Raw genomic sequence first — 57,671 nt, 5'->3', positions numbered from 1 at the left:
TGTCCGAGAAGTACGTCTCCATCCCCGAGCTGGACCACGACAACATCGTCTTCGCCAAGCCCGGCTTCTCGATCATCGCCACCGCCAACAGCCGCGACCGGGGCGTCAACGACCTCTCCTCCGCCCTCAAGCGCCGGTTCAACTTCGTCCGCATCCCGGTCGTCACCAACAAGCGCAGCGAGGCCGAGATCGTCCGCTTCCGCACCGAGGAACTGCTGCGCCGGCACCGCATCGAGCTGGACGTACCGCCCACGCTGCTCGACATCCTGCTGCAGAGCTTCGCCGACCTGCGCGCCGCCGCGACCGCCGCGAGCAGCGAGGACGAGAAGCTGGAGTCGGCGCTGTCCACCGCCGAGCAGATCGGCGTGCTCGAGGACGCCATCCTGCACAGCCAGTTCTTCGGCGACCGCACCCTGCGCGCCCAGACCCTCGCCGGGTCGCTGATGGGCTCGCTGGCCCGCCGCAGCCCGGAGGACCTGGCCATCCTCAACAAATACCTGCACGGCGTGGTCGAACCCCGGGCCAAGGCCGACGACGGCGGCGACTGGGCCGGTTTCCTCGACGGCGGCCGCCAGGCCATCGCCTCGCTGTCGTGACCGCGCCCGCCCCGACCGGCCTGTTCGGCGCGCTGCGCGAGCAGCTCACCGACGCGGCCGCCGCCTTCGCCGACTCCCCCGACGCGCTCGCCGGCATCCTCGCCGGCATGGTCGACGACGTCGACCGGGCGCTGCGCGAGCGGCTGGAGATCTTCCCGGTCTGCCACCACTCCCCCGCCTCCGCCCTCGCCATGGCCCGCCGCCTGCGCGCCCGCCCGCCGAAGGTGATCTACCTGGAGCTCTGCGAGGACCTGCGCCCTCTCCTCGACGAGCTGCGCAACTGCCGCCTGCCGGTGGCGGTGCAGGCGTTCGCCACCGAACTCGACGCCTTCCCCGCCGAGTGGAGCCCGCTGAGCGTCATCGCCCCGATCACCGAGGCCTCCGCGGAATACCAGGCCATCGCGTACGCGCTGGACACCCCCGGCGTGGAACTGGTGCTGGTCGACCGCTCCACCGACCACGTCTTCCAGTGGACCCCGCGCCCCGACGGCCCCGACGCGGCGGCGACGCCCGACGAGGACGCCGCGCTGCACGGCGACGCGGTCGGGGTGGAGGTCGGCGACCTGCGCCCCCGGTTCGCCGAACTGGAGGCCCACCTGCTGCACCACGGCAAGGTGCGGCACTGGTCGGAGTGGTGGGACCAGTACGTCGAACGACCGCTCGCCGACGCCGACCACGACACCTACCGGCAGGTGATGGTGCTCATCGGCAGCCTGTTCCGGCGGCTGCGCCCCACCGCGTCCGCCCGCGACGACCGCGACGAGGACCGCGAGCGGCACATGTGGACGCGGATGCGCCAGCACCTCGCCGCCACCGGCGCCGACCCGGCCGACTGTCTCTACGTCTGCGGCGCGTTCCACGCCGCGAGCCGCGTCGAACAGTTCGGGCTCGACTCCACCGCGCCCGACTTCGCGATCAGCCCCCGCACCGGCACCCGCTGGCGCTACGGGCTCATCCCGTCCAGCCACTCGGCGATCGAGGCGCAGTTCGGCCTCGCCCCGGGCACCGTTTCCATCGCCGCCGCGAACTGGACCACCGCGGTGGCCCGGACCCGGCTCACGCCGTACCGACTGGCCGGGCAGCAGACCGGGAAGAAGGGCCGGCGCGCCCGCACCGCCCCCGCCACCGCCGCGCCGGAGACGAGCACCGACCGGCTCACCGGCTTCCTCGCCGCCCCGCCCACCCTCGACGGGCTGGACGAGGCGGAGCTGCGCGGTTGGTGCGTCGACATCGTCCGGCTCGCCCGCCGCAACGGCTACCTCGCCAGCACCGCCGACGCGATCGCCGTGTTCGAGACGTCGATCCTGCTGGCCAACCTGCGCAACCGCGCCCGACCGACGCCCTACGACTTCGCCGACGCCGCGGTCACCTGCATCGAGAAGGACGTGGTGCCCGGCCGGCGCGACGTCCGCCGGCTCTGCGAGATCCTGCTCGGCGGCGACCGGATCGGCCAGGTCGGATACGACTCCCTCCCGCCCCTGGCCCGCGACGTCCTGGACCGGCTCCGCCCACTCGGCCTCGACCTGGAACGGCGCACCGTGCAGCGGGCCCTGCTCGACCTGCGCGCCGACCCGGCCCTGGAACCCTGCTCCGACCTGCTGTGGATGCTGCGACACCTGCTGCCCGCCGACGCCGTCCGCCCGATCATGGGCGAGCGCCGCCTCGGCCACCGCTCCACCCAGGAGAGCTGGGACCTCGCCCTCGGCCGCAACCAACGCGCCCTCATCGAGCTGGGCTACGAGGGCGTCACCGTCGAGCAGGTGCTGGAGCAACGGCTGCGGCGCGCGGTCCGTGGACCGGACGCCACCGCGGCCGGCGCGCTCGCCGCCGTCGAGGACGCGATCCGCCTGCTCGACAGCCCCCGCCTGGTCGACGAACTCGGCACCCGGGCGGTCGAACTGCTCGCCGCCGAACGCACCGTGGACGACGCGCCCGAGGTGCTGCGCCGCATCCGACGGTTGCTCGCCCACCACCGCACCACCGCGCCCGCGCTGCCGGCGTGGTGCCAGGCGTTCGTCACCACCGGATACGCCCACTACTGCACGCTGCTGCCCACCGCGTTCGTCGACGAGGCGACCGGCGTCCGGCAGGTCGGCGCGATGCTCGGCTTCCTGTTCGGCATGGAGAGCCTCGCCCTGTCGCTCGGGTGCGACCGGTCCCAGCTCGAACTGGCCGTCGCCCAGGCCCATCCGGAGACGCCGGCCAAGGTGGCGCTGCTCTGGGCCGCCCACCATCAGCTCGGCCTGCTGCCGCTGGCCCAGCTGCGTGAAGGCTGCGCCGAACTGCTGGCCAACCCGCTGGTCGTGCCGGCGTTCCCGCAGTACCTGTCGGGCTTCGTGCACGCGCTCGAACCGGTGCCCGGGCTGGCGCCGTTCGTCGTGGAGACCATGTCGGCCGCGTTCGCCGGCCTGCCCGACCCGGTGCTGCTGCCCTGGCTGCCCACCCTGATCACCACGCTGCGCGAGCACGGCGCCGAACTGGTGCCGCTGCTGGTCCGCGAGGCGGAACACACCTTCCCCGCCACGCTGCCCGCGTTGGACGCCTGGACACCGCCGTGGTCCGCCGGGCCCACGCCGACGGAGGCGCCGACGGAGGCGCCGACGGAGGCGCCGACGACAGTGGTCGGGGCCGGCGCGGTGCACGGCCTGCTGGGCGCCCATCCGGAGGTCGTGGACGCGGTGGCCGCGCTGCTCGGCTGCGACGCCCCCTGGCGCTCTCCCACCGGCGAGGCCTCGCCGGCCGACGCCGCGTCGGCGCTGGTCGCCGCGCATCCGGCCACCACGCACGCGGTGGCGGCGCTGGTGACGTCGGGCTGACCGCTGCGGCGCCGGTCCTCGCCCGTCGATCCGCCGGGTGCGGACCGGCGCCGCGCGGCCCGGTGCGGTCCGACCCGGAGCGGCTTGCGGGCCGCGGGCACCATGGGGTCGTGATCCGCTTCCTGCTGAACCTGCTGTGGCTCGTCTTCGGCGGCGGCCTCGTCCTGGCCCTGGGCTACGGCGTCGCCGCCCTGATCTGCTTCGCGCTCGTCGTCACCATCCCGTTCGGCGTCGCCTCGCTGCGGCTCGCCTCGTACTCGCTGTGGCCGTTCGGCCGCACCCTCGTGTCCAAGCCGGGCGCCGGTCTCCCCTCCGGCCTGGCCAACGTGCTCTGGGTGGTGCTGGCCGGCTGGTGGCTCGCCCTGTCGCACATCCTCGCCGGCGTCGCGCTCTGCGTGACCGTCATCGGCATCCCGTTCGGGGTGGCCAACTTCAAGCTGGTCCCGGCGGCGCTGTGGCCGCTCGGCCAGGAGGTCGTCGAGACGCCCTGACCCAGACCGCAGGCCGATCCCCTTCCCGCCGCCTGTCGAGCTGATATCGCGAACGACTCAGCCGACGGGCGGCGGCCGGTCCGCCCCTCGACACCTCCCGCGCCGGTCGCAGCCACGTCGGGGCGGCACAGGCGGGTACGCCCAGCAGTCGCCGCACGGTCCGGCGCCTGGCCCGCGTCCGGTCGCCCGCCCGGCCGGTCCGCGCGCAGGGGCGGGGCGAAGGGGCGTCAGGGCGAGCCCAGGAGCGCGGCAATGGGAGTGGTCCGACCCGCCGGGGCCGGGTCAGTGAGTCGTTCGCGATATCAGCTCGACAGGCGGTGTCCGGCGTACCGTCCCGCTCCCCCTCCCGTGGTCACCCACCGGGAGTCGGCACCGTGGTCGGCCGCAACATCGTCCGCGCACAAGAGGCTCCGGGGCGGAGACGGACGTGGTGAGGAGACGAGCCGGCCGGGCGAGGGGCGTCCAGGCCCGCAGGAGCTGCCGTTCGGGCCGACGTCACGGCCGACGCCGACACACCTCGTAGAGCGTCCTAGGAGGCTGGGGTGAGTCCGAAACGGGCTCGCGAGCCCGGCGAGGTGGTTACGGTCGGTGATGTGGGGGGTCGGGACGGGGTGGTCGAGGCGCTCAAGGCGGATCCGACGATGTCGGGCCTGCGCCAGTCGCTGGAGTTCTACCACGGCGACCCGGCCCGCGACGCGGCGCTGGACGCGTTCTACGCGCCCCTGGTCCGCGCCGGTGACCTGGTCTTCGACGTCGGCGCGCACGTCGGCGACCGGCTGGGCAGCTTCCGCCGGCTCGGCGCGCGGGTGGTGGCGGTGGAGCCGCAGCCGCTGTGCGCCCGTGCCCTGCGCGCCCTCCACGCCGACGATCCGGCGGTGACCGTGGTGCAGGCCGCGTGCGGCGCCGCCACCGGGCCGGTACGGCTGCACGTCAACTCCGCGAACCCGACGGTCTCCACCGCCTCCCCCGGCTTCGTCCGGGCCGCCGCCCAGGCCGCCGGGTGGCGGGACGAGACCTGGGACGACGAGATCGAGGTGGCCGGCACCACGCTGGACGCGCTGGTCGAGGCGTACGGGGTGCCGGCGTTCGTGAAGATCGACGTGGAGGGGTTCGAGGACGCGGTGCTGGCCGGCCTGAGCCGTCCGGTGCCGGCGCTGTCGTTCGAGTTCACGACCATCGCGCGGGACCTGGCCGCCGACTGCCTGGACCGGCTGACCGCGCTCGGTTTCACCCGGTTCACCGTGGCGCTCGGTGACGAGATGGCCTTCGACCTGCCCGGCTGGCGCCCGGCGGCCGAGGTGGCGGCACACCTGCGCGCGTTGCCGCACGACGCCAACTCCGGCGACGTGTACGCGCGAACCTGACGTCCATCCACAGAGGACGGATGGATCGAGCCCGAAGGCGCATCGACGCTGCTCATCGCCGTGATCGACACATCCGCTGCCCGGCGACTTTTTTCAGGTGTCGAACTTAGCCATGGTTTGTTACCTGGCTGTTATTGACGTGACCGGCGCCACTTCGGTTGACTGCCACGGAACCGCTTCCGCAACCGGTTCCGAAACACCCCGCTCATCCCTGCGACCCGGGAGCGTCACGTGCCGATCACCATCGCCGACGTCGCCACCCGCGCCGGGGTGAGCAAGACGACGGTCTCCCGGGTGCTCAACGGCAAGGGCGAGGTGCACATCCGCACCGCCGACCGGGTCCGGGCCGTGATCAGCGACCTCGGGTACGTGCCGAGCGCCCGGGCGGTCGGCCTGGCCCGCGGGCGTACCCGGGTGGTCGGCATGCTGGTGCCCGCGCTGACCTGGCCCTGGATGGGCGAGGTGCTCCAGGGCGCGGCCGAGGCGGTCGAGGCCGAGGGCTACGGGATGCTGCTGTTCACCTGCACCCGCGGTGACGAGTCGATGCGGCGCTTCGCCTCGCAGGTCTCCGCGAAGTCCTTCGACGGGCTGCTCGTGGTCGAGCCCGAGGGCACCCTGGACTACATCACCGAGCTGCACCGGCGCGGCCTGCCGGTCATCCTCATCGACGACCGCGGGCACCAGCCCGGCTTCCCGTCGGTGCGGACCACCAACGAGGACGGCGCGCGGGCCGCCGCCGCGCACCTGCTGTCGCTCGGACGCCGACGACCGCTGGTCATCACCGGCCTGCGCCGCTTCGGCTGCACCCGGGAACGGCTCGCCGGGTTCGCCGACGGCTACGCCGCCGCCGGCGTACCGATCGGGCCGGAACGGGTGGTGGAGGGCGACTTCACCTTCGAGTGCGGACGCGAGGCGGTGCGGCGGCTGCTCGCCCGGGGGGTGGCGTTCGACGCGGTCTTCGCCCACAACGACCTCTCCGCCGCCGGCGCGCTGCAGGCGCTGCGCGACGCCGGCCGGCGCGTCCCGCAGGACGTCGCGGTGGTCGGCTTCGACGACCTGCCGCTGGCCGGGCACACCCATCCCCCGCTCAGCTCGGTGCACCAGCCGCTGCGGGAGATGGGCGCCGCCGCCGCCCGGCTCCTCATCGCCCACCTCACCGGCACGCCGCTGCCGGACACCCCGACCGTCATCCCGACCGGCTTCGCCGCCCGCGCCTCCACCCGCGTCACCTGACCCCACCCCGCCGGACCCCGGCGACCACGCCGGCGGGCGCACGCCCGCCGGTGGCACCACCGCACACCCTCCATCCACCACATCCCGCCCGAGGAATGCGGGACCACCGAGGGAGACCTCCATGAGAAGACGGCAACTCCTCGCCGTCGCGCTGGCCGGCGCGATGGTCACCACCACGGTCGCCGCGTGCGGCGACAGCCCGAACGCGAACAAGAAGAGCGGCCAGGCCGCGACCGTGCTCAACGTCGGCATGCCCAACGGTCCGCAGGCCGAGAACAACAACCCGTTCCTCACCACCTCGGCCGCCGCGTCGCTGGGCTACCGCTGGCAGATCTACGAGCCGCTGATGATGTGGAACCCGGTCAAGCCGGCCGAGCCGTTCAAGCCCTGGCTGGCCACCAAGGCCGAGTGGTCGGCGGACTACAAGTCGGTCAAGGTGACCGTCCGCGACAACGCCACCTGGTCCGACGGGCAGAAGGTCACGGCCGAGGACGTCGCCTTCACCTACAACCTGGTCAAGAAGTTCCCGGCGCTCAACGACCAGGGCGTGCCGTACACGGACGCGACCGCGAGCGGCAACGAGGTCACCATCTCCATGTCCAGCCCGCAGTTCGTCAACCAACAGAAGGTGCTGTGGCGGGTGCCGATCGTGCCCAAGCACCTCTGGGAGAAGATCAGCGACCCGACCACCGACCCGGTGAAGCAGCCGGTCGGCAGCGGGCCGTACACGTTGAAGTCGTTCACCCCGGCGACGACGACGCTCACGGTGCGCGACAGCGGCTACTGGCAGGACGCGCCGAAGGTGAAGGAGCTGCGCTTCACCTCGTACACCGACAACAGCGCGCAGACCACGGCGCTGGCCAACGGCGAGTCGGAGTGGAGCTTCGTCTTCATCCCCAACTACCAGGCCGTGTTCGTGGCCAAGGACCAGAAGAACCACAAGGTGTGGGCGCCGCCGGTGCTCGGCATCCACGGCCTCTACCTGAACACCACGAAGAAGCCGTTCGACGACCCGACGCTGCGCAAGGCGATGAACATGGTCGTCGACCGCGCGGACATCTTCACCACCGCCGAGGCCGCGTACTTCCACCCCGAGGTGAAGAGCGTGACCGGCCTGCCCAGCCCGGCCGGCGACTCCTTCATCGCGGCGGAGTACAAGGGCCAGGAGCACAAGGTCGACGTCGAGGGCGCCAAGGCGCTGCTCACCGGCGCCGGCTACAAGCTCGACGGCACCACGCTGAAGGACAAGAGCGGCAAGCCGGTCACGATCAAGCTGACCGACCCGGCCGGTTGGTCCGACTACCAGACCAGCCTGGAGATCGTGAAGGACAACCTGTCCAAGATCGGCATCGCGGCGACCATCGACAAGGCCAACCAGGACGCCTGGTTCCGCAACGTCGAGCAGGGCAACTTCGAGGCCACGTTCCGGTGGACCGAGAGCGGCGCGACGCCGTACGACATCTACCGGACGATCATGGACGGCCGGGTGCTCAAGCCGATCGGCACCGCCTCGCCGGCCGGCAACTTCGGCCGGTTCCAGAGCAAGGAGGCCACCGACGCGCTGGTCTCGTACGCCAACGCGACCGACGACGCCACCCGCACCGCCGCCCTGGCCACGCTCCAGAAGATCTTCGTGGAGCAGGTGCCGATGATCCCGGTCGGCGCGGACAACATCGGCGGCGCGTACAGCACGAAGAACTGGACCGGCTGGCCGGACGACGCGAACCCGTACGGCGCGCTCCAGCCCACCCAGCCCAACGCGCTGGACGTGGTGCTGCACCTCAAGCCGGCCGCCGGCTGACCCGGCGCCGCCTCCCCGGCCGGGACGACCGGCCGGGGAGGCGGGCCCGCCCCCGACCCGGCAACCCCAGACAGGAATGCGGCATGACGACGACCGAGAGCGCCCAGGCGCCGGTCGACGAGGTGGTGCTGGAGGCCGTCGGCCTGACCAAGCACTTCCCCGTCCGCCGGCGGTTGCGCAGTCTCCTCTCCCGGACCCCGACGGTGGTGCACGCCGTCGACGACGTGTCCATCGCGCTGCGCCGTGGGCGGGTGACCGCGCTGGTCGGCGAGTCCGGCTCCGGCAAGTCCACGGTGGCCCGGCTGCTGGCCCAGCTCTACCCGCGCACCGCCGGCGACATCCGGCTGCACGGCGCGTCGACCCGGGTCCGCGGCGGCCGCCCGTTCCGCGCCTACGTGCGCCGGGTGCAGCTGATCCTGCAGGACCCGTTCGCCTCGCTGAACCCGGTGCACACGGTCCGTTACCACCTCACCCGCTCGCTGCGCATCCACGGTAACGCGGGCACCGGCCCCGACGGGCTGGAGCGGGCGCTGGCCGACCTGCTCACCCGGGTCAGCCTCACCCCGCCGGAGCGCTACCTCGACGCGTTTCCGCACGAGCTGTCCGGCGGCCAACGCCAACGCGTCGCCATCGCCCGGGCGCTCGGCGCGAACCCCGAGGTGCTGCTCGCCGACGAGCCGGTGTCGATGCTGGACGTGTCGATCCGCCTGGGCGTGCTCAACCTGTTGCAGGACCTCAAGGACCGGCTCAACCTGGCCATCCTCTACATCACCCACGACATCGCCTCGGCCCGCTACTTCGCCGACGAGACGATCGTCATGTACGCGGGACGGATGGTCGAGGGCGGTGACAGCGAGACGGTCACCCAGCGGCCGGCCCACCCGTACACCCGGTTGTTGACCGACTCCGCGCCGGACCCGGAACGGATCACCGGCGCGGGCGCCGACGCCACCGGGGCCGGCGAGCGCGGGCACGGTGAGCCGCCCAGCCTGATCCACCCGCCCGCCGGCTGCCGGTTCCACCCGCGCTGCCCGCACGCCATGGCGCGGTGCACCAGCGAGCTGCCGCCCGCGATCCCAGTCGACGACCGCCCCGGGCACTGGGCGGCGTGCTGGCTGTTCGACCCGGCCACCGTCGCGGCGGAGAACGGCGTGGCCGAGGAGGCGACCCGATGAGGTTCCTGCTGCAACGGGTGGCCTTCTACCTGTTCACGGCGTGGGCGGCGATCACCCTCAACTTCTTCATCCCCCGGATGGTGCCGGGCGATCCGGTGCAGTCGCTGATCTCCCGCAACCAGGGCCGGATCAGCGCCGACGCGATCGCGTCGCTGCGGGTGCTGTTCGGGCTGGACTCCGACCGCAACCTGTGGGAGCAGTACGTCGCCTACTGGGGCCAACTCCTGCACGGCGATCTGGGGCTGTCGTTCACCTTCTTCCCGGCGCCGGTGTCCGAGGTGATCGGGAACAGCCTGCCGTGGACCGTCGGCCTGGTCGGTGTCACCACCATCGTCAGCTTCCTGCTCGGCACCGCGCTCGGCGTGGGCGCCGGCTGGCGGCGCGGCTCGTGGATCGACGGGCTGCTGCCGGCCACCACGTTCCTGTCCTCGATCCCCTACTTCTGGCTGGGCCTGGTGGCGATCGCGCTGTTCGCCGGCCCGGGCAGCTTCTTCCCCTCCTCCGGCGGCTACGAGCCGGGCCTGGTGCCGGCGTTCGACGCGTACTTCATCCCCAGCGCGCTGCAGCACAGCATCCTGCCCGCGGCGACCATCCTGGTCTCCTCGATGAGCGGCTGGATCCTCAGCATGCGCAACATGATGGTCACCGTCTCCAGCGAGGACTACATCACCGTCGCGCACGCCAAGGGCCTCTCCGAGCGCCGGGTGGCGCTCAGCTACGCCGCCCGCAACGCGCTGCTGCCCAACGTCTCCGGCTTCGCGCTGTCGCTCGGCTTCATCGTCGGCGGCACGCTGCTCGTGGAGATCGTCTTCTCCTACCCGGGCCTGGGGTTCCAGCTCTTCCAGGCCGTCGGCAGCAAGGACTACCCGCTCATGCAGGGCATCTTCCTCATCATCACCATCTCGGTGCTGGTGGCGAACCTGCTCGCCGACGTCGCGTACCTGCTCCTCGACCCGCGGACCCGAAAGAGCTGAGCGATGACACTATCCCCGTCGAGCATCGAGCAGGTCATCCCCAGCCAGGGGGCGATGGCGCAGCCGTCGGCCCGGGCCCGGCGCCGCCGGTTCCGCTTCGTCGCCAACGCCAAGGCCGCCACCGGCCTGGCCATCCTGGCCGGGTACGCGCTGCTGGCGGTCATCGGGCCGTGGATCGCGCCGTACGACCCGGACGCGCGCAGCGTCGACGTGCTCCAGGCGCCGTCGGCCCGGCACTGGTTCGGCACCACCCACCTCGGGCAGGACATCTTCAGCCAGATCCTGGTCGGCGCGCGCAGCGTGGTCGTGGTGGGCCTGATCGCCGGCGTGCTGGCCACGATCCTGTCCGTCCTCATCGGCGTGACCGCCGGCTACCTGGGCGGCGCGGCCGACGAGAGCCTGTCCGCCCTGTCCAACGTGTTCCTGGTGATCCCCGCGCTGCCGCTGATCATCATCGTGGCGTCGCTGGTCGACCAGGCCGGTGAGCTGCTGGTCGCGTTGATCATCGGGCTCACCTCGTGGGCGTGGGGCGCCCGGGTGCTGCGCGCCCAGACACTGTCGTTGCGCCGCCGCGACTACGTCGAGGCGGCCCGGGCCACCGGCGAGCGGACCTGGCGGATCATCGGGTTCGAGATCCTGCCCAACCTGACCGCGATCATCGCCTCCGGCTTCGTCGGCACCGTGATCTTCGCGGTGATGTCGGAGATCACCCTGGCGTTCATCGGCATCTCGTCGGTCAGCTCCTGGAACTGGGGCACCATCCTGTTCTGGGCGCAGGGCCAGCAGGCGCTCGCCCAGGGCGCGTGGTGGTGGTTCGTGCCGGCCGGGCTGGCCATCGCGCTGCTCGGCACCGCGCTCGCGCTGATCAACTTCGGCATCGACGAGTTCGTCAGCCCCCGCCTGCGCACCGGCGGCCGGACCCGGATCCGCACCGCCGACGGCCGCACGGTCCGGATGCGCGTCGGGTTCACCCCGGTGCTGGCCCCGAAGCCGGCCCCCGTTCCGATGCAGGACACCCGGAAGGACGTCGCCCCATGAACGACAAGGTGCTGGAGGTCCGCGGGTTGTGCGTCGACTACGGCGTCGGCGCGGAGGCGGTGCGGGCGGTCCGCGACGTCGACCTGACGCTGCACCGGGGTGAGGTGCTCGGCCTGGCCGGGGAGAGCGGCAGCGGCAAGTCCACCCTGGCGTACGGGCTGACCCGGCTGCTGCCCCCGCCGGGCGTGGTCAGCGGCGGCCAGGTCGTCTACCACCCGGCCGACGGGCCGCCGGTGGACGTGCTGACGCTCAGCCCGGCCCGGCTGCGCGAGTTCCGGTGGGCGGAGACGTCGATCGTGTTCCAGGGCGCGATGAACTCGCTGAACCCGGTGCACAAGGTCTCCACCCAACTGTTCGACGTGATCCGGGCGCACGAGCCGAAGAGCACCGCGGCGAGCCGGCTGGCCCGCGCGAAGGAGCTGCTGCGGCTGGTCGGCATCGCCGCCGACCGGCTGGACAGCTACCCGCACCAGCTCTCCGGCGGCATGCGGCAGCGCGTCATGATCGCGATGGCGCTGGCGCTGGAGCCGCAGGTGGTCATCATGGACGAGCCGACCACCGCGCTGGACGTGGTGATGCAGCGGCAGATCCTCGGCCAGCTCGCCGAGCTGCGCGACCGGCTCGGCTTCGCGGTGCTGTTCATCACCCACGACCTGTCGCTGCTGGTGGAGTTCTCCGACCGGATCGCCATCATGTACGGCGGCCGGATCGTCGAGGAGGCGCCCGCCGCCCGGCTGTACGCCGAGCCGCTGCACCCGTACACCGAGGGGTTGCTGCACTCGTTCCCGGCGTTGCGCGGGCCGCGCCGGGAGCTGACCGGCATCCCCGGCTCCCCGCCGGACCTGCGCGCCATGCCGTCGGGGTGCGCGTTCCACCCCCGCTGCCCGAGAGCCTTCGACCCGTGCGACGAACGCCTGCCGGTGCTGGGCCCGCCCGGCGTCGACGACCCGACCCGGGCTGTCGCGTGCTGGCTGCACCCGGCCGTCGCGCCCCTGTCCCGCTGACCCGCCCGAGCCCACCCGCTACCCGCGAGGAGAACCATGGACACCGACCTCACCCGTCCCCGCGTCGAACAGGTCGACCCGATCGACACGCTGCCGCCGACCTTCCGGTGGGGGGTGGCGACGTCGTCGTACCAGATCGAGGGCGCGGTGGCCGAGGACGGCCGCACTCCGTCGATCTGGGACACCTTCTGCCGGGTCCCCGGGGCGGTGGCCAACGGCGACCACGGCGACGTGGCCTGCGACCACTACCACCGGATGCCCGAGGACGTCGCGCTCATCGCCGACCTGGGGCTGGACACCTACCGGTTCTCGGTGGCCTGGCCGCGGGTGCAACCGGGCGGGCGCGGCCCGGCCAACCCGGCCGGGCTGGCCTTCTACGACCGGCTGGTGGACGAGCTGCTCGGCCGCGGCGTCGACCCGTGGGTGACGCTCTACCACTGGGACCTGCCGCAGGAGCTGGAGGACGCCGGCGGCTGGCCGAACCGGGACACCGCCTACCGGTTCGCCGACTACGCGGAGCTGGTCTTCGCCGCGCTCGGCGACCGGGTCCGCACCTGGACCACGCTGAACGAGCCGTGGTGCTCGGCCATGCTCGGCTACGCCTACGGCGACCACGCCCCCGGCCGGCGGAACCTGGGCGACGGCATCGCCGCCGCGCACCACCTGCTGCTCGGGCACGGGCTGGCGACGCGGCGGCTGCGGGCGGCGGCGCAGTCGCCGATCGAGCTGGGCCTGACCGTGAACCTGTCGACGGCCGACCCGGCGACCGACAGCGCGGCCGACCGGGACGCCGCGCGGGCGGCGGACGGGCTGGGCAACCGGCTCTACCTGGACCCGGTGCTGCGCGGTGAGTACCCGCAGGACGTGGTGGCCGACCTGGCCGCCGAGGGGGTGCGGATCCCGGTGCAGGACGGCGACCTGGAGGTCATCGCCACCCCGATCGACGTGCTCGGGGTGAACTACTACTTCGGGCAGCTGCACTCCGGGGTGGACGAGCAGGGCCGGGAGCGCGACGACGACGGCCGGCCGGTGCGCCGGGTGGTCCGCCGGGACCTGCCGCGCACGGCGATGGACTGGGAGATCGTGCCGGAGTCGTTCACCGACCTGCTGGTGCGACTGCACCGCGACTACCCGGGCGTGCCCATGGTGATCACCGAGAACGGGGCGGCGTTCGACGACAAGCCGGACGCCGAGGGATTCGTGGCCGACGACGACCGGGTCGACTACCTGACCGAGCACCTGCGGGCGGTGGCCCGGGCCCGGCAGGCGGGCGCGGACCTGCGCGGCTACTTCGCCTGGTCGCTGCTGGACAACTTCGAGTGGGCGTACGGATACGACAAGCGGTTCGGCATCGTCCGGGTGGACTACGAGACGCAGCGCCGCACCCCGAAGCGCAGCGCGCTGTGGTATCGCGACACGGTCCGGCGGGTGCGCGGGCAGCGCTGAGCCGACGACCGCGGGCGGTCGCGCGGGAGATGTCCCGGGCGGCCGCCCCGACGCGTCCGGAGGCAGGTCTGGCCGCTTTTTTCATGCCTTGACATAAGCCGGGTGCGAGCGGTTTTCTCATTCGCGGATGTCGATTGATCCGGAAGGAGCATCCGTGTCCCCCACCACCGTCGCACGTCTCGCCGGCCGCGCCGCCCTGACGCTCTGCCTCACCGCCGGCCTCGCCACCGCCGTCCCCGCCGCCCCCGCGCACGCCGCCGGCGAACGGGTCGACGTCTGGCTCACCACCACCTCCGACTCCGGCGGCCGGACGGTCACCCGGGGTCTGCAACAGCAGAGCCCGCTGGCCTTCGCCGCCACCAGCCCCGGCGCCACGCACACCGTCACCGTCGACGAGAACACCAGGTACCAGCCGTTCGAGGGCGCCGGGGCGTCCATCACCGACACCACCGCGTACCTGCTGCGCGGCGGGCCGGTCAGCGCCGCCACCCGGGACGCGGTGATGCGCAAGCTGTTCAGCCCCACCGACGGCATCGGGCTGTCCTTCGTGCGCAACCCGATCGGCGCGTCCGACCTGTCCCGCCCCGGCCACGTCTCGCTCGACGACACCTGCTGCGACCTCGGCGACTTCGGCGCCAACGGCTACGACACGAACGTCGAGCTGCTGACCGCGCAGGCCCGGCAGCTCAACCCGGCGCTGCGGGTGATGGTGGTGCCGTGGAGCGCGCCCGGCTGGATGAAGGACAACGGCCGGATGGACCAGATGGGCTGGCTGAAGTGGGAGCACTACGCCACCTACGCGCAGTACCTGGTCCGCACGATCCAGGCGTACGCGGCGCGCGGCGTCACTGTCGACTACCTGTCGGTGCAGAACGAGCCGAACTGCTGCCAGGCCGGCAACCCCACCGCGATGGACTACCCGGGCATGAGCTGGAACGCCTCCGGCCTGGCCGAGCTGACCAAGAACTTCGTCTACCCGGCGTTCCGGGCCGCCGGGATCACCACCAAGGTGCTGGTGCACGACTGGAACTACGGCGACTACAACACCATCGGCTCCGGCCTGCTGGCCGACAGCGCGGTACGGACCGACCCGCTCTTCGGCGGCATCGCCTGGCACGGCTACTTCGGTGACCCGGCCGTCGGCAGCCAGGTACGCGGCCAGTATCCGGCGGTGCCGCAGTTCAGCACCGAGCACTCCGGCGGCACCTGGATCACCAACCAGCACAACGAGGACATGGCCGACATCGTCACCTACGCGCGGAACTGGAGCCGCAGCGTGGTGAAGTGGAGCCTGGCGGTCAACCAGAACATGGGCCCGCACAACGGCGGCTGCGGCACCTGCACCGGGCTGATCACCGTGCAGGAGGGCGGCGCCCGGGCCGGCCAGGTCGACTACACCATCGAGTACTACACCACCGGGCACCTGACCAAGTTCGTCCGGCCCGGCGCGACCCGGATCGACTCCACCGCCAACGGCACCGTGCCGAACGTCGCCTACCGCAACCCGGACGGCTCCAAGGCGCTGCTCGCGCACAACGGCGGCACGTCGGCCCAGTCGGTGCGCGTGGTGTGGGGCGGGCAGTCGTTCACCTACACGCTGCCGGCCCGCACCACCGCCACCTTCACCTGGTCCGGCCCGCAGTCCGGCGGCGGCGGATCGGCGACCGGCCTGGTCACCGGCATCGGCGGCAAGTGCCTGGACGTGACCGACAACGCCAGCGCCGACGGCACCCCGGTGCAGATCTGGGGCTGCTTCGGCGGCGCCAACCAGCAGTGGACCCGCGCCGCCGACGGCACGCTGCGCGCGCTCGGCAAGTGCCTGGACGTGGCCGGCGGGGGCACCGCCGACGGCACCCGGGTGCAGCTGTGGACCTGCAACGGCAGCGCCGCGCAGCAGTGGACCTGGACCGCCGGCCGGGACCTGGTCAACCCGCAGGCGAACAAGTGCCTCGACGTCACCGGCAACACCTCCGCCGACGGGGCGAAGACGCAGATCTGGAGCTGCACCGGCGGGGCCAACCAGAAGTGGACGCTGCCCTCCTGACCCGAGCGGCCGGGCCGGCGGCAGCGCCGGGCCGGCCGCTCGGCGGCGATGCCGGCCCGGCCGCTCAGCGGCCCCGCGTGACCCGGGCCGGGCGGACCGCCGGCTCGCGGGGCACACCGCCCTCGCGCAGCAGCCGGGCCATCGGCAGGGTGGCCGCGCCCATCGCGACCGCGTCCGGTCCGAGCCGGCACAGCTCGATCGAGGTCTGGGCGTACGGCTGGCGCAGCGCGTGCCGCGCGGTGGCCTCGCGGATCGCCGGCAGGTGCCGCTCGCCCAGCGCGAGCCCGGCCCAGCCGCCGAGCACCACCCGCTCCGGGTTGAACAGGTTCACCAGGTTCGCCACCCCGGCGCCGAGGTAGCCGACCGTCTCGTCGATCACCGTCGCGGCGGTGCGGCCGGTGGCGCGCAGCAGCTCGCCGAAGGCGGTCTCCTCGTCACCGCCGGCCGCCGGTCGACCCCGGTTGGCCTGCCGGAACCGGTCGAGCACCCCCTCCGCCCCGACGTACGCCTCGAGGCAGCCGAGGTTGCCGCACCGGCAGCGGCGCCCCCCGTACACGATGGTGGTGTGGCCCCACTCGCCGGCGCTGCTGTGCGCGCCGCGGTAGCCGACGCCGTCGGCGACCACGCACGCGCCCACGCCGGAGCCGACCAGGGCGACCACGGCGTGCCGGACGCCCCGGCCCGCGCCGAACCACATCTCGGCCTGCCCGAGCGTCTTCGCGCCGTTGTCGACGTGCACCGGGACGTCGGTGCCGGCGCGCAGCATCGCGCCGAGCGGGACGCCGTCCCAGCCGAGGGTCTGCGCGTGCACCACGGCGTCGGCGGTGCGCTCGACCGTGCCGGCCACGGCGACCCCGAAGCCGAGCACGGCGGTCGGGTCGACACCGGCCTGTTCGGTCACCGCGGCGAGGCCGTGCAGCAGGTGCGTGGCGACCTGGCGCGGGTCGGGCTCGGCGGCGGCGATCGGGTACTCGGCCTTGGCCAACGCGGTCATGGCCAGGTCGAACAGCTCGACCTGCACCCGGGTCTCGCCCACGTCGGCGCCGACCAGGTAGCCGTAGCCGGGGGCCACGCGCAGCAGCACCCGGGGCCGGCCGCCGTCGGACTCGACCGAGCCGGCCTCCTCGACCAGTCCCTCGCCGATCATCTCGCCGACCAGGTTGCTCACACTGGCCAGGCTCAGCGCGGTCGACTGGCCCAGCTCGTGCCGGCTGAGCGGGCCGTCCAGCCAGATCCGGGTGAGCAGGACCGACCGGTTGGCCCGGCGCATGTCGCGCACCGTGGTGCGTCTGGCGTCCACGTCCGCCGCCGTCCTTCCCCCGGCCGCCCGCTGGCGACCTGCATTCACGCCGTGAACCAAGTGGTGACAGACTACTGCGCATTTACACTTAACAAAGTTAACTGATAGCCTCCGGCGCATCGATGAGGAGGTATGTCATGCGACTCGGACGCGGGATGACCGCGCTACTCGGTGGCGTCGCGCTGCTCGCCGCCACCGCCGCCCTGCCGGCCACCGCCGGCGCCACGCCCACCGGCACCACGCTCGCCGGCGCCGGGAGCGCGCTGGTGGCGTGCGACGCGCCGGCCTGGGCCGAGGGTGTCACCTGGACCGCCGGCGGCCGGGCCGGCTACGGCGGGCGGCTCTACCAGGCGCTGGTGACGCACACCCCGCCGGTCGGCGCCGGCTGGACCCCGGCCGCGGTGCCGGCGCTCTGGACCGATCTCGGCGCCTGCACCGGCGGCACCCCGTCGCCCACCCCCACGGCCTCCCCCTCCCCCACCCGGACGCCGACCCCCACGCCCACGCCGACCGCCACGCCCAGCCCGACCTCGCCGGGTGGTGACACCTGCGCGCTGAAGTCCCGGCCGACCGGCAAGGTGCTGCAGGGCTACTGGGAGAACTGGGACGGCGCGGCCAACGGCGTGCACCCCGGGCTCGGCTGGATCCCGATCACCGACTCCCGGATCCCCGGGCACGGCTACAACGTGGTGACCACGGCGTTCCCGGTGATCCGCGCCGACGGCACCGTGCTCTGGGAGGACGGCATGGACGCCGGGGTGAAGGTGCCCACCCCGGCGCAGGTGTGCCAGGCCAAGGCCGCCGGGCTGACCGTGCTGCTGTCCATCGGCGGGGCCGCCGCCGGCATCGACCTCAGCTCCGCCGCGGTCGCCGACCGGTTCGTCGCCACCGTGGTGCCGATCCTCAAGCGCCACAACTTCGACGGCATCGACATCGACATCGAGACCGGGCTGACCGGCAGCGGGAGCATCACCCAGCTCTCGCCCTCGCAGGCCAACCTGATCCGGATCATCGACGGGGTGCTGGCCCAGATGCCGGCCGGCTTCGGGCTCACCATGGCTCCGGAGACCGCGTACGTCACCGGCGGCAGCGTCACCTACGGCTCGATCTGGGGCGCGTACCTGCCGATCGTGAAGAAGTACGCGGACAACGGCCGGCTCTGGTGGCTGAACATGCAGTACTACAACGGCTCGATGTACGGCTGCGCCGGCGACTCGTACCCGGCCGGCACCGTGGCCGGTTTCGTGGCCCAGACCAACTGCCTCGACGCCGGCCTCGTCGTGCAGGGCACCACCATCCGGGTGCCGCTGGACCGGCAGGTTCCCGGGCTGCCCGCGCAGACCGGCGCCGGCGGCGGCTATATGGGCCCGGCCCTGGTCGGCCAGGCGTGGAACACCTACCAGGGCCGACTCAAGGGGCTGATGACCTGGTCGATCAACTGGGACGGCTCGAAGGGCTGGACGTTCGGCGACAACGTCCGCGCGCTCCAGGGCCGCTGAAAGAAGCGACGCGGGGCCCCGTCGACCCGACGGGGCCCCGCGCGGAGGTCAGCCGACGGCGATCTTCTTCGGCGTGGTCTTCGAGTCCAGCCAGGCGTTGATCAGCGCGGTGAAGTCGCGGCCGGTCTGCTTGTTGACGAAGGCGATGAACGACGCGCGGTCCTGCTGGGTGTTGCGCTGGTCCTGCACCCAGGCGCGGGCCAGCGCGAAGAACGCCTTGTCGCCCACCTCGCGGTGGATCTCGCGGAGCATCGCCGCCGGGCAGAGGTAGACGTTGCCCTCGGCGAACCGCTTCGGGTCGGGCCGGCCGGGCGGACCGAGCTTCTTGCGCAGGACGGCGTCGCCCTCGCGCAGGTACCGGTCCAGGCTGGCCTCGCTGAGCTTCAGCGTCTCCTGGGTGTAGAGGTCCTGGGCGTACTTCGCCCAGCCCTCGTTCAACCACAGGTCGGTCCAGGTGGTCGGCGTGACGGAGTTGCCGAACCACTGGTGGGTGTACTCGTGCAGCAGGTCGCTGCCCCAGCGGTCGCGGCGGGCCCTGGTGTTCTCGATCTTGCGGCCCATCGTGATCATCTGCTGGGTCTCCATGCCCGACGCCGAGTCCACCACCACCACGCCGCCGGAGGGGAACGGGTAGGGGCCGAACTTCTTCTCCAGCCACGCCAGGTACTGCGGGGACTTCTTCAGGTACGGCAGCAGCTTGTCGTCGGCGCCCTTGCGGTACCAGAAGGTCAGCGGCACGCCGCGCGGGCCCGTGGCGGTCAGCTTCTGGTATTTCCCGACCGCGAGCGTGGTCAGGTAGGTCGCCACCGGGTCGGTGCTGCGGTAGGTGAACGTGGTGCCGGACTGCCCGGCGGGGGTGCCGCTGGCGATCGCGGACCAGCCCGCGGGCACGGTCACCCGGATGTCGTAGAGCGCCTCGTCGGAGGGCTGGTCGTTGGCCGGGTACCAGGTGAACGCCCCGAACGGCTCCTGCATGGTCCAGAGGCCGCCCTCCTTGGTGAGGGTGAGACCCAGGGCCTCGGTGTCCTTGCGGTGCGACGGCATCGGCGTCGTCCGCGGCCTGCCGCGGTAGGTCACCACCAGCGTCACCGGCTGGTCCGCGACGACCGGGGCGGACACGGTCAGCTTCTCCTTCGCCACCGCCCCGGGGACCGTCGCGCCGTCCAGCGTCACGCCGTCGAGCTGGTAGGGCATGAAGTCGAGGACGAGGTTCGACGCGTCCTTCACCGGCCGGATCCGCAGGGTGGCGGTGCCGGTGAGGGTGGTGGTCGACGGGGCCCATTCCAGGGCCAGGTCGTAGTGCAGGACGTCCACCGCGTCGGTGCCCCGGGCGGGATAGACCGGGTCGGCCACCGGGGTGGACCGCCCGGCCTGCCAGGCGGTGTAGTCGACGGCGGCGACGGTCGGGCTCGGCGTGGCGGCGGGGGCGGACGGGGTCGCGGCCGGGGCGGCGGGATCGGTGGTGCAGCCGGCGACGAGCAGCGGTCCGAGGAGCAGGATCAGGGGTACGGGGCGGCGCATCAGCGCACCATACGGCAGTGATCCACTTCCGTGGGGGCCGTCGTCGGCTGGCGCCCGGCCGGACATCCTGCGACGCTGACTGTCGTGTACGACTACGACCTGTTGGTGCTGGGCTCAGGACCGAGTGGACAGAAGGCGGCGATCGCCGCGGCCAAGCTGGGCCGGCGGGTCGCCATCGTCGACCGCCGCGACATGCTCGGCGGCGTCTGCATCAACACCGGCACCGTGCCGTCCAAGACGCTGCGCGAGGCCGTCCTCTACCTGACCGGGCTCAGCCAGCGTGACCTCTACGGCAGCAGTTACCGGGTCAAGGAGGACATCACCGTCGCCGACCTGGCCGCCCGCACCCAGCACGTGATCACCCGGCAGACCGACGTGATCCGCAACCAACTGGCCCGCAACCGGGTCGCGATGATCACCGGTACGGGCCGGTTCGCCGACCCGCACGCGGTCTGGGTCGACGCCGGCTCCGGTCGGGAGACCCGGGTCAGCTTCGACAAGGCGGTCATCGCCGCCGGCACCCGGCCGGCCCGCCCGGACAGCGTCGACTTCGACGACCGGACGATCGTCGACTCCGACGGCGTCATCAACCTCCAGGCCGTGCCCCGCAGCATGGTCGTGGTCGGCGCCGGCGTGATCGGGATGGAGTACGCCTCGCTGTTCGCCGCGCTGGGCACCAAGGTGACGGTGGTGGAACGCCGCGACCGGATGCTCGACTTCTGCGACGAGGAGATCGTCGAGTCGCTCAAGTACCACCTGCGCGACCTGTCGGTGACCTTCCGCTTCGGCGAGGAGGTGGCGGCCGTGGAGAAGCACCGCACCGCCGCGCTCTGCGTCCTGCGCAGCGGCAAGAAGATCGTGGCCGACACGGTGATGTACTCCGCCGGACGCCAGGGGCAGACCGACGACCTGGCGCTGGAGGCGGCCGGTCTCACCGCCGACCACCGGGGCCGGATCCCGGTCGACCCCAGCTACCGCACCGCGGTCGACACCATCTACGCCGTCGGCGACGTGATCGGCTTCCCGGCGCTGGCGTCGACCTCGATGGAGCAGGGCCGGCTGGCCGCGCAGCACGCGTGCGGCGAACCGGCGCGCACCATGTCGGAGCTGCAACCGATCGGCATCTACACCATCCCGGAGATCAGCTTCGTCGGGAAGACCGAGGAGGAGCTGACCGAGGCGTCCACCCCGTTCGAGGTGGGCATCGCCCGCTACCGGGAACTGGCCCGCGGACAGATCGTCGGCGACTCGTACGGCATGCTGAAGCTGCTCGTCTCGCCGGAGGACGGGCGGTTGCTCGGGGTGCACGTGTTCGGCACCGGCGCCACCGAGATCGTCCACATCGGGCAGGCCGTGATGGGTTGCGGCGGCACCGTCGACTACCTGCTCGACGCGGTGTTCAACTACCCGACGCTGGCCGAGGCGTACAAGGTGGCGGCGCTGGACGCGGCCAACAAGATCCGCAACATCACCCGGATCGACGGCTGACCCGTGGCGCAGGTGACGGCCACGGTCGCGGCGGTCGGCACCGGCCCCCCTGCGTGCGCGGATAATCATCGACATGAACGTCCGATATGACGAGGTTCTCGACCCGCTGCGCCAGGCGTACGACGCCCGCGCGGCATGGCGCGACGGGTTGACCAAGGAACCGTGGAAGGTGGCGGAGCGTCAGGCGTTCCGGGACCGTCTGGCATCAGGTGCGCGGCTGCTGGAGGTCGGCGCGGGCACCGGGCAGGACAGCGTCTTCTTCCGCCAGGAGGGCCTTCCCGTAGTCGCGGCCGACCTGTCGCCGGTGATGGTCGAGCACTGCCGAGCCAAGGGCATCGAGGCCCACGTGATGGACTTTCTGCACCTGGACTTCCCGCCCGACTCCTTCGACGCGGTGTTCGCGATGAACTGCCTGCTGCACGTACCCAACCACGATCTACCTGCGGTCCTGGCCGCCATCCGGGCCGTCCTGCGCCCTGGTGGACTTCTCTTTGTCGGGGTGTACGGCGGCGGCGAGAGCACCGAGGGCCCTATCGACGATGACCAGCACGTGCCGCCGCGCTTCTTCTCGTGGCGAACTGACGACCAGTTGCTCGGCTTTGCCGCCGCCGCGCGGTTCGACGTCGTGGACTTCCATCCGGTCGACACCGGTCGCGGCTACCGGTTCCAGTCGATGACCCTGCGACGGCCCAGCGGCGCCTGAGAACCAGCAGGGATCCACCGCCCCGACACCCCGCCCCCGCCCCGCGATCACGGCCTCGCCGATCGTGGACTTGTGGCGCCTCGGATGTCCGTCACGTGGCTTTGTTCAGGTGCCACAACTCCACGATCGAGGGAGCACGTGCACGTGCGGCCGGGCCCGGATCAGCGGCCGGTGGCGTAGCCCTGGGCGCCTCGCGGGTTGGCGGCGGCCGAGAGGACGCCGTTCCGGGGGTCACGGGCGACGGCGCAGAGGCGACCCAGGCTCCACGGATCCGACCGGCGCACGGTGTGCCCCTTCGCGCCCAGCGCCGCGAGCACGTCCGGGTCGAGACGGTCCTCGACCACCAGCACGCCCGGCTCCACCTCACGCGGGTAGAACGACGCGGGCAGGCTGGTGGTGTGCCACGCCGGCGCGTCGATCGCCTCCTGCAGTTCCTGCCCGCCGACCAGGTGGCGCAGCAGGAACAGCAGCTGCCACTGGTCCTGCTGGTCGCCGCCGGGCGTGCCGCAGGCCAGGACCGGCTCGCCGTCGCGCAGCACCAGGGTCGGGCTCAACGTGGTGCGCGGGCGCCGGCCCGGCGTCAGCGTCGAGGCGAGCCCCTCCTCCAGCCAGCACATCTGCAACCGGCTGCCCAGCGGGAAGCCCAGCTCGGGGATGGCGGGCGAACTCTGCAGCCAGCCACCGCTCGGGGTGGCCGAGATGATGTTGCCCCACCGGTCGACCACATCGACGTGGCAGGTGTCGCCCCGGGTCACGCCGTCGGCGCGGACGGTGGGTTCGCCGGTGCTCGGATCCTGCGGGCCGGCCCGCCGCGCGGCGTGCGCGCGCAGGTGCGCCGGCAGTCGCGGCGACACGCCGGCCGGGCTGCCGGGACGCAGCGCGGTCGAGGCCCGCGCACCGATCAGCGCGGCCCGCTCACGGGCGTACGCCGGGGACAGCAGCGTCGCCGCCGGCGCCTCGCCGGTGTCGCCGTACCAGGCCTCGCGGTCGGCGAAGGCGAGCTTCAGCGCCTCGGCCTGCGCGTGGATGCCGTCCACGGTGGACGGGTCGAGCGCCCGGGGATCGTCGAGCGCGTCCAGCACCGACAGCGTCTGCAGCAGCACCGGGCCCTGGCCCCAGAACCCGGACTTGGCCACCGTGTGACCGCGCCAGTCGAGCGTGACCGGCTCCTCCCACGTCGCCGACCAGCCGGCCAGGTCGGCGCCGGTGACCAGGCCGGCGTGCGACCGGCCGCTGGAGTCGCGGAACGGCAGCCGGCTGAACCGGTCGATCGCGTCGGCGACGAACCCCTCGCGCCAGGCCCGCCGGGCCGCCTCGATCTGCGCCTCCCGGTCCGCGCCGGCCGCGCCGGCGGCATCGACGAGGCGGCGCAGCGTCCGCGCGTACGCCGGATTGGTGACCATCTCCCCCGCCGCCGGCGCCCGGCCGTACCGCAGCCACAGCTCGGCGGAGGTCGGCCAGTGTTCGGTGAACAGCGCCCGGACCCGCTCGACGGTCTGCCCGGCCGCGCCCACGAGCGGATGGCCCGCGGTGGCGTAGCCGATCGCCGGTTCCAGCACCTCGGCCAGGGACCGGGTGCCGTGGTCGCGCAGCAACAGCAGCCACGCGTCCACCGCGCCGGGCACCACGGCGGCGAGCGGGCCGGAACCGGGCACGAGGTCCAGACCGAGCGAGCGGAAGTGCGCCACCGTCGCGCCGGCCGGGGCCGGGCCCTGACCGCAGAGCACCCGCGGGGTCGGATCGTCAGCGGTCGCCAGGATCGCCGGCACCTCGCCGGCCGGGCCGTTGAGGTGCGGCTCGACCACGTGCAGCACGAAGCCGGCGGCGACCGCCGCGTCGAAGGCGTTCCCGCCCCGCTCCAGCACGCCCATCGCGGACTGGCTGGCGAGCCAGTGCGTCGAGGAGACCATGCCGAAGGTGCCGCGCAGCGTCGGCCGGGTGGTGAAGGTCATCGCCGCCGAGCCTACGCCGCCGGCACGTCTTCGCGCGCCGGGCCGCCGTCGCGGTCCGGCTCGCCGTCGAGCGGGAACAGGCAGGCGGCCCGGTGGTCGGGTCCGACCTCGGCCAGCGCCGGGTCGGTGCGGGCGCACTCGTCGCGGGCCCGGGGACAGCGGGTACGGAAGCGGCACCCGGTCGGCGGGTCCACCGGGCTGGGGATGTCGCCGGTGAGCACGATGCGCCGGCGCTCCCGCTCCACCCGGGGATCGGCCACCGGCACCGCCGACAGCAACGCCGCCGTGTAGGGGTGCGCCGGCTGCCGGTAGATCCGCTCCGGCGGGCCGGTCTCGACGATGCGACCCAGGTACATCACGGCGATCCGGTCGCTCATGTGCTCGACGGCGGCCAGGTCGTGGGCGATGAACAGGTAGGTCAGCCCGAGGTCGCGTTGCAGGTGCCGCAGCAGGTTCATGATCTGCGCCTGCACGCTCAGGTCCAGCGAGGCGATCGGCTCGTCCAGGACGATCAGGTCCGGTTCGCCGGCCAGCGCCCGGGCCACCCCGACCCGCTGCCGCTGGCCGCCGGACAGCTCGTGCGGATGCCGGTCGGCCGTGTCGGCGCGCAGGCCGACCAGGTCCAGCAGCTCGGCCACCCGGGCCCGGCGGGCGGCGGCGGACGCGGCCAGCCGGTGCACGGTCAACGGCTCGGCGATGCTGTCGCCGACGGTCCGGCGCGGGTCGAGGGACGCCTGCGGGTCCTGGAACACCATGGCCACGCGGCGACGCATGCCGCGCAGGCGGCGCCGGGACCAGCGGGTCACGTCCGCGCCGGCCACCCGGACCCGGCCGGAGGTCGGCTCGACCAGGCGCAGCAGCGCCAGGCCGGCGGTGGACTTGCCGCTCCCCGACTCGCCGACCAGGCCGAGCGTCTCCCCCCGGCGGACGGCCAGGGTGACGCCGTCCACCGCCCGGACCACACCGGCCCGGGTCGGGAAGTGCACCGCCAGGTCGTCCAGCTCGGCCACCACGTCCGCGGCTGTCATGGGGTCTCTCCCGGATAGAAGGTGCGGACGGTGTGCCCGTCGCCGACCGGCGTCAACGGGGGCAGCTCGTGCTCGCACCGGGGGTCGGCGCGCACCGGGCAGCGCGGCCAGAACGCGCAGCCCGGCGACAGGTCGAGCGGGCTCGGCGGCGCGCCGGGGATGGCCACCAGGTCCTCGCCCCGCCGCGACGGGTCCGGCCGGGCAGCGAGCAGCGCCCGGGTGTACGGGTGGGTGGGCGTGTCGAAGACCGCGTCGACCGGGCCCTGCTCGACGATCCGTCCGCCGTACATGACCGCGACGGTGTCGGCGATGCCGGCGACCACACCCAGGTCGTGGGTGACCCAGACGACCGCCGTGCCCAGCCGCCGTTGCAGGTCGGCGACCAGCTCGACGATCTGCGCCTGGGTGGTCACGTCGAGCGCGGTGGTCGGCTCGTCGGCGATGAGCAGGTCCGGCTCGCAGGCCAGCGCCATGGCGATGACGACACGCTGGCGCATGCCGCCGGAGAACTGGTGCGGGTAGGCGTCCACGCGCTGCGCGGCCGACGGGATGCCGACCAGGTCGAGCAGCTCGACCGCCCGGTCGCGGGCGGCCCGGCGGGTCAGCCCGAGGTGCGCCTCGGCCGCCTCGGTGACCTGCCGCCCCACCGGCAGCACCGGGTTGAGCGAGGTCATCGGGTCCTGGAAGACGAACCCGACGTGCCGGCCGCGCAGCTGGCGACGGCGGTCCTCGGGCAGCGCGGTCAGCTCGCTGTCGAGCAGCCGTACCCGGCCGGTGACCGTGGCGGCGCGCGGCGCGAGACCGGTGGCGGCGAGCAGCGTCATGCTCTTGCCGCTGCCGGACTCGCCGACCAGCGCGAACGTCTCACCGGCGCGGACCTGCCAGGACACGCCGGCCACGGCGTGCGCCGGACCGCGACGGGTGCCGACGGTGACGGTGAGGTCCTCGACGGACAGCACGGTGCGGTCGTCGGTCCCGGTGCGCTGCCCGGGCACGCTCGCGCCCCGCTCGGTGCGGTCGCTCATGGGGTGCTCCTGCGGGCCTCGGCGAGGGTGAGCTGGCGTGGGTCGAGCACATCCCGCAGCGCGTCGCCGACCAGGTTGAAGGCGAGCACGGTCAGGAAGATCGCCGCGCCGGGGAACACGCCCAGCCACCAGGCGTCGGTGACGAAGCCGCGACCGTCGAAGAGCATCCGGCCCCAGGCCGGCGCCGGCGGTTGGATGCCGAGGCCGAGGAAGGAGAGCGCGGCCTCGGAGAGGATCGCGAACGCCAGCGACAGCGACGTCTGCACGATCAGCGGCGCGGCGATGTTCGGCAGCACGTGCCGGCGCATGATGCGCAGGTCGGACGCGCCGATGGAGACGGCGGCGCGGACGAAGACCTGCTCCCGGACGGAGAGCACGCCGGCGCGGGTGATCCGGGCGAAGATGGGCGTGTAGACCACGCCGATGGCGACCATGGCGGTGAGCAGGCCGGGGCCGAGCACCGCCACGATGGCCACCGCCAGCAGCAGCACCGGGAACGCGAACAGCACGTCCATGGCGCGCATCAGCACGCTGTCCAGCCAGCCCCGGTAGTAGCCGGCGAACAGCCCGAGCGTCACGCCGGCGACCAGCGCGATGCCGACGCTGACCACGCCGACCTCCAGCGAGACGCGGGCCGCGACGAGCACCCGGCTGAGCACGTCGCGGCCCAGCTCGTCGGTGCCGAACGGGTGCGCCCCGCTGGGCGGGCGCAGCATCTGGTCCACGTCGACGTCGTTGACGCCCGACGGCGCCAGCCACGGCCCGGCCACGCCCACCACGACCAGCACCAGCAGCACGACCGTGCCGCCGACGGCCAGCGGGTCGCGCCGCAGCGCCTCCAGCACCCGGCGTCCGGTGCTCTCCGACCCGGCGCTCACTTGACCGTGATCCTCGGGTCGAGGCGGGCGTAGAGGATGTCCACCAGCAGGTTGACCAGCAGGAACAGCGCGGCGACGAGCAGCACCGCACCCTGCAGGACCGGGTAGTCGCGGGCCTGCACGGCGTCGAAGGTGAGCCGGCCGATGCCCGGCCAGGCGAACAGCACCTCGATCACGATGACGCCGCCGAGCAGGCTGGCCAGTTGCACCGCGACCACGGTGACCACCGGGATCAACGCGTTGCGCAGCACGTGCCGCAGGATCACCACCCGGTTGCGCAGCCCCTTCGCCTCGGCGGTGCGCACGTAGTCGGCGGAGAGGACCTCCAGCACCGACGAGCGGATGAACCGGGTGAGGATCGACGCGGTGACCAGGCCGACCGTGACCGCCGGCAGGGCCACGTGGGTGGCCCACCGGCCCGGATCGTCGGTCAGCGCCACGTAGCCGGAGGGCGGCAGCCAGCCGAGCACGCCGGCGAAGAGCAGGATGCCCATGATGCCCATCCAGAAGTCGGGCACCGAGACGCCGAACTGGCTGAAGACGCGGGCGGCGTGGTCGACCGCGGAGCCGCTGCGCACCGCCGCGACGATGCCCAGCGGGAACGCGACCAGCAGCGCGAACACCACCGCGGTGACGGCCAGCGACAGCGTCGCCGGCAGGCGTTCCAGCACGATCCGGCTGACCGGCTGGCCGGTGCGGAAGCTGACCCCGAGGTCGCCGGTGAGCGCGTGACCGAGGTAGCTCGCGTACTGCACGGGCAGCGGCTGGTCGAGGCCGGCGCGGGCGCGCAGCGCCTCGTACGTCTGCGGGTCGAACCGGGTGCCCAACGCCACCCGCACCGGGTCGCCCGGCACCAGTTGCAGCAGCAGGAAGACCACCAGGGTCACCCCGAGCAGCACGACCGCGGACTGGAGCACCCGCCGCAGGACGAAGCGGGCCATCACTTGGCGAGGGCGACCGAGCGGAACCGGATGGCCCGGTCGGTGCGCACCTCGTAGCCGGAGACCTTCTTCGACCAGCCCTGCACCACGTCCGGGTTGTAGAGGTAGATGTAGCTGGCGTCGTCGACGATCTGCTTCGCCGCCTGGTCGTACGCCTGCTTGCGGGCGGCCTGGTCGGTCTCGGTGCGGGCCTGGTCGAGCAGCTTGTCCACGGCCGGGTTGCGGTACTTGTGGAAGTTGAACGTGCCGCCGCTGTGGTGCTGGGCGTAGTAGAACTCGTCCGGGTCGACGTTGCCCAGCCAGCCCAGCATGAATCCGTCGAAGTTGCCCTTGGCCTGCTCGTCGAGCCACTGGGCGAAGTCCAGCGTACGGATCTTGACGGTGATGCCGACGTCCTTGAGCTGGGCGGCGATGACCTGGGCGGCGGTGACGGTCTCCGGGTACTCGCTGGTGACCATCAGGTCCATGGTGAGGTTGCCGACGCCGGCCTGGCCGAGCATCTGCTTCGCCTTCGCCGGGTCGTGGGTGTACGGCGCGTACTCGTAGTAGTAGGCGCTGTCCTTCGGGATGGCCGCCTGGTTGACCGTGGCGAGGCCGAACTTGGCCGCCTTGGTGATCGCCTCCCGGTCCAGCGCGTACGCGACCGCCCGCCGCACCTCGGGGTTGTCGAACGGCTTGCGGGCCTCGTTGAGCGCCACGTACCAGTAGTCGGTGGAGGCGGCGGACCGCACCACCGGGTCGTCGCCGTCCTGCAACGACTTCACCTGCTGCGGCGGCAGGTTGTCGGTCCACTGCACCTGGCCGCTGCGTAGGTTCTGCAACGCCACCGTGGGGTCCTTGACGAAGGTGAACGTGACGCCGTCCAGCTTCGGCTTCTCGCCCCAGTAGGCGTCGTTGCGGACCAGCTTGATGCTGTCGCCGGAGGTGTAGCCGGCCACCTTGAACGGGCCGCTGCCGACCGGCTCGGTCTTGACCTTGCCGGACTCCACATTGGACTTCTCCACGATCGCGACGCCCTTGAAACCGCCGAGGTTGGCCAGCAGGTTCGGCGTGGGCGCGCTGAGCGTCACCACCACGGTCGCCGGGTCGGGCCCGGTCACCGACTTGACGGTGGCGAACTTGTACGCGGTGTTCAGCTTCTCCTTGATGATCCGCTCGTACGAGTAGACGACGTCCTCCGAGGTCAGCGGCGACCCGTCGGAGAACTTCGCGCCCTCGCGCAGGGTGAACGTCCAGGTGAGCTGGTCGGCGCTGGTGGTCCACTTGGTGGCCAGCGAGGGCACCATCTTCAGGTCGGCGTCCGGCTCGACGAGCGTGTCGTAGACGTTCTCCAGGACCTGGAAGCTGTAGTAGGCCGAGGTCTTGTGCGGGTCGAGCTGATCGGGTTCGCCGCCGATCGCCGCGTTGAGCACGCCCCCGGCGCTGCCGGCGTCCCCGCCGCCGCCGACGTCGACGCTCTCGCCACCGGTGCATCCGGACAGGACACCCACCGCGAGGGTGAGTGCGGCACCGAACACGCCGAGCTTGTTCCTGGTCATTGGCCCCCCTGCCGCTTTCCCGAACAAAAGAAAGTTTCGGCGAGTCTTCTCGCCGGGCGGGATGATGTCAAACGAATCCAGCCAAACTGACTTGTCGATCCGGCCTTGCCGCCAAGGAGTGAACGGTGCTTCAATCCTTGGCGTGGTCTACCGGAGCACCGAGCGGGTCAGGGCCCGGCTGGACGCCTCGCGCCGCCGGATCGTCGCCGCCGCGCTGGAGGTGATGGCCGAGCACGGCTACGCCGGCTGCACCGTGGCGGCCGTGGCGAGCCGCGCCGCGCTGGCCACCGGCACCGTCTACCGCCACTTCCCCACCAAGGCCGACCTGTTCGCCGAGGTGTTCCGCACCGCCTCGCAGCGCGAGGTCGACGCGGTCACCCGCGCCGCCGCGCTCGAGACGGCCGTCGCCGACCGGGTCACCGCGGTGGTCGAGACGTTCTGCGGCCGGGCGTTGCAGTCTCCGCGCCTGGCCTACGCGCTGCTCGCCGAGCCGGTCGACCCGGCCGTCGACGCCGAGCGGCTGGTCTTCCGCCGGGCGTACGCCCGGGTGCTCGCCGGCCACGTCGCCGAGGGGATCGCCCGCGGGGAACTGCCGCCGCAGGATCCCGAGCTGGCCGCCACCGCCCTGGTCGGCGCGCTGGCCGAGGCGATGGTCGGCCCGTTGTCCGCCGGGGTGGCCGGCCCCGGGACCGTCCCCGGCCTGACCACCTTCCTCCACCGCGCGCTGGGAGTCGCACCGTGACCACACACGAGGTCGTCAACCAGGTCCCGCCGCTGGTCGGCCACGACACCGCCGACGACCCGGCGCTGCTGGAGGGCGTGGCGCGGGAGGGCGCCGGCTGGGCCGTCGCCGAGCTGCACGACCTCGGCCGGCTGGCCGGCGGCGAGCAGGCCGCCGAGCACGGCCGGCTGGCCAACGAGCACCCGCCGGTACTGCGCACCCACGACCGGTACGGCCATCGCGTCGACGAGGTGGAGTTCCACCCGTCCTGGCACGAGCTGATGCGTACCGCCGTCGGTCACGGCCTGCACGCCGCCCCGTGGGCCGACGGGCGACCGGGCGCGCACGTGGCCCGGGCCGCCCGCTTCCACGTGTGGCGGCCCGACGCCGGGCACGGCTGCCCGATCTCGATGACCTACGCGGCGGTGCCGGCGCTGCGGCACAGCCCCGACCTGGCTGCGCGCTACGAGCCGCTGCTCACCGCCACCGAGTACGACTTCGGGCTGCGCGCACCGCAGACCAAGCGCGGGCTGCTCGCCGGCATGTCGATGACCGAGAAGCAGGGCGGGTCGGACGTGCGCGCCAACGCCACCACGGCCCGGCCCGAGCCGGACGGCAGCTACCGGCTCGTCGGGCACAAGTGGTTCACCTCCGCGCCGATGTGCGACCTGTTCCTCACCCTCGCCCAGGCGCCCGGCGGCCTCACCTGCTTCCTGGTCCCCCGCGTGCTGCCCGACGGCGCCCGCAACCCGATGCGGCTGATGCGCCTGAAGGACAAGCTCGGCAACCGCTCCAACGCCTCCGCCGAGGTCGAGTACGAGCACGCGGTGGCGTGGCGGGTGGGCGACGAGGGCCGGGGCGTCCGCACCATCATCGACATGGTCAACCTGACCCGCCTGGACTGCGTGATCGGGGCTGCGGCCGGGATGCGTCAGGGCGTGACCACGGCCGTGCACCACGCCACTCACCGGCGGGCCTTCGGCCGCTACCTGGTCGACCAGCCGCTGATGCGCAACGTCCTGGCCGACCTGGCGGTGGAGTCCGAGGCCGCCACCGTGCTGATGACCCGGCTGGCCGGCGCGACCGACCGGTCGGCACGCGGCGACGACCGCGAGACCGCGTTCAAGCGCCTCGCGCTCGCCGTCGGCAAGTACTGGGTGTGCAAGCGTTGGCCGGGGCACGCCGCCGAGGCGCTGGAGTGCTTGGGCGGCAACGGTTACGTCGAGGAGTCCGGCATGCCGCGGCTGTTCCGCGAGTCGCCGCTGAACTCCATCTGGGAGGGTTCCGGCAACGTCGCCGCGCTCGACGTGCTCCGCGCGCTGACCCGGGAGCCGCAGGTGCTGGCCGCGTACGAGGCGGAGGTGGCCGCCGCCGCCGGGGCGGACGCGCGACTCGACGCCGCCGTGCGTCGGGTGCGCGACGAACTGGCCGACCACACCGACCTGGAGCTGCGCGCCCGGCGCGTGGTCGAGCGGCTGGCGCTGGTGCTGCAGGGCGCGCTGCTGGTCCGGCACGGCCATCCCGCGGTCGCCGACGCGTTCTGCGCCTCCCGCCTCGCCGGCGACCACGGCCAGGCGTACGGGACGCTGCCGGGCGGCCTCGACCTCGCCGCGATCATCGACCGGGCCACCCCCAAGATCGGCTAGGGTCGCGACATGCGGCTCGCGTCGGTGCACCTCTACCCGGTCAAGTCCCTCGGCGGCGTCGACGTCGACCGGGCCGTCGTCGAGCCGTGGGGGTTGCGCCACGACCGCCGGTGGGTGCTCCTGCAACCCGACGGCGGCACGCTGACCGCGCGTACCGCGCCCGCGATGCTCGGCCTGACCGCCGTCCCCGGCGCCGGATCGGTCACGCTGACCGACCGGGACGGCGCGTCGGTGACCGTCGCAGAGCCGGTGGACGGGCCACCGGTGGCCACCGCCGTGTCCCGGCTGGACACGGTCCGGCTGGCCGGCGACGAGGCCCACGCGTGGCTCTCCGCCCGCCTCGGCCGCCCGGTCCGGCTGGGCTGGCTGGACGACCCGCGCCGCCGCCCGGTGTCGACCGACCACGGTGGACGCCCCGGCGACCCGCTGAACCTCGCCGACGCCGGCCCGCTGCTGGTCACCACGGCGCCGTCGCTGCGCCGGCTGCGGGACTGGATCGTCGAGGGCGCGCTGGAGCGGGGCGAGCCCGCGCCCGAGCCGCTGCCGATGGCCCGGTTCCGGCCCTCCGTGGTGCTGGACGGGCCGGTCGCGCCGTTCGTCGAGGACGGCTGGACCCGCCTGCGGATCGGTGCCGTCGACTTCCGGTTCGCCGAACGGTGCGACCGCTGCCAGCTCACGCTGATCGACCCGGTGACGCTGACCAGCGGCAGGGAGCCGATCCGCACGCTCGCCCGGCACCGGCGACAGGACGGCAAGACCTGGTTCGGCGTCCGGTTGATCCCGCTGGGCGGCGGCGAGATCCGGGTCGGCGACCCGGTGACCGCCGGCTGACCCGCCGGCTCAGCCCGGGCGGGAGCGCCACTCCTCGGCCAGGATCGCGAAGACGAGCTGGTCGGCCCACCCGCCCCGGAACCGGTAGCCGCGCACGTGCCGCGCCTCCCGCCGCATGCCCAGCCGGGCGGCCAGGCGGGCCGACGCCTCGTTGTCGGCGTGGCACCGGACCACCACCCGGTGCAGCCCGAACGCGCCGAACCCCCAGTCCAGCAGCGCCCCGGCCGCCTCGGTGGCCAGCCCACGGCCGCCGTGGTCCGGGTGGAACACGTACCCCAGCTCGCCGGTGCGGTCGGCCCGGCTGCGCCAGACCAGCTCCACCGCGCCGATCACCACGTCCCCGGCCACCACGGCGAGCGTCAGGCAGTCGCCCTCCGCGCGCAGCGCGTCCTCGCCCCTCATCGCGACCACCGACGCCCGGGACTCCTGACGGGTACGCGGCGCGGCCCCGAGCATCCAGCGGACCACGTCGGGGCGGCGCTGCCAGGCGTGCACGTCGTCGAGGTCGTCGAGGGTGACCGGGCGCAGCCGCAGTCGCGGCGTGCGCAGCGGGTACGTCGGGTGGGCCATCGGCCGATCGTAGGGACGCCTAGGGTGGGCCGCATGACGGTTTCCGCCGACGTCGACAACCCGCTCACCCGGCTCACGCTCGACCAGCTCCGGCAGCGCACCAGCGTCAAGTGGCGCCTGCACCCGCCGGACGTGCTGCCGCTGTGGGTCGCCGAGCAGGACGTGCCGCTGGCGCCGCCGGTGGCCGACGCGTTGCGCCGGGCGGTCGAGCTGGGCGACACCGGCTACGCGTACGGGACCGCGTACGCCGAAGCGCTCGGCGGTTTCGCGGCGCGGCGCTGGGACTGGGCCGACTTCCCGGTCGGGCGGACCACGCTGGTGCCGGACGTGATGATGGGCGTGGTGGAGGTGCTGCGACTGGTCACCGATCCGGGTGACGCGGTGGTGGTCTGTCCGCCCGTCTACCCGCCGTTCTACGCGTTCGTCACGCACGCCGGACGACAGGTGCTCGAGGCGCCGCTCGGCGCCGACCTGCGGATCGACCACGCCGCGCTGGAGGAGGCGTTCCGCCGGGCCCGCGCCCTCGGCCGCCGGCCCGCGTTCCTGCTGTGCAACCCGCACAACCCGACCGGAGTGGTGCACCGCCGCGACGAACTGGCGGCCGTCGCCGAGCTGGCCGCCCGGCACGGCGTCCGGGTGGTCGCCGACGAGATCCACGCCCCGCTGGCGCTCACCGGCGCGCGGTTCACCCCGTACCTGACGGTGGCCGGCGCCGAGGACGCGTTCGCCCTGGTCTCGGCGTCCAAGGCGTGGAACCTCGCCGGCCTCAAGGCGGCGCTGGCCGTCGCCGGGGAGAAGGCCGCGGACGACCTGGCCCGGATCCCCGAGGAGGTCAGCCACGGGCCGAGCCACCTCGGGGTGCTCGCGCACACCGCCGCGTTCCGCGACGGCGGGCCGTGGCTGGACGCGTTGCTCGGCGGGCTCGACGCCAACCGCGCGCTGCTCGGGTCGCTGCTGGCCGACCACCTGCCGACCGTGTCCTGGCGCCCGCCGGAGGGCACCTACCTGGCCTGGCTGGACTGCACCCGCCTCGGCGTGCCCACCGAGGCGCCGGCCGGCGGGGTGGCCAGCGACCTGGCCGGGCCGGCGCGGATGTTCCTCGACCGGGCCCGGGTGGCGCTCAGCTCCGGGCACGTCTACGGCGCCGGCGGCACGGGCTTCGTCCGGCTCAACTTCGCCACCTCGCCCGCCGTGCTGACCGAGGCGGTGACCCGGATGGGTCGGGCCGTGGCCGGCTGAGCCGGCGTCAGCGCGGCGACGCGGCGACGCGTACCCGCTGGTTCTCCCCGTCGGAGAGGAACGTCGCCACCGCGCGGCCCTCCTCGGCGGCGGCGGCGCGTTCGGCCCGGGTGAACGGGCGCAGCGGGGTGACGACCACCGTGCCCGCGTCGACGGTCCAGGTGCCCGCCACCCGGCCGCCGAGCAGCACGAACCGCGCCCCGCCGACGGACAGCGGGCGGTGGGCGTCGTCGATGATCCGGGTGCGGTCGTGGTAGCCGAGCACGGCGTTGTCGAAGGCGGGCAGGTACCGCGCCGGCGCGGGGGTGTCGGGGTCCGGGCGGGGCGCGTCGGGGAGGTCGAGCAGCACCCGGCCGCGTTCGTCGCGGAAGGACACCAGCTCGTCGCGGACCGCGGCCACCGCCGCGGGCAGCCCGGCGAGGCCGCACCAGGCGCGCAGGTCCGCCGAGGCGGCCGGGCCGTACGCGGCGAGGTAGCGGCGGATCAGCTCCCGCCCGACCGGGTCCGTGCCCTCCGGGGCGGGCGGGTCGACCTCCCGACCCAGCCAGCCGGCGAGCGGGACGGTCCGCACGCCGGCCGTGGTCCGCCACAGCCCGCGCGGCGGCGCCTGCGCGGTGGGGACCAGGGCGATCAGCATCTCGCCCAGGGCCCGCCGGTCCGCCGCCGGCCACCGGTCGGCCAGCACCCGGACGATCTCGGCGGTCGTGCGGGGCGTGTCGTCGGCCAGCGCTGCCCGGCCGGCCGCGGCGAGGTCGTCGAGGTCCACCCCGTCGAGCTCGCCGCGGTAGACCCCGAGCACCCGCTGCCGCAGCATGCCGGCGTGGCGGGACCGCCACGCCAGCACGTCGCCGGCGGTGAGCAGGTGCACGGTGCGGCGCATCAGGTGCGTCCGCACCAGTCGGCGCCGCACCATCAGCTCGGACAGGTCCGCCGGGTCGAAGTCGCGCAGCCGCGACCAGAGCCCGACGTACGGCTCCTGCGGCTCCTGGGCCTGCAGGCCGCACAGGTGCGCCACCGCGTCGGCGACCGGCAGGTCGGCACGGTCGAGCAGCAACTGCCGGGCCAGCGTCGCCCGGTTCAGCGCCCGGTCGTCCAGCACGGTCATGCGGGTTCGGTCCGTCCTCTCCGTCGCGGCGGGGCCGGCTCAGGTGGTGGTCTGCCCGTCGAGGGTCTCGCGCAGGATGTCCGCGTGCCCGGCGTGCTGCGTGGTCTCGGCGATCACGTGGATCAGCACCGCCCGGGCGCTCATCACCGTGCCGGGCTCGTTCCAGGGCGCCTCGGGCACCGGCCGGGTCGCCGACAGGTCGTCGAGGGCGGCCACGATCTCCTCGGTGCGGGCCGCGACCCGCGCGTACCGGTCGAGGACGGCCGGCAGCGTGTCCTCGGGCAGCATCCGAAAGTCGCGCTCCCGCTCGATCGCCCACCGCGGCAGCTCCCGGGCGGTGCCGGCCAGGAACTCCTCCCAGGTCACCCCGTCGGGCAGGGCGAAGCTCATCACCTCGGGGCCCTCGACCACGAACCGCAGCCACGCCTCCTCGGTGGACGTCACGTGCTTGACGATGCCGCCCAGGCAGAGCGCGCTGGCCGTCGGCCGCTCGCCGGCCTGGGCGTCGGTGAGGCCGCGCACGGTGTTGGTCAGCATGGTCCGGGCGGTGGCGAGCGCCTTGAGCAGGTCGGCCCGCTCGGCGTCGAGGGTGGTGGAGGTCGTGGTCGCGGTGGTCGTCGTCATCGGGGTCCTTCCGGTCGGGATCGGGTACGGGTCCACACTCGCAGGCATAGCGGTCAGGATGTGTCCGCTTCGGCGGGCAGAATGCGGGACATGCCGACGACGTCCGCCCGACTGCTCGCCCTGCTGTCCCTGCTCCAGGCCCGCCGGGACTGGCCGGGCGGGGTGCTGGCCGACCGGCTCGGGGTCAGCACGCGGACCGTGCGCCGCGATGTGGACCGGCTGCGCGAGCTGGGCTACCCGATCGGCAGCGCCAAGGGCCCGGACGGCGGCTACCGGCTGGGTGCCGGCTCGGCGCTGCCGCCGCTGCTCTTCGACGACGAGCAGGCCGTCGCGCTCACGGTGGCGTTGCAGACCGCGGCGACCACGGTCACCGGCATCGAGGAGGCCGCCGCGCGGGCGCTGACCACGGTGCGGCAGGTGATGCCGCCCCGGCTGCGCCACCGCGTGGACGCCCTGCGGGTGGTCGCGGTGGAGCGCGCCGGCGTCGCGGCGAAGCCCCGGGTCGAGCCGGGCCTGCTGATGACGCTCAGCGCCGCCGTCCACGCCCGTGAGGTGCTGCGCTTCGACTACCGGAGCGCCGCCGCGGAGCCGGCCGACGACCCGCCGCCGCGCCGGGTGCAACCGCACCACCTGGTCACCTGGAGCGGGCGCTGGTACCTCGTCGCCTGGGACCTGGACCGCGACGACTGGCGCACGTTCCGGGTGGACCGGATCAGCCCGCGTACGCCCACCGGCCCCCGGTTCACGCCCCGGGAGCTGCCCGGCGGCGACGTGGCCGCGTTCGTCGCCGGCCGGTTCAGGGGAGCCACCGGACCCGGCGACTGGCCGTGCCGGGGCGAGGTGATCCTCGACCTGCCCGCCCGGGTGGTCTCCGCGTGGACCCGCGACGGCATGGTCGAGGAGCTGGGGCCGGACCGCTGCCGGCTCGTCCTCGGCGGCTGGTCCTGGCCCGGCCTGGCCGCGCTGTTCGGCCGCTACGACGCCGACATCGAGGTGGTCGGGCCACCCGAGCTGCGGGACGCCTTCGCGCACCTGGCCCGGCGCTACCGGGCCGCCGCCGACGATGGCCGGGTAGCTGTGCCGCCGCGGCCGGTGCGTGCCCCGCGCGCAACCCGGTGACGGTGAGCAACCACCCGAGAGCCAGATGGCACGGCCCGAACCAGGTGTCCGCGTCCTCCGCCCGGCTCGGCGCTCGCCGACCCCACGCTGGTCCAGACTCCCCGTCCACGCCGTCACCCACCGTCAGCACCGCTCGGGCTGGCGGCGACGGCACCAGGCCCGAGCCGAACGAACCCACTACCCACGACACAGGCCGCCTCGACCGTGAACTCCAGTCCCGGTCTTGCGTCCGCTGAGGCGCTAGACAGTGCTGCTCGTCGTTTCCGTAGCGTCGCCGGGTTTCTCGGTGCGGGCTACGCAGGCGAAGAACACACCCCACGCGGCGACCAGCAACGGGACCAGGGCGTTCCACCAGTGCGGTGTCAGCCAGGGGAAGGAGCCCATGATGAATGCGACCGCGGCAACGATGCCGACAGCCCGCCCGATCAGTCCGGCGCGTGTCGACCAGCTGAGCGTGACCGCAGCGACGGCGAACCCGAGGAACGCCAGGTGCAGGGCGCCGAACGCCGAGCTGACGACCAGGGCTACGACCTCGGTTGACAGGCCGATTCCGAACACCGGGTAGACCAGGCGCCCCACCGCCAGCAGTACGACGACGAGCGCGGCGAGTGCGACCGTGAAAGCGGTCCCGCCCACGTCGACCCGCGCCGACCGTCCGGCGCGGACGAGACCGCGCGCGCCGGATCCCCAGCAGATGACCGCGAAGAACAGCAGTTCGTTGCTCCACAACAGTAACGAGTGGCCGTGTTCGACCCAGGCCGTCATCGCGACCGCCTCCGCAGGCGGGCCGGGGAGAAGCGACAACAGCAGGAGGGCGACGGCGGTGAGCAGCGCCCCCACGGTCATCAGCCAGCGGTGCACCCGTACGTCGACAGCTCGGCGGGGCGTCGTGTCCCGTGCCGTCGGACCGCCTGTCGTGGCAGTCATCCCTGCACCGTTGCCGGCATACGCCGCCTCCCGTGAACGATCAGGTTGAGCAGTGCCGATGTCGCGTCCTGGAACTCTAGCCGCGATCCCGAACGGCGGCTGCCCTGCCAGGACGGTCACGCGCCCCCCGCCACCCCCGCGCTGCCCCGGTCGGTCGGCAGCAGCGGGCGCATGAACGTGCGTTCGTGACGCAGCACGCAACCCGACTCGTCGCGGATCCGGTCCGCCGCGACGAACTCCGGATCCGTCCCGAACCGGGCCCGGTAGCGCTCGTAGGCCGCCAGGCTCTCGAAGCTAAACAACGCCTCGGCCCGGTCGCTCGCCCCCTCGGCGGGCAGGAAGTAGCCGTGGTGCACGCCGCCGTGCCGCGCCACCAGCCGCATCCAGGCACGGGCGAACCGTTCGAACGCCTCGATCCGGGCGGGATCGATGGTGTAGTGCACGACGCAGGTGATCACGCGACCACCCTAGGCGTCGCCGGTCCGCTCGGCGACCACCGCCGAGATGCCGTCGAGCACCCGTTGCAGGCCGAACTCGAAGGCGTGGTCCGGCCCGTAGGCGGCGCCGTGCGCCAGGCCCGCGGCCGTGCCCACCCGGGCGGCCAGCGGGTAGCTGCCCGAGGCCATGAACTTCTCCAGCCACGGCCCGTGGGTCTGCCACCACTGGTCGTCGGTCATTCCGGTCTCCCGCTCCAGCTCGACCACGTCGAGGGCGGCCCGGGCCGCGCTCTTCGCGTGCCCGAGCACGAGCGTGAGCACCGCGTCCATCTCCACGTCGTCGAGCCCGACGTCGGCCACCGCGTGCAGCTCGTAGTCGTACTTGGCGAGCACGTTCGGGCCGAGCACCGGCCGGGTGGTCTCGGCGCGCAGCAGCCACGGGTGGGCGCGGTAGAGCGCCAGATTGTCCCGGGCGATGCGTTCCAGCCGCCCGCGCCAGCCACCGGGCACGTCGGCCGGGCGGGGCAGGTCGCCGAGGACGGCGTCGACCATGACGTCGAGCAGTTCGGCCTTGCCCGGCACGTAGGTGTAGACCGACATGGTGCCGACGCCGAGCGCCTCGCTGACCCGGCGCATGGTGAGCGCGTCGATGCCCTCGGCGTCGGCGATCTCGACGGCGGTCCGCACGATCCGGTCGACGCTGAGGCCGGGTCCTGCGCCCCGGCTCGCCGGCTCCCTGGTGCGCCAGAGGAGGGCCAGGCTACGGGCGGGGTCGGCCTTGCGCCTGCGCTCCTTCGACATGGTGTCGCCATCGTACCGGCCGCGACCCGGCGGGACGTGTGCCGTAGCGGCCAGGAACGGGAACAGGAATTGTTCGCGCAAAAAGAATGGCGGGATCTCCCGCCACTACCAACATATAGCGCACCCGGGGTCTTGCGGCAAGCCCCGGGTGGTGACGCAGAATTGCCGGCCGAAGCCACGTTCCCGACGAAATGGAAAAGCCGCGAAGAGCGGAGGTACGGCCGTGCCCGCGTACCGGCGGGGCGGATGCGCCACAGATCGGAGCCGACGAGTTGAACCCACCCACCACCAGCGTTTTCGATCTTCCCGACCGCCTCGCGGCGAAGGCCGACCCGGCGTTGGTCGCCGCCGACGAACGGCACTTCGCCGCGCTCGCGGAGAGCCTGCGCCAGTCGATCGCCGACCTGTCCGACCGGCTCGACGCCACCCGCCGGGCCGCCGCCGGCAAGGGCCGGCAGGCCGTCGACCGGGACCAGGAGATCCGCCGGACGACCGCGCGCCTGCGGACCCTGCGCCGCTACGGCCTGGACCTCTGCCTCGGCCGGATGGTCGGCGCGGACGGTGCGGAGCCGGTGTACGTGGGGCGGCTCGGCCTGACCGACGGCGCCGGTGGCCGGCTGCTGCTCGACTGGCGCTCCCCGGCGGCCGAGCCGTTCTTCGGCGCCACCCACGCCGACCCGATGGGTCTGGCCAGCCGCCGCCGCTACCGCTGGACGCGCGGCCGGATCACCGACTACTGGGACGAGGTGTTCACCGCCGACGGGCTCGCCGACCACGCCGCCCTCGACGACCAGTCCGCGTTCGTCGCCAGCCTGGGGGCCACCCGCTCGCCCCGGATGCGCGACGTGCTCGGCACCATCCAGGCCGACCAGGACGCCATCATCCGGGCCGGCTCCCGGGGCGCGCTGGTCGTCGACGGCGGGCCGGGCACCGGCAAGACGGTGGTCGCGCTGCACCGCACCGCGTACCTGCTGCACGCCGACCCCCGGCTCGGCGAGCGCCGGGGCGGGGTGCTGGTGGTGGGCCCGCACCAGCCGTACCTGGCCTACGTCTCCGACGTGCTGCCCAGCCTCGGTGAGGAGGAGGTGCAGATCTGCACGCTGCGGGACCTGGTGCCGGAGGGCGCGACGGCGGCCGCCGAGACCGACCCGGAGGTGGCCCGGCTGAAGTCGTCAGCGGACCTGGTGCGGGCGGTCGACGCGGCGGTGCGGTTCTACGAGGAGCCGCCGACGACCGGGACGACGGTCGCCACCGAGGACGGCGACCTGCGGCTGACCGCCGACGACTGGGCGCGGGCGTTCGAGGCGGCCGGGCCCGGCGCCCCGCACAACGAGGCGCGCGACGAGGTGTGGCAGGAACTGGTCACGATCCTGCTGGAGAAGTACGACGGCGACGAGCCGGAGGGCGTGCTGCGCCGGTCGCTGGCGACCAACCGGGAGTTGGTCACCGCGTTCGGCCGGGCGTGGCCGCTGCTGGACCCGACCGACGTCGTCGCGGACCTCTGGTCGGTGCCCGCCTACCTGCGTCGGTGCGCCCCGTGGCTGGACGTCGAGGAGATCCGGACGCTGCGGCGCACCGACGCCCGGGCCTGGACGGTGGCCGACCTGCCGCTGCTGGACGCGGCGCGGCGGCGGGTCGGCGATCCGGAGGCGTCCCGGCGGCGGCGACGCGACGAGGCCGTCCTCGCCGCGCAGCGGGAGCAGATGGACACGGTGGTCGACGCGCTGATCGCGACGCACGCCTACGACGACGGCGAGGGCCTGATGACCATGCTGCGCGGCGAGGACATGCGGACCAGCCTGGTCGACGAGAGCGCGCTGACCCTCGTGGACCCGGACCTGCTGGCCGGCCCGTTCGCGCACGTCGTGGTGGACGAGGCGCAGGAGCTGACCGACGCCGAATGGCAGATGCTGCTGTCCCGCTGCCCGTCGCGCAGCTTCACCGTCGTCGGGGACCGCGCCCAGGCCCGGCACGGGTTCGCCGAATCGTGGCGGGACCGGCTGGAGCGGGTCGGATTCGACCGGATCGAGCTGGCCACGCTGACCGTCAACTACCGCACCCCGGCGCAGGTGATGGCGGAGGCCGAGCCGGTCATCCGGGCCGTGCTCCCGGACGCGAACGTGCCGACGTCCATCCGCACCGGCGACGTGCCGGTGCGCCACGGCGCCCGGTCGCAGCTGCGCGCGGTGGTGGACGGCTGGCTCGCCGCGCACGCCGAGGGGACCGCCTGCGTCATCGGCGACCCGACCTTCCCGGCCGGGGACCGGGTCCGGTCGCTGAGCCCGGAACTGGCCAAGGGGCTGGAGTTCGACCTGGTGGTGCTGGTCGACCCGGCGGCGTTCGGCGACGGCGTCGAGGGGGCGGTGGACCGCTACGTGGCGATGACCCGCGCCACCCGCGAGCTGGTCGTGCTCACCATCTGAGGACGGCCGGTCACGGGTCCGTCGGGTCGCCGTCGAGCAGCCGGCAGGCCCGGCGCGCGGCGTCGGCGGCCAGCGCCGCCAGCGCGGCGGCGTCGACACCGGGGGCGTCGTGCCCGGCCAGCAGCGGCGCGAGGTCGAGCGGCGGGCCGGTCACCGCCGCCGGCGGGCCGGGCAGGGTGGCGGGCGCGGCCGCGTACGCCTGCGTGGCCGGCACGCCGGTGGCCTCGTCCGCGCCGGCGGCGGTGACGGTCCGGCGGGCGTTGCGCGTGCGCAACTCCGCGACCAGGTCCGGTTCGGCCCGGCCCCGGGCCAGCAGCAGCACGAACGGGTCCCGGTCCAGCAGCCAGGCCGCCTGGTAGGACAGGGCGGCGGCGTGCCGGCAGGGGTGGTCCCAGGACGGGCAGTCGCACTCCGGGTCCAGGTCGCCGTACCCGGGCAGCAGCCGCACGCCGACGGTGTCGGCGGTGTCCACCAGGTCGTGCGGCATGTCCCGGTCGAGCAGCGCGGCGATGTGCCCGGCGCGGGCGGCCACCGCGTCCAGCAGGCGGTCCCACTGGGCGTCGGTGAGGGCGCGCAGCCGCACCACCGTGTCGTGCGGGTGCTCCGGGTCGCCGTCGTGCACCGCCGCGCCGATCCGGCCCGGGCTGACCGTGATCGGTCCGACCTGGCCGGCGAGGGCGTACCGCCGGCCCCGGGCGAGCTGCGCCGGGTCGAGCGCGGCGTGCTCCATCGACTCGATCCAGGCGTTGCCCCACCAGGTGTCGGCGAACCGGCGGCCGACGCGCCGCCCGGGCCCGAACGCGGGGAAGCTGCGGGCCGGCTCGTCCTCGCCGCTCATGTCGTCTCCTGCAGCCGCACCAGCCGGAACAGGTCGGCGTCGGACAGCTCGGTCAGGGCGGTCTCGCCGCCGGTGAGCACCGCGTCGGCGAGTTCCCGCTTGGACTCCAGCAGGGCGGCGATCCGCTCCTCCAGCGTGCCCTGGGCGATCAGCCGGTGCACCTGCACCGGCCGGGTCTGCCCGATGCGGTGGGCGCGGTCGGTGGCCTGTTCCTCCACCGCCGGGTTCCACCACCTGTCGTAGTGCACCACGTGGTCGGCCCGGGTCAGGTTCAGGCCGGTGCCGGCCGCCCGCAGGGAGAGCAGGAACACCGGCACGTCACCGGCCTGGAAGCGGCGCACCATCTCCTCCCGCCCGGCGACCGGGGTGCCGCCGTGCAGCAGCTGCGCGGGCACGCCCCGCGCGGCGAGGTGCCGTTCCAGCAGCCGGGCCATCCGCACGTACTGGGTGAAGACCAGCACCGCGCCGTCCCCGGCCAGGACGGTGTCCAGCAGGTCGTCGAGGAGTTGCAGCTTCTCCGAGCGCCCGGTGAGCGGCCCGTCGACCTCGCCCAGGTAGTGCGCGGGGTGGTTGCACACCTGCTTGAGCGCGACGAGCAGCTTGAGCACCCGGCCCCGGCGGGCCACGCCGGACGCGTCCCGGATCTCCGCCATCACCTCAGCGACCACCCGCCGGTAGAGCGCCGCCTGCTCGTCGGTGAGCGGCACCGGATGGTCGGTCACGGTCCTCGGCGGCAGCTCGGGCGCGATGCCGGGATCGGACTTGCGCCGCCGCAGCAGGAACGGGCGCACCAGGCGGGACAGCCGGTCCAGCGCGGCCGGGTCGCGGTCGGTCCCGACCGGGCGCGCCCAGCGGGCGCGGAACGCTCCGGCGGCGCCGAGCAGGCCCGGGGTGGTCCAGTCGAGCAGCGCCCACAGGTCCGGCAGGTCGTTCTCCACGGGTGTGCCGGTGAGCGCGACCCGGGCGTCGGCCGGTATCTCCCGCAGTGCCGACGCGGTGTCGCTGAGGCGGTTCTTGACGTACTGGGCCTCGTCGGCGACGACCAGGTCCCACCGTCGTGCGGCCAGCGTCGCGGCGTCCCGTCGCATGGTGCCGTAGCTGGTCAGCACGAACCCGTCGACGACTCCGTCGAGGGTGCGCGCGGCGCCGTGGAACCGGCGTACCGGCACGCCCGGGGCGAACCGGCGGATCTCCCGCTCCCAGTTGCCGAGCACGGAGGCGGGGCAGACGACCAGGGTCGGCCCGGAGCGCCGGCGCAGGTGCAGCGCCACCACCGTGACGGTCTTGCCGAGGCCCATGTCGTCGGCGAGGCAGCCGCCGAGACCGAGCGCGGTCATCCGGTCCAGCCAGCGCAGCCCACGCAGCTGGTAGGCGCGCAGCGTGCCGGCCAGCCCGGCCGGCGCGGCCAGCGGCTCGCCGCCGCCGTCGGGCTCGGCGATGCGCTCCCGCAGCGCGTCCAGCCAGCCGTCGGCGACCACCTCGACCCGCTCCCCCGCCACCTCCGTGCTGCCGATCAGCGCGGCGGCCAGCGCGTCGTAGCCACGCAGCGGCGGCAACGAGCGGTCCCGGGCCCGGCGGGCCAGCTCCGGCGGCACCGCCACCCACCGTCCGCGCAGCCGGCGCACCGGCCGGCCGGTGGCAACCTGCGCGGTCTCGGCGTCGGTCAACGGCTCGCCGGCCAGCGTGAGCTGCCAGCTCAGCGGCATCGGCGCGGCCGACCGGAGGTGCCCGGCCACGTCCGCGGGCGGCCGCGGCGGCGTCGTGACCAGCGCCCGGGTGCGCAGGTCGTGGTGCAGCGCGTCCGGCCACCCGACGGTGACGCCGGCCGCGTCGAGGCGCGCCCCGGCGCCGTCGAGCAGGTCGGCGACGTCCTCGCCGAGCAGCGGCAGCGTGACCGGTTCGGCCCGGTCGAGCAGCCGCTGCAGCGGCGTCCACACCGTCGCCGCGCGGCGTACCGCGCGCATCGCCTCGACGGTGGCGTCGTCCCCCACCGGGTGGTCGTCGCCGGCCCACAGCGCCGCCGCGTCGGTCACCAGCGTGGGGTCGGCGAGGCTGCGCATGCGCACGACGGCGGTGAGCGCGCCGTCCGGCTCGGCCGGCCCGACCAGGCGCAGCGCCGCGCGCAGGCCGGTGTCCACCCCGGCGGAGATCTCCCGCGCCCAGTCGCGCAGCTCGGCCGCCCCGACCGCCACCGGCCCGGCGAACCGGCCGACGCCGTCCGGGGTCCGCGCGAGCGTGTCGGCGACCGCGTCGAGGAACGCCCGGACCAGGGCCTCCGCGTCGGGCAGCAGGAGCTTCTCCGCGTTCGGGTCGACCGGCGCGGCGCGGGCCCCGGCCGGCATCGCGGCGGCGAGCGCGCGGATCCGTTCGATGTCGGCGGCGTCGAACGGGCCCACCCGCCAGGCGTCGTGGCCGTCCGGGGACACGCCGGGCAGCAGCCGCCCCCGGGCGACCAGGTGCAGGCCGGTGCGTGCCGCCGCGGACCAGAACGCGGCGGCGGGCGTGACGTCGCCGTCGGGGCGCGACGCGACCAGCCGGGACAGCGCCGCGCCCACCGACACCGCGACGACCGGCACGTGCCACGCCTCCACCGGGCCGTCCAGCGGCAGCGCGAGCGTCAGCTCCCGCCGCTCCCCCAGCGCGTCGTACGCCTGCGGCAGCGCGTCGCCGCCCGGGTCGTAGCAGGCGAGCGTGCCGGCGCGGGGCGGATCGTGCGGCCGGAAGACGATCCCGCACCGTCCGAGGTCCGCCTGCGGAGCCACCGTCACGCTCAGCCGCCCAGTGCGCGGTAGCGGCGCAGCGACAGCGGCAGGAACACGGCGACCAGGGCCAGCGGCCAGAGCACCGCCAGCAGCGGGTGGTGCGCGGTCACCCACGAGTCGCCGCCCCAGCCGGGGTTGCCGAACAGCTCGCGGGTGGCGCCCACGGTCGCCGACAACGGGTTCCACTCGGCGATCGCGCCGAGCCAGCCGGGCATGGTGAACGGCGCCACGAACGCGCTGGACAGGAAGCCGAGCGGGAACTCCAGCGTCTGCACGGCGGTGACCGCGCCCGGTCCCTTCGTCACCAGGCCGAGGTAGATGCCCACCCAGGCCAGCGCGAAGCGCAGCAGCAGGACCAGCCCGAGCGCGGCGAGCGTGTCCCCGGGACCGCCGTGTGCCCGCCAGCCGACGGCCAGGCCGGCGAGCAGCATGACCGCGAGCGTCACCATCGCGAACAGCATGTCGGCGGCGGCCCGCCCGACCAGCGGGGCCAGCCGGGACACCGGCATGGAGCGGAGCCGGTCGGTGACCCCGCGTTCGGCGTCAGCGGAGACCGCCACGGTGGTCTGGCTGATGCCGAACAGCATGGTCATGGCGAACATGCCGGGCAGCAGGAACTCCCGGTAGTCGCCGCCGCCGGGCACCTGGAGCGCGCCGCCGAACAGGTAGGCGAACATCAGCAGGATCAGCACGTCGAAGGCCAGCGCGCCGACCAGCGGGCCGGGGTCGCGGCGCCACTGCGCCAGGGCGCGCAGGGTCAGCGTCAGGCTGTCGCCGGCCAGGGACGGCCGTCCCGGGCGCAGGTCGCCGCCGGCGGACAGGGTCGCGCTGCTCACGCGGGTACCTCCAGGGTGTCGTCGGTGCGGCCGGCGGTCGACGCGGGCCGGCCGGTGAGCCGGAGGAAGACCTCGTCGAGGGTGGGGCGGCGCAGCGTCACGTCGGCCACGGTCACCCCGTCGGCGTCGAGCGCCCGCAGCACCTCGGTCAGCGCTCCGGCCCGGTCGTCGACCGGGGCGCTGACGGCACGGCGGTCGGGGTCGACGTCCGGCTCGGCGGTGGCCACCCGGCGCAGCCGCTCGGCGGCGGTGGCCAGGTCACCGGCGTCGCGGACGACCAGGTCGATCCGGTCGCCGCCGAGCCGGGACTTGAGCGCGTCCGGGGTGCCCTCGGCGACGACCCGCCCGGCGTCGAGGACGCAGATGCGGTCGGCGAGCTGGTCGGCCTCGTCGAGGTACTGCGTGGTGAGCAGCACGGTGGTGCCGGCCCGGACCAGGTCCCGAACCGCCTCCCACACCTCGTTGCGCCCGCGCGGGTCCAGCGCGGTGGTCGGCTCGTCGAGGAAGAGCACCGACGGCGCGAGGATCATGCCGGCGGCCAGGTCGAGGCGGCGGCGCATGCCACCGGAGTAGGTCCGGACCGGCCGGTCCCCGGCGTCGGCGAGCCCGAACCGGTCCAGCAGCTCGCCGGCGCGGGCGCGGGCACGGGCCCGGCCGAGGTGGAACAGCCGGCCGAAGATCACCAGATTCTGCCGGCCGGTGAGCGCCTCGTCCACGGCCGGGTGCTGCCCCACCAGGCCGATGCGGTAGCGCACCTGGTCGGGTTGCCGGGCCACATCGAAGCCGGCGACCTCGGCCCGCCCGGCGTCGACGCGCAGCAGGGTGGCCAGGATCCGCACCGCCGTGGTCTTGCCGGCGCCGTTGGGGCCGAGCAGCCCGCAGACCGTGCCGGACGGCACCCGCAGGTCGAACCCGTCCAGCGCGGCCGTGTCGCCGTACCGCTTGCGCAGGCCCTCCGTGATGATGGCGTGCTCCATCGTTGCGCCCCCTCCGTCCGACAGCCGGGCTAGCGTACAATGTACGGTAGCGCGTCCGCCAGTGGTGCCCGTCACTCCACCACGCGGTGCTCCCAGGCCCACACCGCGATTTCCGTGCGGTTGCGCAGCCCGAGCTTGGTCTGCACCGCCGACACGTGGCTCTTGACCGTGCTCAGCGAGATGAACAGCTCCGCGCCGATCTCCAGGTTGGTCCGCCCCCGGGCGATCTCCCGCACCACCTGCACCTCCCGGTCGGACAGCGCCGGCCGCCGCGCGTCCGGCCTCGGCGCCGGCGCGGCCAGGTGTCGCAGCAGCCGGACCGTCACCGACGGGGACACCAGCGCGTCCCCCTGGTACGCGGCGCGGACCGCCTCCACCAGCAGCGCCGGACCGGCGTCCTTGAGCAGGAACCCGGCCGCGCCGCCGCGCAGCGCGCCGTAGACGTACTCGTCGAGGTCGAACGTGGTCACCACGACCACCCGCAACGGGTCGACGACGCCCGGCCCGGCCAGGGCCCGGGTCACCTGGAGACCGTCCAACCTGGGCATCCGGATGTCCACCAGACACACGTCGGGACGCAACCGGCGGGCCTGCGCGACCGCGTCCACGCCGTCCACGGCCTCGGCGACCACCACGATGTCCGGCTGCTCCTCCAGGATCAGCCGCAGCCCGCCGCGGACCATCGCCTGGTCGTCGGCGAGCAGCACCCGGATGCTCACGCGGACCTCCCGTCGTGCGTCGGCAGCACGGCCCGCACCGACCAACCCCGGTCCGGGCCGGGCCCGGCGCTCACCGTGCCGCCCAGCGCCTCGACCCGCTCCCGCATGCCGACCAGCCCGTAGCCGCCCCGGTGGGCGGCCGGCGCCGGTGGCCCGTCGTCGGTCACCTCGACCACGACGCCGGCGGGCTCCTCGGCCACGGTGACGGTGACGGTCCGCGCGTGCGGGGCGTGCCGGGCCACGTTCGTCAGGGCCTCCCGGACCACCCGATAGACGGTGCTGGCGATCTCCGGCGGCCATAACGGCTCCGGCTCGGGCAGGCGCAACCGCACCGGCGGCCCCTGCCGGCGGAAGCGGTCGACGAGCGCCTCGACCCGCTCCGGGCCGGCCGAGGCGGGCGGTCCGTCCTCGGCGTCGCGCAGCAGCCCGACCAGGCGGCGCATGGCCCGCAGCGCCTCGCCGCCGGCGGACTCGATGCCGGCCAGCGACTCGGTGGCCCGCACGGCGTCGCGCCGGGCGACCAGGTTCGCGGCCTGCGCCTGCACCACCATGCCGGTCACGTGGTGGGCCACCACGTCGTGCAGCTCCCGGGCCAGTTCCCGCCGTTCGTCGCGGCGTACCCGCTCGGCCACCGTCCGGGCCCGCCCGTCCAGTAGCCGCGCGGCGAGTCCGGCCGCGACGCCGAGCAGCCAGGCCAGCGAGTACACCGCCACCACACCGGACCCGCCCGCGCCGGGCCGCACCGCCAGCCACGCGCCGACCACCACCGCCAGCCCGCTCCCGGCGACCACGGCGGCGGGCACCGGCGCCAGCACGCGTACCGCCGTGCCGACCAGGACCGCCGACCCGAGGGCCAGCGCCGGCCCCGGCTCGGTCGGCAGCGCGAACCGCCGCGCGGCGACGACGGCCACCCCGGTGACCGCCAGCCCGGCCGCCGCCGTCCACGCCGGCTGCCGGCGGCGTACCAGAGCCAGCGCGCCGACCACGACGGCGGCGGCGCCGCCGACGAGCCAGTACCGCAGGCCCCAGCTCGCGCCGATAGCCAGCGCCTGGACACCGATCGCGGCGGCCAACGCCGCCGCGAGCCCCGTCGTGGCCGCCACCCGTCGCACACCCATGCCCAGCACGGTAGGAGATCACCGGCCGCGACGAACCGGCCGAAAGTAGGGTCGCCGGCGGTCCGGGACCCCGCTCCGGACCGATGCCGGCCGCCCCCGCCGTGCCCAGGATGAACCGCATGAACCCACCCGTCCTGCACGCCGAGCGGCTGACCAAACGGTACGGCCGCCGCACCGCGCTGGCCGACTGCGACCTGAGCGTCCCGCGCGGACACGTGGTCGGCCTGGTCGGCCCGAACGGCGCCGGCAAGTCCACCCTGCTGCAACTGGTCTGCGGCCTGATCGCGCCGACCTCGGGCACGCTGTCGGTGCTCGGCTCGCCGCCGGCGGCGGACGCCGCCCACCTGGCCCGGGTCGGCTTCGTCGCCCAGGACACCCCCGTGTACGCCTCCCTGACCGTCGCCGAGCACCTGCGGATGGGTGCCTGGCTGAACCCCTCCTGGGACGCCGCGCTGGCCCGCCGGCGGATCACCGAGGCCGGCCTGGACCCGGGGCAGAGGGCGGGCCGGCTCTCCGGCGGCCAGCGCGCGCAGCTCGCGCTGACGATCGCCGCCGCGAAGCGCCCCGAGCTGGTCGTCCTCGACGAGCCGGCCGCCGCGCTGGACCCGCTGGCGCGCCGCGACTTCCTGCGCGGCCTGGTCGACTTCGTGCGGGAACTCGGCGCCACCGCCGTGCTCTCCTCGCACCTGCTGGGCGACGTGGCGCAGGTCTGCGACCACCTGGTCGTGCTCTGCGCCGGGCGGGTGCAGGTGGCCGGCCCGGTCACCGACCTGCTCGCCACGCACCACCGGGTCGACGACCCCGCCGCCGCGCCCGCCGGGGCCGAGGTGGTCTGGGCCGAACCCGGCCGCGCCGTGGTCCGGGGCCCGGCGGTACGCGGCGGCACGCCGGTGCCGCTGGAGGAACTGGCGCTGGCGTACCTGTCCCGGGCCGCCCACCCGGCGGGCGCGGCGGTGACCCGATGATCCGGTTCACGCTGCGCCAGTTCCGCCTCCCGGCCCTCACCGGCGTGGTCCTGCTGGCCCTGGCCGGCGCCGGGCTGCTGCGCCTCGGCGCGGACGTCCGCGCCGTCCCCGACCCGGCCCGGCTACCCGACCGCTACGCCCAGACGATGCTCTTCCTCGCCGGCGGCTTCGCGCTGGTGCCGGCGCTGCTCGGCGCGTTCTGGGGCGCGCCGCTGGTCGCCCGGGAGCTGGAGACCGGCACCCACCGGCTGGTGTGGAACCAGAGCGTGCCCCGGGGCCGCTGGCTCACCGTCAAGCTGGCGGTGACCGGGCTGGCCGCCGCGCTCGTCGCCGGGCTGCTCAGCGCGGCGCTCACCTGGGCGGCCACCCCGGTGGACCGGGCGGCCGGCGACCGGTTCAGCACCGCGCTGTTCGGCGCGCGCGGGATCGCGCCGGTCGGGTACGCGGTCTTCGCGCTCGTGCTCGGCGCGGTCACCGGGCTGCTGCTGCGCCGCACCCTCCCGGCGATGGCGGTGGTGTTCCTGGTGGTGATCGCGTCGCAGCTCGCGGTGCCGAACCTGCTGCGCCCGCACTACCTGCCGCCGCAGCGGGTCACCGTGCCGATGACCGCCGACGCGATCAACCGGGCCCGGAACCTGGGCAGCATCACCGGCGGGCCGGTCGTCGGCGGGCTCGACGTGCCGGGCGCCTGGGTCACCGACATCAGCCCGCTGCGCACCGCCGACGGGCGGCAGCTCTCCGACGCCGCGTTCGGGGCCTGCTTCCGCGACCCGCCCCGTACCGGCGCCACCGGCACGTTCGGCGACACCGCCGTGTGCCTCGGCGCGCTCGACCTGCACGTGGACCTGGCCTACCAGCCCAACCGCCGGTTCTGGCCGTTCCAGTGGATCGAGCTGGCACTCCACCTCGGCGCCGCCGGACTGCTGGCGGCGCTCGGCCGGTGGCACCTGCGGCGCCGGGGCGGCTGAGCGGACCGGGCGGACGGTGCGGGCGCCGCGCGGCGCCCGCACCGCCGTGCCTACCGCTTCAGCAGCGCCCGCAGCGCCGCGACGACCTCGTCCGGGGCCGACTCGGCCAGGAAGTGCCCGGCCGAGGTGGTGCGGTGCTCCAGGTCCGGCGCCCAGGCCCGCCACACCGCCTCGGCGTCGTAGCCGAGCGCCGCGCCCCAGTCCTGCTGGATCACGGTGACCGGCATGGTCAGCCGCCGGCCGGCGTCCCGGTCCGCCCGGTCGTGCGTCACGTCGATCCCGGCCGAGGCCCGGTAGTCGGCCACGATCGAGTCGACCGCCTCGCGGGAGGCCCACAGGTACTCGGCGCGCACGTCCGCCGGCATCGCCGCCGGGTCGCTGCCCCAGGCGTCGAGGAAGTAACCGAAGAACGCGTCCGCGCTGGCCGCGATCATGCGCTCGGGCAGGCCGGGCGGCTGGGCCATCAGGTAGAGGTGGAACGCGACCGACGCGGACGCGCCGTGCAGCACGTCCCACATGTCGAGGGTGGGCAGCACGTCCAGCGACGCCAGGTGGGTGACCACGTCCGGGTGGTCCAGGCCGGCGCGCACCGCGACCAGGGCGCCCCGGTCGTGCCCGGCCAACGCGAACCGGTCGTGGCCGAGGGCGCGGGCCAGGGCCACCACGTCGGCGGCCATGGTCCGCTTGGCGTACGTGTCCTCGCCTCGCGCGGCCGGCTTGTCGCTGGCGCCGTAGCCGCGCAGGTCCGGGCAGATCACGGTGTGGTCGGCGGCCAGGTCGGCGGCGACGTGCCGCCACATCAGGTGCGTCTGCGGGAAGCCGTGCAGCAGCACGACCGGGCTGCCGGAGCCGCCCACGGCGACGTTCAACGCCACGCCCTCGGCGACGGTGACGCGCTGGTAGTCGAATCCTGCGATTCCGGTGGTCATCTCGGTGCCTCTCTGCTTCGTCGTACCGGTCCAGCGTGGCGGCGCCGGATGAGCAACCGATGAGCGCGATACGGTGGCCCGGGTCGAGGAGGGGTCGGTGCCTGTCGGTTTCGGTGTGCTGGGTCCGGTTACGGCCTGGGACGACGCGGGTGCCCCGGTCGACCTCAAGGGGCCCCGGCACCGGGCCGTGCTGGCCCGGCTGGTCGCCGCCCGGGGCCGGACCGTGCCGGTCGGGCAGATCGTCGACGACCTGTGGGACGACCCGCCGGCCGGCGCGGTGGGCGCGGTCCGCACGTTCGTCGCGGCGCTGCGCCGCCGCCTGGAACCGCACCGTCCGCCACGCGAGCCGGCCCGGCTGCTGGTCACCGAGGGACCGGGGTACGCGCTGCGCGCCGCCCCCGACACCGTCGACGCCTGGCGGTTCGAGGACACCGTCACCGCCGCGGCCGACGCGCTGCCCCGGGCCGCGCTGGACCGGCTCGACGAGGCGCTGGGCTGGTGGCGCGGACCCGCGTACGCCGACTTCGACCAGCCGTGGGCGCACGCCGAACGGGCCCGGCTCGACCAGATCCGCCTGACGGCTGTCGAGCGGCGGGCCGAGGCGCTGCTCGCGCTGGACCGGGCCGCCGACGCCGTACCCGATCTCGACGCCCACGTCGCGGCGTACCCGTGGCGGGAGGACGGGTGGGCGCTGCTGGCGTCGGCGCTCTACCGGGCCGGACGGCAGGCCGACGCGCTCGCCGTGCTGCGCCGGGCCCGGCAACTGCTGCGCGACCAGCTCGGCCTGGACCCGGGGCCGCGGCTGCGGCGGCTGGAGACCGACCTGCTGCGCCAGGCCGAACCCGAGCCGACCGGCACGGCGCGGGTCTGGGCGGAGACCGCCGCCGCGTACGAGCGCAGCGTGGTGCCCGGCGCTCGGGCCCGGCTGGAGTCCACCGTCGGGATGCTGCGCAGCCTAGCGGTGACCGGGCCGGGCGGACTGGAGGCCGCCCGGGACCAGCGCGAGGCGGCCATCACCGCCGCCGAGCACCTGGGCGACCCGGAGTTCACCGCGCGGGTGATCGGCGGGTACGACGTACCCGCGATCTGGACCCGCTCGGACGACCCGGCGCAGGCGGCCCGGGTGGTCGCGGCGGCGCAGCGGGCCCTGGCCGGGCTGGGCCCGGACGCGCCGGAGGCGACCCGCGCCCGGCTGTTGGCCACCGTCGCGATCGAGTCTCGCGGCGCGGCGTCGCCGGGCCCGGCCGCAGCGGCACAGGAGGCCGAGGCGATCGCCCGGCGGGTGGCCGACCCGGCGCTGCTGGCGCAGGCGCTCAACGGCGTGTTCATGCAGACGTTCCAGCGGGCCGGGCTGGCCGCCGAGCGGGACGCGATCGGCGCGGAACTGGTCACGCTCGCCACCCGGCACGGCCTGGCCACCGTGGAGATTCTCGGGCACCTGATCCGGGTGCAGGCGCGCGGCGCGCTCGCCGACCTCACCGGCGCCGACGCGCACGCCGACGCGGCGGACCGGCTCGCCGCCCGGCACGAGAGCCCGCTCGTCGGCGTGTTCACCGGCGGCTACCGGGCCATGCGGACCGCCGCCACCGGCGCCGCGTACCCGGAGGCGGAGGCGGCGTACCGGTCGTGGGCGACCGCGCTGGCCGGCTGCGGGATGCCGGGCGTGGAACGGGGACTGCTGCCGCTGGCGCTGCTCTGCCTGCGGGTGTGGCACGACCGGCACGCCGACCTGCCCGCCGACACCGACTGGGGCCCGTACGCGCCCTGGGCCCGCCCGCTGGTGCTGCTCGCCGCCGGCCGCAGGGACGAGGCCGCGAGGGCATTGCGCCGCACCCCGGCGCCGCCGCGTGACCTGCTCATGGAGGCGCTGTGGTGCCTCACCGGCCGGGCCGCCGTGGCGCTCGGGGACCGGGACGTGATGCGCCGGGCCCGGGCCGCGCTCGCCCCGGCCGCCGGCGAGCTGGCCGGCGCGGGCAGCGGGATGCTCACCGTCGGTCCGGTCGCCGCGCACCTGGACCGGCTCACCGCCGCCCTGTCGGAGGAGCCAGGGTGACTCCGTCGGCTTCGGTCCGCCGGGTCACCGCGCCCGGGGCCCGGCATCCCCGTGGCGGATCGTCCGCCCAGCGCCACCAGATGCCGTAGGCGCAGTCGGGATCCGGCCGTCGAAGCGTCATCTCGTAGACGACCGCGCCCGTGCGCTCATCGGTGGGCTCGCAGGGCGTGCGGGCCACCTCCTGGCGACTGGAACCCGACCGGGTTCTCCGCCACACCACCTGCCACGCCTCGGCGGGCGCGTCCAGACGGTCGAACCGCACCCGTACGGACAGCTTCCGGACCCGGCGCTCCTCGCAGCTCTCCCGGTAGTAGGGCTTCATGGGCGCGTACACGTCCTCGAACACCTGCCTGATGCCAACGCTCACCCGACGACCGCGAGCGAGCGGGCCGAGCAGGTACAACCACCGGTAGACCCGTCCGTCCTCCTCGGCCACGGCGCCGTCGAGCAGGCGGTGCTCCGGGAACAGCGACGTCGCCTCCTCCACCACCCGGTTCTGTCCGCTCCAGTGGGACCGGACGCCCACCAACCGGATCTGCCGGGTGGCCCGGACCCGTTGCCGCCGCGTGTACGCGTAGCGGTGGTGGTCCCGACCGTCGTCACCCCTGACCCGGGTGACGACCAGCGACCCGTCCAGTTCCTCGATCAGGAAGTCCGGCGGACAGTAGACGCAGCGCACGTAGTAGGCCGCCACCGAGGCGACGAACAGGAGCGCCGCGAGGACGGCGAGGGTCGCCGGCGGGAGGCGCAGCGCGACGAGCCACGTGGTCCCGACGCCGTACGCCGTCACGAGCGCCGTGCCGGCGAGGACGACGAGCTGGAGCAGGTCGGAACTCTGGCGGGCGAGGCGGGCGGGGGTGCTGTCCAGCAGTCTCCGCAGACTCATCCGTCCTCCCCGGGCGCCACCTCGTCGGCGGGAAAGCCACCGACGGTCCGTCCAGTCCACACAATCGCAGGAGCCGACGGGTGAGCCAGCGGTCACGGACGTCACTCAACACTCACTCCGAGTGCCACCACCGCCCGTCGGCGCCGGCGGCGCCCCGACGACGGCGCTAGGGTGCGGCGATGGACGAGCTGAGGCACCTGTTCCACCGGGCCGCCGACCACGCGGCCGACTACCGGCGGTCGCTGCCGGCCCGACCGGTCGGGCCGCCGGTCGACCAGACCGCGCTCACCCGCGCGTTCGCCGTTCCGCTGCCGGCCGCGCCGACCCCGCCCGAGCAGGTGCTCGCCGAACTGGTGGCCGCCGCCGAACCGGGACTCGTGGCCACCGCCGGGCCGCGCTACTTCGGCTTCGTCGTCGGCGGCGCCTTGCCGGCCGCGACCGCCGCGGACATGCTGGCCGCCGGGTGGGACCAGATCGCGTTCAACCCGGTCACCTCCCCCGCCGCGGTGGCCGCCGAGACGGCCGCCGGCGACTGGCTCAAGGACCTGCTCGGCATCCCGGCGGCCGCGTCGGTCGGCTTCGTCACCGGCGGGCAGGCGGCCAACACCGCCGGCCTCACCGCCGCCCGCCACCGGGTGCTCGCCGACGCCGGCTGGGACGTGGAACGACGCGGCCTGATCGGCGCGCCAGCGGCCCGGGTCTTCGCCGGTGCCGAACGGCACGCCACCATCGACCGGTCGCTGCGGCTGCTGGGCCTCGGCACCGACGCGCTGCGCCCGGTGCCGACCGGCCCGCAGGGCGCGATCGACCCGGACGCGCTCGCGGCGGCGCTGCGCGAGGCCGGACCCGGCCCGACAATCGTCTGCCTCCAGGCGGGCAACGTGAACACCGGCGCGTGCGACGAGCTGCGCCGGGCGTGCGACCTGGTCCACCGGCACGGCGGCTGGGTCCACGTCGACGGCGCGTTCGGGCTGTGGGCGGCCGCCAGTCCGGCCACCCGCCACCTGGTCGACGGGCTGGCGGCGGCCGACTCGTGGGCCTGCGACGGCCACAAGTGGCTGAACCTGCCGTACGACACCGCGTTCGCGTTCTGCGCCCACCCGGACACGCACGCGGCCGCCATGTCGTACGCGGCCGCGTACCTCGTGGGTTCCGGCGGCGTGCCGGCGGGCGCGGACCTGACCGCGGAGTCCTCCCGCCGCGCCCGCGGCTTCGCGGTCTGGGCCGGCCTACGGGAGCTGGGCCGCGACGGCGTCGCGGAGCTGGTCGAGCGGTGTTGCGCGCTGGCCCGCCGGTTCGCCGGCGGGTTGACCGCGGCCGGGTTCGAGGTGGTAAACGACGTCGTGCTCAACCAGGTACTGGTCGGGTTCGGCGACGACGCGCGCACCGACCGGGTGGTGGCCGCCGCGCAGGCCGACGGGACGTGCTGGGTGGGCGGGACGACGTGGCGGGGGCGACGGCTGATGCGGATCTCGGTGTCGAACGCGACCACGACGGAGGCGGACGTGGACCGGACGGTGGCGGCGCTGGTCCGGCTGGCCCACTGAGCGGGCGACGGGATGGTTCACTGACGCCGTGACGTGGCGACGGGCTGCCTGTGCGGCGGTGGTGCTGGTGGTGGCCATGAGGGCCGTCGGCGGATGGCGCTGGTGGCACCAGCGTCCGCCCTACGGACCGGAGGCGCTGCACCTGCGCTCGTCGCTGCAGTTCGTCAGCTACGACGAGGCGCGGGCCGCGCTCGGGCCGGCGTACCAGGCGCCGGTGGCGTCCGACGGTGACCAGCTGGTCCTGGGCCGGGTGTCGTTGGCGCTGGTCTAGATGGGACCCGACGGGCAGGTCTACTGGGCCCAGCGGCTCCAGGGCTGAACCACTGCCCTTCCTCCGCCTCCATCCCGCCGGGCCGGTCATCGCCCCCTCCAAGCGGCGGGCGCAGCAGGTGTCGGCCGTCCGTCCTCCCGGTCACGCCACTCGTCCGCCGCGGATAGGGCCGGTCGGGACATACACGGAGCACGGCCCGGCCGACGGGGCGAGGAAGTCGAAGTAACGGAGGATCACCATCCGGGCCTCGTCGTGCGAGTAGGTCGCTCCGGACGGCATCGGCCCGAGGCTCTCCACAGTGACGGCGGTGGGCGTGCAGCGCACCACGGCGGAGTTCCCCTCGTACTCCTCGTAGTCGGAGCGGCCGGACACCACGTCGTCGATGCACTGCAGGAGTTGCAGACAGTCCGGAGCGTAGGTCTGGATGTCGCTGACGAGCTGGGAGGCGAAGGGTCGGAAGCGGGGATCCCCGTTGATCATGGTCGGCGCACCGTTCTCGTTGCG

Annotated in this window: 49 protein-coding genes (2 of these 49 cut by a window edge); 26 read left to right on the top strand and 23 right to left on the bottom strand. The window is 74.3% G+C overall.

The window, feature by feature from the left end:
• The 12 genes from O7600_RS03495 to O7600_RS03440 form a co-directional block, all read left to right on the top strand.
• Nucleotides 1-596 carry the 3' portion of an AAA family ATPase gene (locus O7600_RS03495; protein ID WP_281592260.1) on the top strand. Its footprint begins 520 nt before the window's first position, so only the last 596 of its 1,116 coding nucleotides appear in the window; its start codon lies off the left edge, out of view; it ends in the stop codon at nt 594-596.
• On the top strand, nt 593-3,412 hold the full coding sequence (locus tag O7600_RS03490; protein ID WP_281592259.1) for a DUF5682 family protein: 2,820 nt from the start codon (nt 593-595) through the stop codon (nt 3,410-3,412). Before O7600_RS03495 ends, O7600_RS03490 begins: the two co-directional genes overlap by 4 nt.
• Nucleotides 3,413-3,522: 110 nt before the next feature.
• Nucleotides 3,523-3,903, top strand: a complete 381-nt coding sequence (locus O7600_RS03485) for a YccF domain-containing protein (protein ID WP_174528943.1) — start codon at nt 3,523-3,525, stop codon at nt 3,901-3,903.
• A 641-nt stretch (nt 3,904-4,544) separates the two neighbouring features.
• Nucleotides 4,545-5,267 carry an FkbM family methyltransferase gene (locus tag O7600_RS03480; protein WP_281594059.1) on the top strand — a complete coding sequence of 241 codons (723 nt, stop codon included), beginning with the start codon at nt 4,545-4,547 and terminating at the stop codon, nt 5,265-5,267.
• 231 nt (nt 5,268-5,498) lie between these two features.
• Complete coding sequence (locus O7600_RS03475) at nt 5,499-6,500, top strand: LacI family DNA-binding transcriptional regulator (RefSeq protein WP_281592258.1); 1,002 nt, start codon at nt 5,499-5,501, stop codon at nt 6,498-6,500.
• Between the two features lie 121 nt (nt 6,501-6,621).
• The gene (locus O7600_RS03470; RefSeq protein ID WP_281592257.1) at nt 6,622-8,301 is read left to right on the top strand and encodes an ABC transporter substrate-binding protein; all 1,680 of its coding nucleotides are present in this window, start codon (nt 6,622-6,624) and stop codon (nt 8,299-8,301) included.
• 83 nt (nt 8,302-8,384) lie between these two features.
• On the top strand, nt 8,385-9,476 hold the full coding sequence (locus tag O7600_RS03465; protein WP_281592256.1) for an ABC transporter ATP-binding protein: 1,092 nt from the start codon (nt 8,385-8,387) through the stop codon (nt 9,474-9,476).
• Nucleotides 9,473-10,450: an ABC transporter permease gene (locus O7600_RS03460; RefSeq protein WP_281592255.1), complete on the top strand. Its 978-nt coding sequence runs from the start codon at nt 9,473-9,475 to the stop codon at nt 10,448-10,450. The genes O7600_RS03465 and O7600_RS03460 overlap by 4 nt, the downstream gene beginning before the upstream one ends.
• A gap of 3 nt (nt 10,451-10,453) precedes the next feature.
• A complete protein-coding gene (locus tag O7600_RS03455) occupies nt 10,454-11,488 on the top strand; it encodes an ABC transporter permease (protein ID WP_281592254.1) in 1,035 nt (344 codons plus the stop codon).
• The gene (locus O7600_RS03450; protein WP_281592253.1) at nt 11,485-12,492 is read left to right on the top strand and encodes an ABC transporter ATP-binding protein; all 1,008 of its coding nucleotides are present in this window, start codon (nt 11,485-11,487) and stop codon (nt 12,490-12,492) included. The genes O7600_RS03455 and O7600_RS03450 overlap by 4 nt, the downstream gene beginning before the upstream one ends.
• A gap of 36 nt (nt 12,493-12,528) precedes the next feature.
• Nucleotides 12,529-13,938 (top strand): GH1 family beta-glucosidase, encoded by a 1,410-nt coding sequence (locus O7600_RS03445; RefSeq protein WP_281592252.1) that lies wholly within the window; start codon nt 12,529-12,531, stop codon nt 13,936-13,938.
• A 154-nt stretch (nt 13,939-14,092) separates the two neighbouring features.
• Entirely contained in the window at nt 14,093-15,982 is a 1,890-nt protein-coding gene (locus tag O7600_RS03440; protein WP_281592251.1) for a ricin-type beta-trefoil lectin domain protein, read from the top strand.
• Nucleotides 15,983-16,046: 64 nt separating this feature from the next.
• On the opposite strand, the gene O7600_RS03435 is transcribed toward O7600_RS03440, so the two are convergent.
• Nucleotides 16,047-17,282, bottom strand: coding sequence for an ROK family protein (locus O7600_RS03435; RefSeq protein WP_281592250.1), 1,236 nt, complete (start codon nt 17,280-17,282; stop codon nt 16,047-16,049).
• A 137-nt stretch (nt 17,283-17,419) separates the two neighbouring features.
• Here O7600_RS03435 and O7600_RS03430 point away from each other — a divergent pair, with 137 nt between their 5' ends.
• On the top strand, nt 17,420-18,781 hold the full coding sequence (locus tag O7600_RS03430; RefSeq protein WP_281592249.1) for a glycosyl hydrolase family 18 protein: 1,362 nt from the start codon (nt 17,420-17,422) through the stop codon (nt 18,779-18,781).
• A 48-nt stretch (nt 18,782-18,829) separates the two neighbouring features.
• Here O7600_RS03430 and O7600_RS03425 read toward each other — a convergent pair whose 3' ends face one another.
• On the bottom strand, nt 18,830-20,302 hold the full coding sequence (locus O7600_RS03425) for a M1 family metallopeptidase (protein ID WP_281592248.1): 1,473 nt from the start codon (nt 20,300-20,302) through the stop codon (nt 18,830-18,832).
• Between the two features lie 84 nt (nt 20,303-20,386).
• Here O7600_RS03425 and sthA point away from each other — a divergent pair, with 84 nt between their 5' ends.
• Complete coding sequence (gene sthA / locus O7600_RS03420; protein WP_281592247.1) at nt 20,387-21,790, top strand: Si-specific NAD(P)(+) transhydrogenase; 1,404 nt, start codon at nt 20,387-20,389, stop codon at nt 21,788-21,790.
• Nucleotides 21,791-21,854: 64 nt separating this feature from the next.
• Entirely contained in the window at nt 21,855-22,493 is a 639-nt protein-coding gene (locus O7600_RS03415) for a class I SAM-dependent methyltransferase (RefSeq protein ID WP_281594058.1), read from the top strand.
• A 161-nt stretch (nt 22,494-22,654) separates the two neighbouring features.
• Here O7600_RS03415 and O7600_RS03410 read toward each other — a convergent pair whose 3' ends face one another.
• Genes O7600_RS03410 through O7600_RS03385 form a run of 6 tightly spaced genes read right to left on the bottom strand, consistent with a single transcriptional unit; the run spans nt 22,655 to nt 29,855 of the window.
• Nucleotides 22,655-24,445 (bottom strand): gamma-glutamyltransferase family protein, encoded by a 1,791-nt coding sequence (locus O7600_RS03410; RefSeq protein ID WP_281592246.1) that lies wholly within the window; start codon nt 24,443-24,445, stop codon nt 22,655-22,657.
• Between the two features lie 11 nt (nt 24,446-24,456).
• Nucleotides 24,457-25,473 carry an ABC transporter ATP-binding protein gene (locus O7600_RS03405; protein WP_281592245.1) on the bottom strand — a complete coding sequence of 339 codons (1,017 nt, stop codon included), beginning with the start codon at nt 25,471-25,473 and terminating at the stop codon, nt 24,457-24,459.
• Nucleotides 25,470-26,498 carry an ABC transporter ATP-binding protein gene (locus O7600_RS03400; RefSeq protein ID WP_281592244.1) on the bottom strand — a complete coding sequence of 343 codons (1,029 nt, stop codon included), beginning with the start codon at nt 26,496-26,498 and terminating at the stop codon, nt 25,470-25,472. The genes O7600_RS03405 and O7600_RS03400 overlap by 4 nt, the downstream gene beginning before the upstream one ends.
• Nucleotides 26,495-27,376 carry an ABC transporter permease gene (locus O7600_RS03395; RefSeq protein WP_281592243.1) on the bottom strand — a complete coding sequence of 294 codons (882 nt, stop codon included), beginning with the start codon at nt 27,374-27,376 and terminating at the stop codon, nt 26,495-26,497. Before O7600_RS03395 ends, O7600_RS03400 begins: the two co-directional genes overlap by 4 nt.
• Nucleotides 27,373-28,317 (bottom strand): ABC transporter permease, encoded by a 945-nt coding sequence (locus tag O7600_RS03390; protein WP_091574562.1) that lies wholly within the window; start codon nt 28,315-28,317, stop codon nt 27,373-27,375. Before O7600_RS03390 ends, O7600_RS03395 begins: the two co-directional genes overlap by 4 nt.
• Nucleotides 28,317-29,855 (bottom strand): ABC transporter substrate-binding protein, encoded by a 1,539-nt coding sequence (locus O7600_RS03385; RefSeq protein ID WP_281592242.1) that lies wholly within the window; start codon nt 29,853-29,855, stop codon nt 28,317-28,319. The genes O7600_RS03390 and O7600_RS03385 overlap by 1 nt, the downstream gene beginning before the upstream one ends.
• Before the next feature lie 142 nt (nt 29,856-29,997).
• On the opposite strand from O7600_RS03385, the gene O7600_RS03380 reads away from it, so the two are divergent.
• The 3 genes from O7600_RS03380 to O7600_RS03370 are packed head-to-tail and all read left to right on the top strand — an operon-like array spanning nt 29,998 to nt 33,053.
• On the top strand, nt 29,998-30,597 hold the full coding sequence (locus tag O7600_RS03380; protein WP_281592241.1) for a TetR/AcrR family transcriptional regulator: 600 nt from the start codon (nt 29,998-30,000) through the stop codon (nt 30,595-30,597).
• On the top strand, nt 30,594-32,222 hold the full coding sequence (locus tag O7600_RS03375) for an acyl-CoA dehydrogenase family protein (RefSeq protein WP_281592240.1): 1,629 nt from the start codon (nt 30,594-30,596) through the stop codon (nt 32,220-32,222). The genes O7600_RS03380 and O7600_RS03375 overlap by 4 nt, the downstream gene beginning before the upstream one ends.
• Before the next feature lie 9 nt (nt 32,223-32,231).
• The gene (locus tag O7600_RS03370) at nt 32,232-33,053 is read left to right on the top strand and encodes an MOSC N-terminal beta barrel domain-containing protein (RefSeq protein WP_281592239.1); all 822 of its coding nucleotides are present in this window, start codon (nt 32,232-32,234) and stop codon (nt 33,051-33,053) included.
• Nucleotides 33,054-33,062: 9 nt separating this feature from the next.
• On the opposite strand, the gene O7600_RS03365 is transcribed toward O7600_RS03370, so the two are convergent.
• A complete protein-coding gene (locus tag O7600_RS03365) occupies nt 33,063-33,623 on the bottom strand; it encodes a GNAT family N-acetyltransferase (protein ID WP_281592238.1) in 561 nt (186 codons plus the stop codon).
• 33 nt (nt 33,624-33,656) lie between these two features.
• Between O7600_RS03365 and O7600_RS03360 the strand changes: the two genes are divergently transcribed.
• Complete coding sequence (locus tag O7600_RS03360; RefSeq protein WP_281592237.1) at nt 33,657-34,862, top strand: aminotransferase class I/II-fold pyridoxal phosphate-dependent enzyme; 1,206 nt, start codon at nt 33,657-33,659, stop codon at nt 34,860-34,862.
• A 7-nt stretch (nt 34,863-34,869) separates the two neighbouring features.
• Here O7600_RS03360 and O7600_RS03355 read toward each other — a convergent pair whose 3' ends face one another.
• Both O7600_RS03355 and O7600_RS03350 read right to left on the bottom strand, forming a co-directional pair.
• Nucleotides 34,870-35,967: a winged helix DNA-binding domain-containing protein gene (locus O7600_RS03355; protein WP_281592236.1), complete on the bottom strand. Its 1,098-nt coding sequence runs from the start codon at nt 35,965-35,967 to the stop codon at nt 34,870-34,872.
• A gap of 39 nt (nt 35,968-36,006) precedes the next feature.
• The gene (locus tag O7600_RS03350) at nt 36,007-36,591 is read right to left on the bottom strand and encodes a DinB family protein (protein WP_281592235.1); all 585 of its coding nucleotides are present in this window, start codon (nt 36,589-36,591) and stop codon (nt 36,007-36,009) included.
• A gap of 90 nt (nt 36,592-36,681) precedes the next feature.
• On the opposite strand from O7600_RS03350, the gene O7600_RS03345 reads away from it, so the two are divergent.
• Nucleotides 36,682-37,710, top strand: a complete 1,029-nt coding sequence (locus tag O7600_RS03345; protein ID WP_348651366.1) for a WYL domain-containing protein — start codon at nt 36,682-36,684, stop codon at nt 37,708-37,710.
• Between the two features lie 240 nt (nt 37,711-37,950).
• On the opposite strand, the gene O7600_RS03340 is transcribed toward O7600_RS03345, so the two are convergent.
• From O7600_RS03340 to O7600_RS03330, 3 genes are all read right to left on the bottom strand, one after another.
• Nucleotides 37,951-38,571 (bottom strand): hypothetical protein, encoded by a 621-nt coding sequence (locus O7600_RS03340; protein WP_281592233.1) that lies wholly within the window; start codon nt 38,569-38,571, stop codon nt 37,951-37,953.
• Between the two features lie 182 nt (nt 38,572-38,753).
• Entirely contained in the window at nt 38,754-39,095 is a 342-nt protein-coding gene (locus tag O7600_RS03335) for an NIPSNAP family protein (RefSeq protein ID WP_281592232.1), read from the bottom strand.
• A gap of 9 nt (nt 39,096-39,104) precedes the next feature.
• Nucleotides 39,105-39,875 carry a TetR/AcrR family transcriptional regulator gene (locus O7600_RS03330; protein ID WP_281592231.1) on the bottom strand — a complete coding sequence of 257 codons (771 nt, stop codon included), beginning with the start codon at nt 39,873-39,875 and terminating at the stop codon, nt 39,105-39,107.
• A gap of 272 nt (nt 39,876-40,147) precedes the next feature.
• Here O7600_RS03330 and helR point away from each other — a divergent pair, with 272 nt between their 5' ends.
• A complete protein-coding gene (helR, locus tag O7600_RS03325) occupies nt 40,148-42,298 on the top strand; it encodes an RNA polymerase recycling motor ATPase HelR (RefSeq protein WP_281592230.1) in 2,151 nt (716 codons plus the stop codon).
• A 10-nt stretch (nt 42,299-42,308) separates the two neighbouring features.
• Here the strand turns inward: helR and O7600_RS03320 are convergent, their stop codons facing one another.
• The 6 genes from O7600_RS03320 to O7600_RS03295 form a co-directional block, all read right to left on the bottom strand.
• On the bottom strand, nt 42,309-43,136 hold the full coding sequence (locus tag O7600_RS03320) for an SWIM zinc finger family protein (RefSeq protein WP_281592229.1): 828 nt from the start codon (nt 43,134-43,136) through the stop codon (nt 42,309-42,311).
• Nucleotides 43,133-45,904: a DEAD/DEAH box helicase gene (locus O7600_RS03315; RefSeq protein WP_281592228.1), complete on the bottom strand. Its 2,772-nt coding sequence runs from the start codon at nt 45,902-45,904 to the stop codon at nt 43,133-43,135. Before O7600_RS03315 ends, O7600_RS03320 begins: the two co-directional genes overlap by 4 nt.
• A gap of 2 nt (nt 45,905-45,906) precedes the next feature.
• Nucleotides 45,907-46,734: an ABC transporter permease gene (locus tag O7600_RS03310; RefSeq protein WP_281592227.1), complete on the bottom strand. Its 828-nt coding sequence runs from the start codon at nt 46,732-46,734 to the stop codon at nt 45,907-45,909.
• Nucleotides 46,731-47,711 carry an ATP-binding cassette domain-containing protein gene (locus tag O7600_RS03305; protein WP_281592226.1) on the bottom strand — a complete coding sequence of 327 codons (981 nt, stop codon included), beginning with the start codon at nt 47,709-47,711 and terminating at the stop codon, nt 46,731-46,733. The genes O7600_RS03310 and O7600_RS03305 overlap by 4 nt, the downstream gene beginning before the upstream one ends.
• Before the next feature lie 71 nt (nt 47,712-47,782).
• The gene (locus O7600_RS03300; RefSeq protein ID WP_281592225.1) at nt 47,783-48,430 is read right to left on the bottom strand and encodes a response regulator transcription factor; all 648 of its coding nucleotides are present in this window, start codon (nt 48,428-48,430) and stop codon (nt 47,783-47,785) included.
• The gene (locus O7600_RS03295; protein WP_281592224.1) at nt 48,427-49,548 is read right to left on the bottom strand and encodes a histidine kinase; all 1,122 of its coding nucleotides are present in this window, start codon (nt 49,546-49,548) and stop codon (nt 48,427-48,429) included. Before O7600_RS03295 ends, O7600_RS03300 begins: the two co-directional genes overlap by 4 nt.
• Nucleotides 49,549-49,667: 119 nt before the next feature.
• On the opposite strand from O7600_RS03295, the gene O7600_RS03290 reads away from it, so the two are divergent.
• Nucleotides 49,668-50,513: an ABC transporter ATP-binding protein gene (locus O7600_RS03290; protein WP_281592223.1), complete on the top strand. Its 846-nt coding sequence runs from the start codon at nt 49,668-49,670 to the stop codon at nt 50,511-50,513.
• Complete coding sequence (locus O7600_RS03285) at nt 50,510-51,481, top strand: transmembrane transport protein (protein WP_281592222.1); 972 nt, start codon at nt 50,510-50,512, stop codon at nt 51,479-51,481. The genes O7600_RS03290 and O7600_RS03285 overlap by 4 nt, the downstream gene beginning before the upstream one ends.
• 50 nt (nt 51,482-51,531) lie before the next feature.
• Here O7600_RS03285 and O7600_RS03280 read toward each other — a convergent pair whose 3' ends face one another.
• Complete coding sequence (locus tag O7600_RS03280; RefSeq protein WP_281592221.1) at nt 51,532-52,410, bottom strand: alpha/beta hydrolase; 879 nt, start codon at nt 52,408-52,410, stop codon at nt 51,532-51,534.
• A gap of 97 nt (nt 52,411-52,507) precedes the next feature.
• On the opposite strand from O7600_RS03280, the gene O7600_RS03275 reads away from it, so the two are divergent.
• Nucleotides 52,508-54,463, top strand: coding sequence for a BTAD domain-containing putative transcriptional regulator (locus O7600_RS03275; protein ID WP_281592220.1), 1,956 nt, complete (start codon nt 52,508-52,510; stop codon nt 54,461-54,463).
• Here O7600_RS03275 and O7600_RS03270 read toward each other — a convergent pair.
• The gene (locus tag O7600_RS03270) at nt 54,432-55,349 is read right to left on the bottom strand and encodes a hypothetical protein (protein ID WP_281592219.1); all 918 of its coding nucleotides are present in this window, start codon (nt 55,347-55,349) and stop codon (nt 54,432-54,434) included. The two genes, O7600_RS03275 and O7600_RS03270, sit on opposite strands and share 32 nt — an antisense overlap.
• 179 nt (nt 55,350-55,528) lie before the next feature.
• Here O7600_RS03270 and O7600_RS03265 point away from each other — a divergent pair, with 179 nt between their 5' ends.
• The gene (locus tag O7600_RS03265) at nt 55,529-56,896 is read left to right on the top strand and encodes a pyridoxal-dependent decarboxylase (RefSeq protein WP_281592218.1); all 1,368 of its coding nucleotides are present in this window, start codon (nt 55,529-55,531) and stop codon (nt 56,894-56,896) included.
• Nucleotides 56,897-56,924: 28 nt separating this feature from the next.
• Nucleotides 56,925-57,167, top strand: coding sequence for a hypothetical protein (locus O7600_RS03260; protein ID WP_281592217.1), 243 nt, complete (start codon nt 56,925-56,927; stop codon nt 57,165-57,167).
• 141 nt (nt 57,168-57,308) lie between these two features.
• On the opposite strand, the gene O7600_RS03255 is transcribed toward O7600_RS03260, so the two are convergent.
• Nucleotides 57,309-57,671, bottom strand: partial view of a hypothetical protein gene (locus O7600_RS03255; RefSeq protein ID WP_281592216.1) — the 3' portion only. The gene runs 21 nt beyond the window's last position; only the last 363 of its 384 coding nucleotides appear in the window; its start codon lies off the right edge, out of view — the gene reads right to left on this strand; it ends in the stop codon at nt 57,309-57,311.

The sequence above is a fragment of the Micromonospora sp. WMMA1998 genome (assembly GCF_027497375.1).
In the GTDB taxonomy this organism is placed as follows: Bacteria; Actinomycetota; Actinomycetes; order Mycobacteriales; family Micromonosporaceae; genus Micromonospora; species Micromonospora sediminicola.
Note: the sequence above shows the minus strand (reverse complement) of the source record. Positions and strands in the feature narration are given on the sequence as shown.

Bases quoted from the DNA above. Each gene is read 5' to 3' on its own strand.
- O7600_RS03365 (WP_281592238.1), bottom strand. From the start codon at position 33,623: ATGGCCCACCCGACGTACCCGCTGCGCACGCCGCGACTGCGGCTGCGC.
- O7600_RS03425 (WP_281592248.1), bottom strand. From the start codon at position 20,302: ATGCGCCGCCCCGTACCCCTGATCCTGCTCCTCGGACCGCTGCTCGTC.
- O7600_RS03385 (WP_281592242.1), bottom strand. From the start codon at position 29,855: ATGACCAGGAACAAGCTCGGCGTGTTCGGTGCCGCACTCACCCTCGCG.
- O7600_RS03480 (WP_281594059.1), top strand. From the start codon at position 4,545: ATGTCGGGCCTGCGCCAGTCGCTGGAGTTCTACCACGGCGACCCGGCC.
- O7600_RS03390 (WP_091574562.1), bottom strand. From the start codon at position 28,317: ATGGCCCGCTTCGTCCTGCGGCGGGTGCTCCAGTCCGCGGTCGTGCTG.
- O7600_RS03360 (WP_281592237.1), top strand. From the start codon at position 33,657: ATGACGGTTTCCGCCGACGTCGACAACCCGCTCACCCGGCTCACGCTC.
- O7600_RS03350 (WP_281592235.1), bottom strand. From the start codon at position 36,591: ATGACGACGACCACCGCGACCACGACCTCCACCACCCTCGACGCCGAG.
- O7600_RS03455 (WP_281592254.1), top strand. From the start codon at position 10,454: ATGACACTATCCCCGTCGAGCATCGAGCAGGTCATCCCCAGCCAGGGG.
- O7600_RS03285 (WP_281592222.1), top strand. From the start codon at position 50,510: ATGATCCGGTTCACGCTGCGCCAGTTCCGCCTCCCGGCCCTCACCGGC.
- O7600_RS03320 (WP_281592229.1), bottom strand. From the start codon at position 43,136: ATGAGCGGCGAGGACGAGCCGGCCCGCAGCTTCCCCGCGTTCGGGCCC.
- O7600_RS03270 (WP_281592219.1), bottom strand. From the start codon at position 55,349: ATGAGTCTGCGGAGACTGCTGGACAGCACCCCCGCCCGCCTCGCCCGC.
- O7600_RS03305 (WP_281592226.1), bottom strand. From the start codon at position 47,711: ATGGAGCACGCCATCATCACGGAGGGCCTGCGCAAGCGGTACGGCGAC.
- O7600_RS03290 (WP_281592223.1), top strand. From the start codon at position 49,668: ATGAACCCACCCGTCCTGCACGCCGAGCGGCTGACCAAACGGTACGGC.
- O7600_RS03405 (WP_281592245.1), bottom strand. From the start codon at position 25,473: ATGACAGCCGCGGACGTGGTGGCCGAGCTGGACGACCTGGCGGTGCAC.
- O7600_RS03460 (WP_281592255.1), top strand. From the start codon at position 9,473: ATGAGGTTCCTGCTGCAACGGGTGGCCTTCTACCTGTTCACGGCGTGG.
- O7600_RS03295 (WP_281592224.1), bottom strand. From the start codon at position 49,548: ATGGGTGTGCGACGGGTGGCGGCCACGACGGGGCTCGCGGCGGCGTTG.
- O7600_RS03445 (WP_281592252.1), top strand. From the start codon at position 12,529: ATGGACACCGACCTCACCCGTCCCCGCGTCGAACAGGTCGACCCGATC.
- O7600_RS03400 (WP_281592244.1), bottom strand. From the start codon at position 26,498: ATGAGCGACCGCACCGAGCGGGGCGCGAGCGTGCCCGGGCAGCGCACC.
- O7600_RS03280 (WP_281592221.1), bottom strand. From the start codon at position 52,410: ATGACCACCGGAATCGCAGGATTCGACTACCAGCGCGTCACCGTCGCC.
- O7600_RS03355 (WP_281592236.1), bottom strand. From the start codon at position 35,967: ATGACCGTGCTGGACGACCGGGCGCTGAACCGGGCGACGCTGGCCCGG.
- O7600_RS03345 (WP_348651366.1), top strand. From the start codon at position 36,682: ATGCCGACGACGTCCGCCCGACTGCTCGCCCTGCTGTCCCTGCTCCAG.
- O7600_RS03470 (WP_281592257.1), top strand. From the start codon at position 6,622: ATGAGAAGACGGCAACTCCTCGCCGTCGCGCTGGCCGGCGCGATGGTC.
- O7600_RS03265 (WP_281592218.1), top strand. From the start codon at position 55,529: ATGGACGAGCTGAGGCACCTGTTCCACCGGGCCGCCGACCACGCGGCC.
- O7600_RS03370 (WP_281592239.1), top strand. From the start codon at position 32,232: ATGCGGCTCGCGTCGGTGCACCTCTACCCGGTCAAGTCCCTCGGCGGC.
- O7600_RS03450 (WP_281592253.1), top strand. From the start codon at position 11,485: ATGAACGACAAGGTGCTGGAGGTCCGCGGGTTGTGCGTCGACTACGGC.
- O7600_RS03465 (WP_281592256.1), top strand. From the start codon at position 8,385: ATGACGACGACCGAGAGCGCCCAGGCGCCGGTCGACGAGGTGGTGCTG.
- O7600_RS03410 (WP_281592246.1), bottom strand. From the start codon at position 24,445: ATGACCTTCACCACCCGGCCGACGCTGCGCGGCACCTTCGGCATGGTC.
- O7600_RS03430 (WP_281592249.1), top strand. From the start codon at position 17,420: ATGCGACTCGGACGCGGGATGACCGCGCTACTCGGTGGCGTCGCGCTG.
- O7600_RS03330 (WP_281592231.1), bottom strand. From the start codon at position 39,875: ATGTCGAAGGAGCGCAGGCGCAAGGCCGACCCCGCCCGTAGCCTGGCC.